Source organism: Natrinema zhouii, assembly GCF_013456555.2.
GTDB lineage: Archaea > Halobacteriota > Halobacteria > Halobacteriales > Natrialbaceae > Natrinema > Natrinema zhouii.
Genome location: NZ_CP084884.1, coordinates 57,672 through 115,342 on the forward strand (window position 1 = coordinate 57,672; position 57,671 = coordinate 115,342).

Annotated in this window: 51 protein-coding genes and 5 pseudogenes (2 of these 56 cut by a window edge); 32 read left to right on the top strand and 24 right to left on the bottom strand. The window is 59.6% G+C overall.

Translation table 11 applies throughout. The annotated features are described in order from the left end of the window. A protein-coding gene (locus HYG81_RS42675; protein ID WP_226778445.1) for a DUF7260 family protein crosses the window boundary here: on the bottom strand, positions 1-719 show its 5' portion. The gene continues 184 nt to the left of window position 1, outside the view; the window shows 719 of its 903 coding nt (coding positions 1-719); its start codon is at positions 717-719; the stop codon falls past the left edge of the window. A 137-nt stretch (positions 720-856) separates the two neighbouring features. Here HYG81_RS42675 and citZ point away from each other — a divergent pair, with 137 nt between their 5' ends. Next, a complete protein-coding gene (gene citZ / locus HYG81_RS42680) occupies positions 857-1,987 on the top strand; it encodes a citrate synthase (protein ID WP_226778446.1) in 1,131 nt (376 codons plus the stop codon). Between the two features lie 33 nt (positions 1,988-2,020). Here the strand turns inward: citZ and HYG81_RS42685 are convergent, their stop codons facing one another. The 3 genes from HYG81_RS42685 to HYG81_RS42695 form a co-directional block, all read right to left on the bottom strand. Next, entirely contained in the window at positions 2,021-2,980 is a 960-nt protein-coding gene (locus HYG81_RS42685; protein ID WP_226778688.1) for a succinylglutamate desuccinylase/aspartoacylase family protein, read from the bottom strand. 181 nt (positions 2,981-3,161) lie between these two features. Then, entirely contained in the window at positions 3,162-3,935 is a 774-nt protein-coding gene (locus HYG81_RS42690; RefSeq protein ID WP_226778447.1) for an HpcH/HpaI aldolase family protein, read from the bottom strand. 112 nt (positions 3,936-4,047) lie between these two features. After that, complete coding sequence (locus HYG81_RS42695) at positions 4,048-5,007, bottom strand: hydroxyacid dehydrogenase (RefSeq protein ID WP_226778448.1); 960 nt, start codon at positions 5,005-5,007, stop codon at positions 4,048-4,050. A gap of 71 nt (positions 5,008-5,078) precedes the next feature. Here HYG81_RS42695 and HYG81_RS42700 point away from each other — a divergent pair, with 71 nt between their 5' ends. The 6 genes from HYG81_RS42700 to HYG81_RS42725 all read left to right on the top strand — a co-directional run bounded on the left by HYG81_RS42700 (position 5,079) and on the right by HYG81_RS42725 (position 11,860). Then, a complete protein-coding gene (locus HYG81_RS42700; RefSeq protein ID WP_226778449.1) occupies positions 5,079-5,315 on the top strand; it encodes an FAD-dependent oxidoreductase in 237 nt (78 codons plus the stop codon). A gap of 588 nt (positions 5,316-5,903) precedes the next feature. Further along, the gene (locus HYG81_RS42705) at positions 5,904-6,668 is read left to right on the top strand and encodes an IclR family transcriptional regulator (RefSeq protein WP_226778450.1); all 765 of its coding nucleotides are present in this window, start codon (positions 5,904-5,906) and stop codon (positions 6,666-6,668) included. Between the two features lie 542 nt (positions 6,669-7,210). Beyond that, positions 7,211-8,338 carry an acyl-CoA dehydrogenase family protein gene (locus HYG81_RS42710; RefSeq protein ID WP_226778430.1) on the top strand — a complete coding sequence of 376 codons (1,128 nt, stop codon included), beginning with the start codon at positions 7,211-7,213 and terminating at the stop codon, positions 8,336-8,338. Between the two features lie 57 nt (positions 8,339-8,395). Further along, positions 8,396-9,580 carry a CaiB/BaiF CoA transferase family protein gene (locus HYG81_RS42715; RefSeq protein ID WP_226778451.1) on the top strand — a complete coding sequence of 395 codons (1,185 nt, stop codon included), beginning with the start codon at positions 8,396-8,398 and terminating at the stop codon, positions 9,578-9,580. 160 nt (positions 9,581-9,740) lie between these two features. Next, complete coding sequence (locus HYG81_RS42720) at positions 9,741-10,529, top strand: enoyl-CoA hydratase/isomerase family protein (protein ID WP_226778452.1); 789 nt, start codon at positions 9,741-9,743, stop codon at positions 10,527-10,529. Between the two features lie 65 nt (positions 10,530-10,594). Beyond that, on the top strand, positions 10,595-11,860 hold the full coding sequence (locus tag HYG81_RS42725) for an MFS transporter (protein WP_226778453.1): 1,266 nt from the start codon (positions 10,595-10,597) through the stop codon (positions 11,858-11,860). On the opposite strand, the gene HYG81_RS42730 is transcribed toward HYG81_RS42725, so the two are convergent. After that, entirely contained in the window at positions 11,857-12,963 is a 1,107-nt protein-coding gene (locus tag HYG81_RS42730; protein WP_226778454.1) for a zinc-dependent alcohol dehydrogenase, read from the bottom strand. The genes HYG81_RS42725 and HYG81_RS42730 overlap by 4 nt on opposite strands. Before the next feature lie 59 nt (positions 12,964-13,022). Here HYG81_RS42730 and HYG81_RS42735 point away from each other — a divergent pair, with 59 nt between their 5' ends. Together HYG81_RS42735 and HYG81_RS42740 are read left to right on the top strand one after the other, a co-directional pair. Further along, positions 13,023-13,961, top strand: a complete 939-nt coding sequence (locus HYG81_RS42735) for an isocitrate lyase/PEP mutase family protein (RefSeq protein ID WP_226778455.1) — start codon at positions 13,023-13,025, stop codon at positions 13,959-13,961. Then, on the top strand, positions 13,958-14,362 hold the full coding sequence (locus HYG81_RS42740) for a hypothetical protein (protein WP_226778456.1): 405 nt from the start codon (positions 13,958-13,960) through the stop codon (positions 14,360-14,362). Before HYG81_RS42735 ends, HYG81_RS42740 begins: the two co-directional genes overlap by 4 nt. Before the next feature lie 29 nt (positions 14,363-14,391). Here the strand turns inward: HYG81_RS42740 and HYG81_RS42745 are convergent, their stop codons facing one another. From HYG81_RS42745 to HYG81_RS42765, 5 genes are read right to left on the bottom strand one after another with little or no spacing between them, the layout of a single operon-like run. Beyond that, a complete protein-coding gene (locus HYG81_RS42745) occupies positions 14,392-14,754 on the bottom strand; it encodes a Rieske (2Fe-2S) protein (protein ID WP_226778457.1) in 363 nt (120 codons plus the stop codon). A gap of 2 nt (positions 14,755-14,756) precedes the next feature. Beyond that, positions 14,757-15,860 carry an amidohydrolase family protein gene (locus tag HYG81_RS42750; protein WP_226778458.1) on the bottom strand — a complete coding sequence of 368 codons (1,104 nt, stop codon included), beginning with the start codon at positions 15,858-15,860 and terminating at the stop codon, positions 14,757-14,759. Positions 15,861-15,916: 56 nt separating this feature from the next. Continuing rightward, positions 15,917-16,750, bottom strand: a complete 834-nt coding sequence (locus HYG81_RS42755; RefSeq protein WP_226778459.1) for a DUF6282 family protein — start codon at positions 16,748-16,750, stop codon at positions 15,917-15,919. Positions 16,751-16,753: 3 nt separating this feature from the next. After that, positions 16,754-17,806 (bottom strand): hypothetical protein, encoded by a 1,053-nt coding sequence (locus HYG81_RS42760; RefSeq protein ID WP_226778460.1) that lies wholly within the window; start codon positions 17,804-17,806, stop codon positions 16,754-16,756. After that, a complete protein-coding gene (locus HYG81_RS42765; protein WP_226778461.1) occupies positions 17,803-18,450 on the bottom strand; it encodes a UGSC family (seleno)protein in 648 nt (215 codons plus the stop codon). Before HYG81_RS42765 ends, HYG81_RS42760 begins: the two co-directional genes overlap by 4 nt. A 178-nt stretch (positions 18,451-18,628) precedes the next feature. Here HYG81_RS42765 and HYG81_RS42770 point away from each other — a divergent pair, with 178 nt between their 5' ends. From HYG81_RS42770 to HYG81_RS42785, 5 genes and pseudogenes are all read left to right on the top strand, one after another. Then, entirely contained in the window at positions 18,629-19,972 is a 1,344-nt protein-coding gene (locus HYG81_RS42770; RefSeq protein WP_226778462.1) for a class-II fumarase/aspartase family protein, read from the top strand. Positions 19,973-20,139: 167 nt separating this feature from the next. Further along, positions 20,140-20,397, top strand: a pseudogene (locus tag HYG81_RS45935) (hypothetical protein); the annotation flags it as partial. Between the two features lie 53 nt (positions 20,398-20,450). Then, the gene (locus HYG81_RS45310; protein ID WP_233289942.1) at positions 20,451-20,918 is read left to right on the top strand and encodes a phosphosulfolactate synthase; all 468 of its coding nucleotides are present in this window, start codon (positions 20,451-20,453) and stop codon (positions 20,916-20,918) included. Between the two features lie 132 nt (positions 20,919-21,050). Further along, a complete protein-coding gene (locus tag HYG81_RS42780; protein WP_226778463.1) occupies positions 21,051-22,247 on the top strand; it encodes a CaiB/BaiF CoA transferase family protein in 1,197 nt (398 codons plus the stop codon). Continuing rightward, positions 22,248-23,180 (top strand): hydroxymethylglutaryl-CoA lyase, encoded by a 933-nt coding sequence (locus HYG81_RS42785; RefSeq protein WP_226778464.1) that lies wholly within the window; start codon positions 22,248-22,250, stop codon positions 23,178-23,180. A gap of 66 nt (positions 23,181-23,246) precedes the next feature. Here the strand turns inward: HYG81_RS42785 and HYG81_RS42790 are convergent, their stop codons facing one another. Continuing rightward, on the bottom strand, positions 23,247-24,035 hold the full coding sequence (locus tag HYG81_RS42790) for an enoyl-CoA hydratase/isomerase family protein (protein WP_226778465.1): 789 nt from the start codon (positions 24,033-24,035) through the stop codon (positions 23,247-23,249). A gap of 331 nt (positions 24,036-24,366) precedes the next feature. On the opposite strand from HYG81_RS42790, the gene HYG81_RS42795 reads away from it, so the two are divergent. After that, entirely contained in the window at positions 24,367-25,314 is a 948-nt protein-coding gene (locus tag HYG81_RS42795; RefSeq protein WP_226778466.1) for a Bug family tripartite tricarboxylate transporter substrate binding protein, read from the top strand. Between the two features lie 148 nt (positions 25,315-25,462). On the opposite strand, the gene HYG81_RS42800 is transcribed toward HYG81_RS42795, so the two are convergent. Next, positions 25,463-26,437 (bottom strand): LLM class flavin-dependent oxidoreductase, encoded by a 975-nt coding sequence (locus HYG81_RS42800; protein WP_226778467.1) that lies wholly within the window; start codon positions 26,435-26,437, stop codon positions 25,463-25,465. Between the two features lie 271 nt (positions 26,438-26,708). Between HYG81_RS42800 and HYG81_RS42805 the strand changes: the two genes are divergently transcribed. From HYG81_RS42805 to HYG81_RS42835, 7 genes and pseudogenes are all read left to right on the top strand, one after another. Further along, positions 26,709-27,596, top strand: a complete 888-nt coding sequence (locus HYG81_RS42805) for an NAD(P)-binding domain-containing protein (RefSeq protein ID WP_226778468.1) — start codon at positions 26,709-26,711, stop codon at positions 27,594-27,596. Positions 27,597-27,785: 189 nt separating this feature from the next. After that, positions 27,786-28,358 carry a hypothetical protein gene (locus tag HYG81_RS42810; protein ID WP_226778469.1) on the top strand — a complete coding sequence of 191 codons (573 nt, stop codon included), beginning with the start codon at positions 27,786-27,788 and terminating at the stop codon, positions 28,356-28,358. 3 nt (positions 28,359-28,361) lie between these two features. Beyond that, entirely contained in the window at positions 28,362-29,846 is a 1,485-nt protein-coding gene (locus tag HYG81_RS42815; RefSeq protein ID WP_226778470.1) for a tripartite tricarboxylate transporter permease, read from the top strand. A 195-nt stretch (positions 29,847-30,041) separates the two neighbouring features. Next, positions 30,042-30,449, top strand: a complete 408-nt coding sequence (locus HYG81_RS42820) for an acyl-CoA thioesterase (protein WP_226778471.1) — start codon at positions 30,042-30,044, stop codon at positions 30,447-30,449. After that, entirely contained in the window at positions 30,442-30,936 is a 495-nt protein-coding gene (locus HYG81_RS42825; RefSeq protein ID WP_226778472.1) for an FAS1-like dehydratase domain-containing protein, read from the top strand. The genes HYG81_RS42820 and HYG81_RS42825 overlap by 8 nt, the downstream gene beginning before the upstream one ends. Then, positions 30,933-31,352: a MaoC family dehydratase gene (locus HYG81_RS42830; protein WP_226778473.1), complete on the top strand. Its 420-nt coding sequence runs from the start codon at positions 30,933-30,935 to the stop codon at positions 31,350-31,352. The genes HYG81_RS42825 and HYG81_RS42830 overlap by 4 nt, the downstream gene beginning before the upstream one ends. 37 nt (positions 31,353-31,389) lie before the next feature. Further along, positions 31,390-32,187 (top strand): annotated as a pseudogene (locus tag HYG81_RS42835) (SDR family oxidoreductase). A gap of 42 nt (positions 32,188-32,229) precedes the next feature. Here HYG81_RS42835 and HYG81_RS42840 read toward each other — a convergent pair. Continuing rightward, positions 32,230-32,664 carry a universal stress protein gene (locus tag HYG81_RS42840; RefSeq protein WP_226778474.1) on the bottom strand — a complete coding sequence of 145 codons (435 nt, stop codon included), beginning with the start codon at positions 32,662-32,664 and terminating at the stop codon, positions 32,230-32,232. 271 nt (positions 32,665-32,935) lie between these two features. Here HYG81_RS42840 and HYG81_RS42845 point away from each other — a divergent pair, with 271 nt between their 5' ends. Beyond that, positions 32,936-33,217, top strand: a complete 282-nt coding sequence (locus HYG81_RS42845; RefSeq protein ID WP_226778475.1) for an acyl-CoA thioesterase — start codon at positions 32,936-32,938, stop codon at positions 33,215-33,217. A 194-nt stretch (positions 33,218-33,411) separates the two neighbouring features. Next, entirely contained in the window at positions 33,412-34,635 is a 1,224-nt protein-coding gene (locus tag HYG81_RS42850; protein WP_226778476.1) for a mandelate racemase/muconate lactonizing enzyme family protein, read from the top strand. 60 nt (positions 34,636-34,695) lie between these two features. On the opposite strand, the gene HYG81_RS42855 is transcribed toward HYG81_RS42850, so the two are convergent. The 4 genes from HYG81_RS42855 to HYG81_RS42870 form a co-directional block, all read right to left on the bottom strand. Further along, a complete protein-coding gene (locus HYG81_RS42855; protein WP_226778477.1) occupies positions 34,696-35,901 on the bottom strand; it encodes an MFS transporter in 1,206 nt (401 codons plus the stop codon). 155 nt (positions 35,902-36,056) lie between these two features. Then, the gene (locus HYG81_RS42860) at positions 36,057-37,112 is read right to left on the bottom strand and encodes an FAD-dependent oxidoreductase (RefSeq protein ID WP_226778689.1); all 1,056 of its coding nucleotides are present in this window, start codon (positions 37,110-37,112) and stop codon (positions 36,057-36,059) included. A gap of 6 nt (positions 37,113-37,118) precedes the next feature. Beyond that, positions 37,119-37,664, bottom strand: coding sequence for an FAD-dependent oxidoreductase (locus HYG81_RS42865; protein ID WP_226778478.1), 546 nt, complete (start codon positions 37,662-37,664; stop codon positions 37,119-37,121). Between the two features lie 111 nt (positions 37,665-37,775). Beyond that, entirely contained in the window at positions 37,776-38,480 is a 705-nt protein-coding gene (locus tag HYG81_RS42870) for a cysteine dioxygenase family protein (protein ID WP_226778479.1), read from the bottom strand. Between the two features lie 161 nt (positions 38,481-38,641). Here HYG81_RS42870 and HYG81_RS42875 point away from each other — a divergent pair, with 161 nt between their 5' ends. Then, positions 38,642-40,090, top strand: coding sequence for an SLC13 family permease (locus tag HYG81_RS42875; RefSeq protein WP_226778480.1), 1,449 nt, complete (start codon positions 38,642-38,644; stop codon positions 40,088-40,090). A 346-nt stretch (positions 40,091-40,436) separates the two neighbouring features. On the opposite strand, the gene HYG81_RS42880 is transcribed toward HYG81_RS42875, so the two are convergent. Both HYG81_RS42880 and HYG81_RS42885 read right to left on the bottom strand, forming a co-directional pair. Continuing rightward, the gene (locus HYG81_RS42880; protein ID WP_226778481.1) at positions 40,437-40,664 is read right to left on the bottom strand and encodes a hypothetical protein; all 228 of its coding nucleotides are present in this window, start codon (positions 40,662-40,664) and stop codon (positions 40,437-40,439) included. Positions 40,665-40,855: 191 nt separating this feature from the next. Further along, positions 40,856-41,206 (bottom strand): annotated as a pseudogene (locus HYG81_RS42885) (3-hydroxyacyl-CoA dehydrogenase family protein); the annotation flags it as partial. A 63-nt stretch (positions 41,207-41,269) separates the two neighbouring features. Between HYG81_RS42885 and HYG81_RS42890 the strand changes: the two are divergent. After that, positions 41,270-45,046, top strand: a complete 3,777-nt coding sequence (locus tag HYG81_RS42890) for a TraG/TraD/VirD4 family protein (RefSeq protein WP_226778482.1) — start codon at positions 41,270-41,272, stop codon at positions 45,044-45,046. On the opposite strand, the gene HYG81_RS42895 is transcribed toward HYG81_RS42890, so the two are convergent. After that, the gene (locus HYG81_RS42895; protein WP_226778483.1) at positions 45,041-45,550 is read right to left on the bottom strand and encodes a helix-turn-helix domain-containing protein; all 510 of its coding nucleotides are present in this window, start codon (positions 45,548-45,550) and stop codon (positions 45,041-45,043) included. The genes HYG81_RS42890 and HYG81_RS42895 overlap by 6 nt on opposite strands. Before the next feature lie 1,696 nt (positions 45,551-47,246). Between HYG81_RS42895 and HYG81_RS45940 the strand changes: the two genes are divergently transcribed. Then, a complete protein-coding gene (locus HYG81_RS45940) occupies positions 47,247-47,393 on the top strand; it encodes a DUF7563 family protein (protein ID WP_425607576.1) in 147 nt (48 codons plus the stop codon). A gap of 77 nt (positions 47,394-47,470) precedes the next feature. On the opposite strand, the gene HYG81_RS42900 is transcribed toward HYG81_RS45940, so the two are convergent. From HYG81_RS42900 to HYG81_RS42915, 4 genes and pseudogenes are all read right to left on the bottom strand, one after another. Further along, a complete protein-coding gene (locus tag HYG81_RS42900; protein WP_226778484.1) occupies positions 47,471-47,779 on the bottom strand; it encodes a thiamine-binding protein in 309 nt (102 codons plus the stop codon). A 259-nt stretch (positions 47,780-48,038) separates the two neighbouring features. Continuing rightward, positions 48,039-48,149 (bottom strand): annotated as a pseudogene (locus HYG81_RS42905) (IS5/IS1182 family transposase); the annotation flags it as partial. Positions 48,150-48,325: 176 nt separating this feature from the next. After that, complete coding sequence (locus HYG81_RS42910; protein WP_226778485.1) at positions 48,326-48,712, bottom strand: O-antigen ligase family protein; 387 nt, start codon at positions 48,710-48,712, stop codon at positions 48,326-48,328. A 278-nt stretch (positions 48,713-48,990) separates the two neighbouring features. Beyond that, positions 48,991-49,589, bottom strand: a pseudogene (locus HYG81_RS42915) (DUF6610 family protein); the annotation flags it as partial. 785 nt (positions 49,590-50,374) lie between these two features. Between HYG81_RS42915 and HYG81_RS42920 the strand changes: the two are divergent. The 5 genes from HYG81_RS42920 to HYG81_RS42940 all read left to right on the top strand — a co-directional run. After that, positions 50,375-50,650, top strand: coding sequence for a PadR family transcriptional regulator (locus HYG81_RS42920; protein ID WP_226778486.1), 276 nt, complete (start codon positions 50,375-50,377; stop codon positions 50,648-50,650). A gap of 144 nt (positions 50,651-50,794) precedes the next feature. Beyond that, a complete protein-coding gene (locus tag HYG81_RS42925; protein ID WP_340674455.1) occupies positions 50,795-51,049 on the top strand; it encodes a hypothetical protein in 255 nt (84 codons plus the stop codon). A gap of 861 nt (positions 51,050-51,910) precedes the next feature. After that, positions 51,911-55,159 (top strand): ATP-binding protein, encoded by a 3,249-nt coding sequence (locus tag HYG81_RS42930; RefSeq protein ID WP_340674456.1) that lies wholly within the window; start codon positions 51,911-51,913, stop codon positions 55,157-55,159. Next, a complete protein-coding gene (locus HYG81_RS45945; RefSeq protein ID WP_226778488.1) occupies positions 55,156-55,797 on the top strand; it encodes a DUF7680 family protein in 642 nt (213 codons plus the stop codon). Before HYG81_RS42930 ends, HYG81_RS45945 begins: the two co-directional genes overlap by 4 nt. 2 nt (positions 55,798-55,799) lie before the next feature. Beyond that, positions 55,800-57,671 carry the 5' portion of a DUF1156 domain-containing protein gene (locus HYG81_RS42940; RefSeq protein WP_226778489.1) on the top strand. 1,002 nt of this gene lie beyond the right edge of the window, so the window shows 1,872 of its 2,874 coding nt (coding positions 1-1,872); its start codon is at positions 55,800-55,802; the stop codon falls past the right edge of the window.

Consider the following 57,671-nt stretch of genomic DNA (forward strand, 5'->3'; position numbering starts at 1 on the left):
TTATCAGACGAGACTAACTGCAAAAAAGAATGCCACTCTAGTGTAGAATTTTGGTCGAACGAATCCTCGATATCCTGCAGTCGCTCGGACGCATCAGCTAACGATTCTTGCTCCCGAGAGAGACTTCGAAGCAACTCCTCGCGTCGCCGAGCAGCGGTGCGTGCCTGCTGGACCAGTAATCGCTTCAACTGCGTAGAAAACGGTTGATCGTCTACTACAACTGTAGCGATGTCTCGGTTAAACTCTGCAGCCATATTTTCGCGAAGAGGTTCGCCATAGTCCTCGTCGTAATGGGGGACCGCCATCACCGTTTCTCGATAGCGATCTCGGACGGGTTTTACTCTGGTTCCGACAGTTCCTCCCTTCATCAGCAGCGTTTGGTTTGATTGCGAGAAACCATCTGATACGCTCAGCGCTCGCACTTCCTCGGCGAAATCGTAAAACGCGTCTCGTTCCGTACGCATGCGTTCGCGCTCGGTTTCTACGACTGATTGAGCTTTCCGAATGTATCCCGCAGCGCCTATCAGTGCCGCCGGATTCCCCTGCATAGATAGTAGAGTAATAAACTGATCTCCGCCGAGTCCGCCCGCTGTCTGCACGATCAATCTCGATAGTAGTTTCGGAGAGACGGTGATAAGGAACAGTACGACGACGAGATATCGAATACAGTTCCCAGGTTCAGTTTTCCGTACCGTCCCGTTAGAGACTGTGTTAGTCACCACCACATAGGAATATGCGAAGAATAATAACCGTGATTGATAGTTTGACTACGGCAATCGCATTTATTCTACTAAATTGGGCCCGAACCGAACCCTCCGATAGTAACCTTTTTCGAAGTGTGTGAAAACACCTCACTATGGCAGATGTAGTGAAACGTGGTCTTGAGGGAGTCGTAGTTTCGGAGTCGCAACTTAGCACGATCAACGGCGACGCCGGTCGGTTGAGCTATCGAGGGTACGCCATCGAGGATCTTGCTCGTGGCGCTAGCTACGAGGAAGTGCTTTACCTGCTCTGGTACGGTACCCTCCCCGATCAAACGGAGCTGGCCGAATTTACCGAGGCAATGGCGGCCGATCGCGAGGTCGACGATACTATCCTCGAGATAACGCGAGCGCTCGCGGCCGCAGACGAAGAACCGATGGCCGCCTTGCGCACGGTCGTCTCCGCACTCTCGGAATCGGACTCCGACGCTGATATGACTGATCGCGAGGCAAATCTACGGAAAGGGCGATGGATCACGGCGAAAATGCCGACGATCGTCGCGGCCTTCGAACGGGCTCGCCGCGGCGACCAGTTAGTCCCGCCGCGAGAGGACCTCGGACACGCGGAGAATTTCCTGTACATGCTCAACAACGAGGTCCCCAATGAGGTGGTGAGCGAGACTTTCGATCAGGCGCTGGTCCTCCACGCCGACCACGGTCTGAACGCGTCGACGTTCTCCGCAATGGTTACTGCGAGCACGCTCGCCGACCTCCGCGCAGCTCTCACGAGCGCCATCGGCACCTTGAGCGGAAGCCTACACGGGGGTGCCAATCAGGACGTTATGGAGATGCTCGAAGATGTCGACCGTTCCGGATCAGATCCGCTCAAATGGATCGAAACTGCGATTGACGAGGGTCGTCGTATTCCCGGCTTCGGCCACCGCGTCTACTCCGTTACGGATCCACGCGCGAAAATCCTTAGCGAACGATCTGAATCTCTCGGGAAGGCTGCCGGAGATACAAAGTGGTACGAGATGAGTACCGCCATCGAGCAATATTTGGCCGAAGAGAAGGGGTTAGCTCCCAACGTGGATTTCTACTCTGCGTCCACGTACTATCAGATGGGAATCCTGATCGACATGTATACGCCGATCTTCGCCATCTCTCGTGTCGGCGGCTGGATCGCTCACGTGCTTGAGCAGTACGACGATAATCGGCTCATTCGACCTCGAGCGCGCTATGTCGGCCCAGAAAACCGCAAGTTCGTTCCGCTCGAAAAGCGATAAGCGCCTTCGAACGGCTGCGACGTTTCCACGCGGCTAGTATGTCGTGATGCCAGTACCGACGGAACAAACGTACTCGCCGGTAGCAACCTGCGGAAGGCGTCGACTCCGCCAGAAGATCCCGTCGTTGTTGGCGGTCACTTCGGCTTTCGGCTCGCCGAACGGCGTCGTCACTTCGAATATCGTCTCGCCGCGCGTAACCTCGGAGCCGAGTTCCTTTTTGAACGATATCAGTCCACCTGCAGGCGTACCGTAGTGATCGAATCCCGTCGCCTTCGTCTGGTCTTTAATGTCGATATTCCCCTGCAGAAAGTTGTAGTACCGTAGGACGTTGAAGACCCCCGTAACGCCTTTGCGGATACTACTTTCATCCCAGCCGACGCAGCCGCCGAGTTCCGGATCGACGGTTGGTATACCTTCGTTGGGTGTGGTCCGAGCGAGCTGCCCATCCGGCCCCTTCTGATCGAGAACATAGCCACAGCCGAAAACCTTCGCGAGTTCGAGACAGGAGTCGTAAAGCCGATGTCTTCGGCCACACCGCACTCGGATCTCATCGATCATTCGGCTCGTCGATGCCTGGTGAAGATCCAGCGCGAGGTCGGCTTGCGTCGCGACATCAAACGTTTCGGCCGTGATACGCTCGCTCGACGTTCCGTCACGGTCCCCCGGATACGTCCTGTTCGTCTTCGTATCATCGATCGGATTTCGGTGTTCTGCCACCTGAAAGCCGTGGTAATTGACGATTCCGATGACGAGGACCGCTCCTGAGATCTTCGCGGGATCGAGCCGGGGAACCACCCGCTGAACGACGCCGACGCCGTTCAATTCGTCCCCGTCGCTCGCCGCCTGTATGTACAACGTATCGCCCGGGGCTTCACCGTTGATAACGGCAATGGGAAGGCCGAATGGCCGTCCATCTCGAGTCTCACCTATCTCAAGCCGTCCTGTACTGACTTCACCAGGGGCGGCACTCGCCGTTCCAATCGTTATCATGATCAATCGAGGTACTGAGGGACCGCTTTGTTGTTCGATAATTGCATGCTATCGGAGCGGACCGGACAGACAGATAAATCGCCGGAGCGGTCGGGGTTTTCGAGGTGGTTCAAGTGGGTTCTCCGTTCGCGGATCGGACTGATGTACGATCCGGTCTGAGGATCCTTGGAATGACCGTCATGACTCATTCAATTTGGGCCATTCGATCCATGAGCGTCCTTCTGGCCGATTCGAATTCACCACCGATACGGAGAATCTGATAGCCGTTGCTGATTTTCCGGTTTACATTGTCGACGGCGTGGGCAACGGCGCCAAGCGGGACGCCCGCGCTTCGACTCGCCGCTTCGACTGTTTCAATGGCCGCAGTCACCTCCAAGTGATCAGATTCGTTTGGGTGCCCGAGTTGTGTCGCGAGGTCGTTCGAACCAACAAACGCGAACCCGAGCTCCGCGACATCCAGGATATCAGAAATATTGTCGACAGCTTCCTCGGTTTCGATCATTGCGCCTAGGTTGACGGTGTCATCCTCGCGTTGCGCGTACCCCTCCGTCGTTCCGTACCCGCTCGCCCGTTGGCCGGCCATTCCCCGATTGCCAGGACGCCCCTCGTAGACAAACCGCGTCGCTTCGGCGGCGCGGCGGACCTCCGCAGCGGTTTCGATTCGCGGGATGAGTAGGTTTCGAACGCCCGTATCGAGGACCTTTCGGATCAGTGCCGGATCCTCGTCCGGGAGACGGACGAGCAGCTGGATCCCGCTCAGCTCCGCCGCTCGCTGCAGGTGAGTGATCTTATCGGCGTCCCACGGACTGAACCCGGAGTGCTCGAAGTCCAGCCACACGAAGTCGAGTCCGATATCACCGTAAATCTCGACGAGTGCCGGCGAAAACGAGGAGGCACGAGCGCCGAGGACGACACCGTCGTCTGTAATCACTTCTCGAACCGTGTTCTGACGGACCATAGCTGTGACAGACAATACCGCTCCTCTTGATTCTTGTCATTTTATACTAGTACATGACACGATGGACGGTGACAGTTGGCGATACCGCAGAAAACGTGATTCGACGCTATGGTTACAACGCGTCCTTGTTCACCGTTGACTCTGGGACTCCGCCGTCGTAGACCGTCCGGACGTTCTCCGCAGCGCCCACGCTCATTCGTCGCGTCGCCTCGACCGATAGCGTCCCCATGTGAGGGGACAGAATGACGTCATCCCGCTGGAGGAGCGGGTCGTCTGGCGCCGGCGGTTCGTCGTGGAGCACGTCCAGCCCGGCGGCGATCAACTCGTCTTCCGCTAACGCCCGCTCTAATGCCGACTCATCGATAATCTCTCCTCGAGCTGTGTTGACGATGTAATCGATCTCCCGCAACTCGTCCCGTCCGATGGCACGCCGCGTCTCATCGGTGAGCGGGGCGTGGACACTCACCGTGTCGGCCGCCTCGAACAGCGCACGTTTCTCGCTCGCCTTCTCGACGTCCGCCGGTAGCTTGTCCTCGCTGACGTACGGATCGTACACGATGCATCGCATTCCCATTCCGACCGCCAGGTCCGCCGCTTCGCGCGCGATACTGCCGAACCCGAAGAGACCGAGCGTGTCACCGGTGATTGTATGCCGACGGAACCGATCCCAGTCCGACCGAGCGTCCCAGTTGCCACCCCGGACCGCGCGGTCGGCTTGCAGGAGGTTCCGCCGCGTCGTCAATATCAGCGTGATCGCGTGCTCCGCAACTGTCCGCGAGTTCGCTTGCGGAGTATTGCAGACCACGATCCCGCGGTCGCTCGCGGCATCGATATCAATGCTGTCCAGCCCGACGCCGTGCTTCGAGATGACCTTCAGCCGTTCGGCGTCGGCGATCAGGTCGGCGTCGAGTTCCACCCCTCGGAGGATTATCGCGTCGGCATCCGGGAGCTGGTCGCCGATGGTCTCGTCGTCGTACGTTTCAACTGACAGCACGATGTCGCTGATCGACTCCGGTCCTTCGCTCGCGATCTGTTCTGGGATCAATAATTGCCACTTCTCGCTCTCAATCATACCCATACTACTCGTGGGCAGTTATATAAATGCATACGATCTGTCGGATCTGATAGTCGGTCACCGATACTATGATATCTTCGTACGACGCTGCCGTCGTCGGCGGTGGAATCGTCGGTTCGTCCATCGCCTATCATCTGGCCCGCAGCGGATCCAAGATGGTACTGCTGGATCACGACGACAAGGGAGCGGCTACCGCCGCCGGTGTGGGGATCGTCTTTCCCCGACGTCCAACTGAGGGGAATCGGACTCGTGGTTTCGGTTTGCTCTCGAGGCAACGGACTACTACCCGAAACTCGCGGACGTGATTAACGAGTACGATCACGGCTATTCCCGTTCGGGGCTATTGGCCGTCGCCGTCGACGAGGGCGAAATCGATGCATTCGAGCGAGCGAAGTCCCGAACCGAACGTCGGCCGAGGAGTACGGACGCCTGCAAGCGGATCGTACGAGGGAGATCTCCGCGGGTCAAGCGCGGTCCACTATGAAGACGCGGCGCGGGTCGACGGCCGGGCGTTCGCGAGCGCGCTTCGCGACGCCGGACGGCACGCCGGGTTGACCGTCCGGAACGCGGACGTGACTGGACTCCGCCTCGAAAACGAGGGGTTGCCACCGATCTCGTCAAGGGCGTTGAACCGGCCGTCGAATGGGGCGCGTTCCGGACAGATCGGTTTCGAGACGAGTGATGTGGGTCGGACAGCAATGAGTTCTTCCTCGATTCGGCGCTGCAGGTGATGACCGATTTGGCTTCTCTGATTGCGCTACCAACCGGTAATCGGTGGGCGGCGCTCACTTCTGTTCCAATATGGACGACGAAATCCCTCACAAGCACACGATTTGTATGGGGTAGTTTCTCCAGAGGCGAACTTTAAATAGTATGAGCTGTAGGTAACAGGTATGGAATCCGATCACTCGAACATCAGGTCGGTGGAAATCAGCCTCGGAATAATCCAACAACTCGTGGAACGGGACGGCGCTCGAGTAACCGAACTCGCGGAAGAACTAGACATTGCGCCGAGTACGGCACATAACCATCTGCGGACGCTCCTGAACAACGGGTTCGTGATCGACGAAGGAAGCGTCTACTATCCCAGTCTTGAGTTCCTCCACGTCGGGGAATACGCTCGCCAGCGGAAGGTCGGGTATCAGAAGGCCGAACAGCACGTGAAGGCCCTCGCCGAGGAGTCGGGTGGCCGGACGCACTTTACCGTCCTGGAACACGGTCACGGGCGGTACGTTTACACTAAAACTGGGGACCTCGCCGTTGAGACGTTCTCCCGGTACGGCAGTCAGTTTCCGCTTCACGTGACTGCAGCCGGCAAGGCGATGCTCGCCGAACTGCCGGACTGGCAGATTCAGGAGATCGTCGACCAGTGCGGACTAAAGGCATTGACGGACCAGAGTATTACCGATGAGGAGGAACTGTTTGCGGAGTTAGAGGCAACCCGTGAACGCGGTGTTGCGTTCAACTTTGAGGAACACAACAAGGGAATCAGCGCGGTTGCAGCGTCGGTACAGGAACCCAATGGCTCGCTCCTCGGTGCGTTAACGATCTCCGGCCCGGCCCAGCGGTTCAAGGGTGACCTCATCCGGGAGGAGTTCCCTGATCTCCTCCTCGCGAGGGTGAATGAACTGGAACTGGACATCGTCTATTCGGACTGATATATACATTCATACTGTTGTAAAGGGTCGCGCTCGATGCTCTGCCAAAAATCACAGACATACGGTTGTAAAAATAAATGGCAAATATTAAACCAGTAAGTTCGATATACGAACGCACCGGTATAAACGGTTGTAATCAACATCTCACTATAGATTACAACCATACGTCTGTAAAGAATTCTGCCGGATCTTCTAGCCTGATTATACACTCATATGGGTGTAATGGGATGACCTACGTCTGCAGATTCAATCTTACACGAGACAGATATTAGCATTGGTACGAATCGGTTCCGTGTTTCGGCAGAGCAAAAACTTGGTGATGCGGATTGTTCGCACAGCACGATAACTAGAAGTCATATTAGCGGCTAATATTCGGTATTTGCACACATTCGGACCATATCGACCCTGATCCACCGATACCTCGAACGCCATCCCTGAAAAAATACTTCCGCCCGTAGTAAGGATCCAGACTGGTGAATCTTGAGTGAACCGGAGGTCGCAGTACCCAAACACTCAAATGGAATCCATCCGACCTTCTGAACATGGACTTTCGACGATCCGATGAACAGGAGTTGATATACCAGGCAGCAATCGACATCGCGACAGACCAATTCGCGGAGAAGGCGTTCACTTGGGAGGACGAGTTCCCGTACGAGAATCAGAAGATTCTGGCGGAACAGGACCTTCTCGGGATCGGTTTACCGATGGAGTACGGCGGCGGCGGCTACTCAGTCGTCGAAGTTCTCATCGCGCAGGAGGCAGTCGGACGCGTCTGCCCCGACACCGCACACATCCTCTCGCGATCATCAATGGGACCGCCGCGGGCGATCGCGGAACTGGGAAGCGAGTATCTCAAGGAGAAGTACCTCTCGGCCGTCTGCGACGGGAACTCAATCATCTCCGTCGCAATCTCGGAAGCTGAGGCGGGATCCGACGCTAGCAACATGCAGACGAGTGTCGAGCGCGACGGTGACGAACTTATCCTAAACGGCAGCAAGATGTGGGTAACCAAGGCGGCCCAGTGCGACGCGTTCCTCGTTTACGCGCGGTTCCCGGACGACAACATCGGTGCGATCGTCGTCGACAAGGACACTGATGGCCTCACGCTTGACGACGGCTCGGTCAACATGGCCGGCCACGTCCAACACCAGCTGTACTTCGATGACTGCACCGTCCACGAAGACCAGGTGTTAGTCCACGAGAAGGACGCGTTCAAGCGGCTGCTGATCGAGTTCAACGTCGAGCGGTGCCACAACGCCATGATGTGCGTCGCCTGCGGTCTCAATGCGTTCGACAAGGCCCTCGACTACGCGAAGAACCGGGAACAGTTCGATCAGCCGGTCGCCGACTTCCAGGGGATCGAGTGGAAGTTAGCCGATATGGCGATGGAACTCGACGCCTCCCGGCTACTGATCTACCGTGCGGCCGCTAATGCCCGCGAGAGCGATCCCTCGCGACTGGAGACCTCGATGGCGAAAGTGAAGGCCAACGAGGTCGGCCAGGAAGTGGTCGACGAGTCAATGCAGATCCACGGTGCGAACGGCTACATGAAGGATTCGCCGATCGAGTACCTCTACCGGTGGGTGCGTGGGTGGAAGATCGCCGGCGGGACGGTTGAGGTCCAGCGGAACGCGATCGCCAGCGAACTGAAGAAGTACGGACTTGACTGAGTCCCGTCCGGGCATCGGGTAGATACTTTTTTGACCCCGGGCCGGCCTATACCAGGTATGCGCCAACCGCTTAGTGGAGTCAGAGTACTAGATCTCGGTCAGATTTACCAGGGGCCGTATTGCGGAACAATCCTCTCCTACCTCGGTGCTGACGTTATCAAGGTCGAGCCGCCGTGGGGCGAGAACATCCGAACGCGTACCGAAGACGGCAAACCCCCCCAGTACCAGTACCTCAATCCGAACAAGCGCGATATAACGCTCGACTTCAAGTCTGAAGAGGGAAAGGAGGCTCTCCATCGGCTGGCCGAGAAGGCCGATGTCGTCATCGAGAACTACTCGACCGGGACGATGGACTCTCTCGGGCTGGGCTACGACGATCTGAGCGAGGTGAACCCTGAACTCGTCTACGCTCATGGATCTGGATACGGCGACGACGGCCCGTACGCTGACTACCCCGCGATGGACCTGACTATTCAGGCGATGAGCGGCGCGATCCACACGACCGGCTTCCCCGATCAGAAACCGGTCAAGGCTGGGCCGGCGATCGCCGACTTCTTCGGCGGGATTCACCTCGCCGTCGGTGTTGTGGCCGCGCTCTTCGAACGGGTGTTTACCGGTGAAGGCCAGTACGTCGAAGTGGGGATGTTCGACTGCCTCTATCCGACGCTCGCCTCACCGGTTTCGTCGTGGGTCTCCCAGAACGACGCGCCACCGCGAACGGGAAATAAACACTCTGGCCTCGCAATCTCCCCATACAACGTCTACGAGGTCGAGAACGGGTACGTCGCTGTCATCTGTATCAGCAAACACCAGTGGGAGAGCCTCGCGCGGCTTATCGGCCGCGAGGACATGGTTGGGGATGATCGGTTCGGCTCGAAGTACAAACGCGCCCAGCACATGGATCTGATCGACGGTGCGATTGAGGACTGGATGGAGGGGAAAGAGAAAGACGCGGTCGTCGAGACGCTCCTCGAGCGGGACATCCCCTGCGCACCGGTCCAGACGGTCGAGGAGATCGTCGACGATCCCCACCTCAAGCACCGCGAGATGCTCAACTACGTGCCGAACCAAAGCGAAGGTCGCGACGAGATCCCTATCCCCGGGATGCCGATCAAGTTCTCCGGGAGCGAGAGTCCGGAGGTCGAACCCGCACCCGAACTCGGCGAGCACACGGAAGAGGTGCTCGCGGAGCTCGCCGGTTACTCCGCGGAGGAGATCGCACGACTGCAGGCCGACGACTGACCGACCGCAACCGTCGCGAACCGGACGTCAACGGGGGTGCGACCACCACTGACTGACGATCGCGACGTGGTTGTAACGGGCGGCCGACCGTAGGCAGTCGCGTCCGTCTCGACGAACGGAACGGCAATTTTTATAAGGACTCCCATCCCCGTGTGTGATAATGCCGTACAATAAGATCGACTACGATATCGTAGACGGCCGTGCGGAGGTCTTCATCGACCGCCCTGACATCATGAACGCTTTCGACGAGGAGACACTGCTGGAACTCAACGAGGCGTTACAGGACGCAATGACGGACGACGACGTGTACGTCGTCCTGCTCTCGGGGCACGGCCGAGGGTTCTGCAGTGGTGCCGACGTGACCTCGATGGACGGCCGTGAGGATCGAGAGAAGAAACACCTGTATGGATCGCACCTCTGGCTGGTACAGAACGTCGATCGCCTCCTCTACTTCGGACAGAAGCCAACGATCGCGGCGGTCAACGGGCCGGCGGTCGGCGCCGGTTGTGACTTCGCGCTCGCGTGCGATATGCGGGTCATGGACGACAACGCCTTCCTCCGCCAGCAGTTCGTGAACATCGGTCTGGTCCCCGGCGACGGCGGCGCGTGGCTGTTACCGCGACTCGTCGGTGAGAGCAAGGCTAAGGAACTCATTCTGACCGGTCGCGACATCGATGCCGACGAGGCTGAGGTTCTCGGTCTGAGCGTCGAGACCGCCACCGACGGCGACGTCGTCGAGCGCGCCAGGGACCTCGCGAACGAACTCCGCGACAAACCGGCGCTCGCCATGCAGAACACCAAACAGCTCATCGACACGAGCCAGAGCTTCGAGGACTACACCCAGGCCGCGCTCGAGGCTCAGTGGAAGTGCGTGAACGATCCGGAGCATACGGAGGCCGTCGACGCCGTCATCGAGGGCCGGGAACCGGCGTTCGATCGCGACTACTGAATGGAGAGTTCCGTGATACCGCATTCATCGATCGAGTCCGTGAGACGGGGGACCCGCTTCTGAGCATGTACGGTCGATCTTGGGTTCGCGGCCGTCTAGGTACCGTACAGACGATTTTTCGCGAACTGCGTCAGGGGGGACGAGGGTGGATCCTGCTCGGCGTCGCCGGGGGATGGCTCCTCTCGATGGGGGTTCGAATTATCTTTCCAGCGATGCTACCGCTGTTCCGGGAGGCGTTCGACCTCACGCTGACGACGGCGGGTCTCCTGATTTCCGTCCTCTGGTACGCCTATGCGCTCGGCCAGTTCCCAGGCGGCGTTTTGGGAGATCGGCTCGGCGCCCGAATCGTCCTGACCGCGAGTACGCTCGTCTCGACTGTAACGATTTTCCTCGTTGCGCTCGCGTGGGACTATCGGATCCTCTTCGCCGCGACGGCGCTGTTCGGCTTCGCGACCGCGCTGTACGGCACGACCCGGTTTACGGTCCTCACGGACGTCTACTCGAAGCGAGACGGCACGGCCGTCTCGCTCACGATGGCGGCCGGAGACGTCGGTAACACGCTGCTGCCGCCGCTGGCCGTTGGGATCGCATCGTGGTTCTCTTGGCGGGCCGGGATGGGATTCACCGCGCCGCTGTTTCTCTGTATGGGGTTGTTCCTCTGGTACGCGATTCCATCAGGATCGCTTCGTGCATCCGACGGAGACGGTACCAGCGCCACCGACGGAGGAGACGCAGCCACCGCCGATGGATCCAGCCCGTCGCTCCGGTACGTCCTCTCGAGCATCCTCCTCGGGCCGGTCCTGATCGCCACTGCCATCCAATTCCTTGGTTTCTTCGCGTGGCAAGGGTTCACGTCGTTCTTCGTCACCTACCTCATCGAGACGAAGGGGTTCTCCACCGGAGCCGCCTCGACGTTGTTCGGCTTCTTCTTCTTCTTGGGACTACTCGTCCGTCCGCTGTCGGGCCTCAGCCACGACACGCTCGGACCGCGTCGGACGCTGATGGGCATCCTCACGCTGATAACGATCGGACTCAGTGCGCTTTCGTTTGTCGAGGGGTTCATTCCGCTCGTCGTGCTCACGGTGCTGTTGAGCAGTCTCCTCGGATTCACGCCGACGACTCAGACGTTCATCGCGAACGCGCTCCCGACCGAGATAAAAGGATCCGGGCTCGGACTCCTGCGCACCGGCCACCTGCTGTTCGGGGCGACGAGCGCGACCATCGTCGGGTTCGTCGCCGATATCGGCTACTTCGACCGAGCGTTTCTGTTACTCGCGGGGGCGACCGGTGTCGCAGCTGTGCTCAGTCTGTTCCTCCCGAAGCTCGACTAATTGAGGACGAGCTGAGCCGGCCCGAGCGCGTCGTACTCGTCCTTGTTGAGGGTGATGTCGACCGCGGTCTCGAACTCCTCGAGGCCGTCGAGTTCGTGGGTGACGTAGTCCTCGATCGGGACCTCGCCGTCTGCAACGAGGTCGGCGGCCAGCCGCCCCGTGTCTGTGCCGGGTTGGATCGAAACGAGGCCCTTCCGCGGATTGACCCAGCGAATCGACTTCGATCGCAGGTACCGCGGCGACAGGTCGACCTCGCCCTCGATGTGACTCACCTGTACCACCGTGCCGCCGCGTCGTACCACCTCGAACGCCTGTGCGATCGGATCACCGCCCTCGGTGGCGTGGCTCTGGTCACCGCCGACTGCCTCGAAGACGACATCAGCACCGATCCCGTCGGTGGCCTTGTCGACGGCCTCGACGACATCAGTCTCCGTCGCATCGATCGCCTCAACGCCGTTTTGCTCGGCGAGTTCCAGCGGTCGGTCGCGGACGTCGACGGCATACACCGTTTCAGCACCGAACTGGTTGGCCAGAAGCGCGCACTGATACCCCATGACGCCGGCGCCGATGACGACGACGGTATCGCCTGGCTCCACGTCCGCGTCGAGTGTACAGAGGACCGAGCTGGCCATCGGCTGCAACGCGGCGCCCTCCGCGTCCGAGACGGAATCTGGGAGCGTACAGAGCGGTTCGACGGGCATCCGCACGTACTCCGCGAGCGCTCCGGGGCGGTCGAACCCGAGACTGGTGATGTCATCGCAGAGGTGCTGGTGGTTCGACCGGCAGTAGGTACACTCACCGCAGTAAGGTTTGCCGGGCGCGTAGACCCGATCGTTCTCCGCGTAGGCGTCGACGCCCTCGCCGACTGCCATGATTCGGCCGCAGAACTCGTGGCCGAACAACTGTGCACCGCCGTTGCTCTCGTGAATGCGATGAGCAACCTCGTCGTGATGAGCGATCTCGGTGCCGCGGTACAGCATGCACTCTGTGACGCTGAGCTGGACGCGCGACACCTCGATGAGCACCTCGCCCGGACCGGGCGTGGGCGTTTCGACTTCCTTCACTTCCGACGATTCGAAGTCAGTACAGACTACTGCTCGCATAACAACCGTACATCTCACACGAGCTACTAAACCCTTGTCGTACCTTCTCGTGGGAACCCGTGGCAAAGTATAAGTCGACGCTCGCGGTGTCCAACGATATGTCCGCGACCATGCAGGACCTCGTCGAGCGAGACGAACTGACAGTCGTTCCCGGCGTCTTCGACGCCCTGACCGCAAAGCTGGCCGAGGATGTCGGCTTCGAAGCGCTGTACCTCGGAGGGTACGTCGTCGGCTCGTCGATCGCGGCCTCGGAGCCGCTGACGACGATGACCGAGATGTGCGATCGAGCAGGGGAGATCACGGCGGCGACTGATCTGCCGCTCATCGTCGACGGCGACGCCGGATTCGGGAATCCCTCGCATACCCATCGGACGATCCGGCAGTACGATCACGCCGGGATCGACGCTCTCCACATCGAGGATCAGGTCTATCCCAAGCGGATGCACTACTTCGCGACGGAGGATCGGGAGGGGCGCAAGCACATCATCGACACCGAGGAGATGCAACAGAAAGTTCGAGCAGCAGCCGAGGCCAAGTCCGCGATCGACTCGGACATCACGATCATCGCGCGGTCGGACGCCGCCCGCGACCAGCGCCGGGAGTTCGAGACGATGGAAGACGCCGTCGAACGGATCAACACGTACTTCGACGCCGGTGCGGACATGGGGCTGCTCTTCCCGGCCGACCGCGAGGAGGCGCGGTACGTCGCCGAACGTGCCGACGGACCGATGCTGTATGTGATGCTCGAGAACCGCCTGTCGAGAGACGAGCGTCCGTCCGTCGCGGAACTCCAGGACATGGGCTTCGCGATGGCGGCCTACCCGATCGGGGCGACGGTACTCGCAGCCCACCACACCAAGCGGCTATACAAGTCCCTGCACGAAACGGGCGAAACGGGCATCGAGAAGGAGACATTCGCGGAGACTCGCAACGAGATCAACCGCGTGATCGGCTTGCACGACTACTACGACATCGAGGAGCGATCTGGGAAGAAATGACCGACGATCCACCGCGATCCGCGGACCTGCCCGCCGGCTACGACGACCTCGACCCGTACGCCGACATTGATCTCGAGACATTGCCGGAGTGGTGGCGACGGAATATCGAACTGTTCCGGGAGCACGGATTGCGCCCGTACCGTCCCGCCCGACTCGCCGACGGTGAACTGCTGCCGGTCGTCCTGGATCGCCTCGAAGACCGGTATGGCGTCACGATCACCGTTCGCACCGTCCCCTCCGACGGGACCGAGACGTGGAGTATCTGGATGGACGGGGACCGCGTCGCCGACGTGTCCCGGACGCGAACGAAAGACGGTCGGTCCGAGTACGATATCGATTCGGAGGTTCTCGAGGCGCTCGTCGCGAGTGCGCTCGGAGAGCGGCACGAGTCCGAGGGCTGAGACAATAAATCGATTCGATTCGAGCGCGTTCAGAAACTGATGTAGACGTTCCCGCCGTCGACAACGACGTCGTACGTGGGAACGGCGTAGTGGTCGTCGTTGATGTTCCGACCGGTCGTGACGTCGAACTTCCAGGCGTGCCAGGGGCATGTGATGTTCTTCTTAATATCGACGTACCGCCACTCCCAGCCGTCGTCGCCGGTTTCCATCTCCCCACGCAGCTCCCCTTCACAGAGCGGGCCAGCTTGGTGGGGGCAGTAGTTGGCGACGGCGTGATAGCCGCCGTCGATGTTGAACACCGCGATCTCCTGACCGCGGACGTCGGCGATGACGCGGTCACCCGGGTCACCGATCTCGCTTTCGTCACAAACGTAGTGTCGATTCTCGCCCACGGTCACCACCCCAGGACGCGTCGGGCGGTTCCGCCCATGATGTTTCGCACTGTCCCGTCGTCGAAGTGCGGTTCGATGCGGTCGTACAGTTCCTCCGGCGGATCGAAATCGGAGTGGGGCAGGTCTGACGAGAACATGACGTTGTCGGGGCCGGCCATCTCGATCGCCCAGGCGGTGTGTTCGGGGTTGCCGGTGGGGAGTCCGAGCGGCTGGGTCGTAAACGAGATCTGGTCATCGACGTACGCGCTCGGCCGCTTCGAGAGGATTGGCATCTCGTACTCCAGTTCGAGGTAGTGGTCGTCGAGGCGCCACACCGTGTAGGGAATCCAACCGACGCCCGCCTCCTGGAAGACAAACTGGAGATCGGGGTACCGCTCGGGGATGCCCTGAACGATCAGCGAGGTGAGGTTCTGCATGTGTGAGAACGGGTGGACCGTCACGTGCTCCTCTGTGTAGGTCTCATTGTACATCCGTTGGACGGGAAACGCGTGGCTCGTGTTGATGCTTGCGCTGTGGAAGAACACCGGGAGGTCGTGCCGCTGGGCGGCCTCGTAGATCGGATCGTATCGCGTGTGTCCCGGCGGTGGAACGAGCCCCGTCGCCGACATCGTGACGCCGACGACGCCGGACTCGTCGCCGTGGCGGTCGATCTCCTCCGCCGCCTTGTCGGGACGCTGATGCGGGAGTACCAACAGCGCCTTGAGGCGGTCTTCCCCCTCGTCGACGACAGTGTCCAAGACCCACGAGTTGTACCCGTTCGATAGCGCGACGGACGCTCTCGTGTTGTTGACGGTCGGAAGCGCCAGATTCGTTCCTGGCGATACGATGCCCAGATTGATCCCGAACTCGTCCATCCGCTCTAACTTCGCTTCCGCGCTGTTTTCCTCCGTGTTCCACGCGTTTCGGTCGCTGTGCAGCGACGTCGGCATCGAGTGGGTAATCGAGTAGATGTCTTGGCGCGGATTTTCGGTCTCCTCGATGATCCGTCTGATTCCACTGTGGGTGTCGTCGATGTACGGCAGAACGTCCTCGACGCTCTCAGTCAGATGAGCGTCGCAGTCGACGATCTCGATGTCCGTGTCTCCATCTCTGATTTGAGTTGACATACCACTTCAGTGTATCAGAGACAGAATAATAAGTTTCAGTCCGAGCGCACCGACGTTCAGCGCGGCTCCAGCAGGACGCGTGGCGTCTCGAGCGCCATCGTCGCGATCTCGTCTTCGCTCAGCCCGGTGTTGACGAGCCGGTCGGCAAACTCCAGCAGTCCCTCTGGCGGCGAAGGGTTCGACGGCTGACCGTAGTCCGTCGAGAGGACGCAGCGGTCGGCGCCGACCGCGTCGACGGTCGTGGCCATCGTCTCGACGTCGACATCGCCTTTCGTCACCGGAAGGTAACACTTCTCGAGGTACGCGCCGCGCTCGGCGAAGGCAACCTGATCCTCGCGGGAGAGGTCCATAAAGGCCGATTCGGGGTGCGTGATGAGATAGGGCACTTCGGCGCCCATCGCCTCGAGTTCGTCGAGGATGACGTATGTCTCGTCAGGGCCGAGGTGGCCGTTCCCGAGCACGACATCACGATCGGCGTCGGCGACCGTCTCGAGCACGGCGCGAGCGTCGGCGCGGAGTGCACCATCGTCGGTGAGCGCGGTGAGGTCCTGTCCTTCGAAGGGGAAGTGTCGTCCCGGGGTGTAGTTGGCCGCGCTGAAGGTCGGCAGCCAGACGACGGAGACGCCCATCTCGATCGCCAATTTGACCGCACTGGGATTGAAGCCGCCGACAAACGTGTTCAACGCGATCGATGAGTAGATGTCGACGTCGGGAACCTGTTCAGCGGCCATCCGCGCCATCGGCGCGGTGTTCCAGAAGTGGCTCTTCAGCACGAACCCGCCGAGGTGGGACTCAGCGACCCGCCGCGCGAGCTCGACCGTCCCGTGCTTTCGCTCCCAGAGCGACGGGGCTGCGTGAACGTGGAAATCGATCGCATCGTCCGGCAGCATCGGTCAGACCTCCTCGTCGATGTCGACGGTAACCGATCGCGTCTCGCCGAACGAGTGCAACGCCATCGAGTGCTTGCCCGCGCCGCCGGCGACAACGACGGTGACGTCTTCCGGCGTCTCGACGAGCGGGATCCTCGCGTCGTCGTTCTCCACCTCGAACCGGTGGTGCCAGGTGTAGTTGTCGGTGATGCCGGCCGTCCGGAGCGTCTCGAGCTCGTTTCGGGCGTTGTCGTAGAGGAACCACTGAACGTCCTCACGGCTCCAGTCGTTGCGGGCAATGGTATCGGCGTGCTCGGGACCCAACACGATGCAAATCTCGCCATGCGTGTGGTGGGAGTTGTTGTTTCCGACAGTCGCGAACACGTCCGCCGCGATCGTCAGTAGCTCTGCCGGCTTTTCGTTGACGTGGTCATTGATCTCGTGGGGCGCTTCGACGCCCATGACCGTCACGGCGCTCTCGTCCTCGTCAAACCCGCGCTGGACGTGGAGCGGGTCCCACGGATTCTTCTTTTCGTTCTCGGCGATACAGAAGCTGTACTTTCCGGGATGGCCGTGCGTGGCACGGTCCATATCCCCTGGCGTCCCACCGCCGAGGTTGACGAGGAGCAGACGGACGGTACGTCCGATGGTCGCGTTCGCCCGGTAGCCCTGTCCGAAGACGTTGTAGCCGTAGTTGAGGTTGATCTCTTCGACGATTGGTCCGTTGACGACGAGCATCGGCGCGACCGGGTGCGTCGTCGCGTTGACACCGTAGAGGTTGAATTCCTCCTCGGTCATCGCCTCGACCGCCGCGATCAGAACAGGCATGTACGCCGGTTCGCAGCCGGCCATTACGGCGTTGATGGCGATCTTCTCGACCGTTGCGACCCCGTACTTCGGCGGGATCGTTCCCAACTCCTCGTCCGGCTCCCGCGAGGTCCCTTCGAGCATCCGTTCGACACGCTCGGCCGTCGGCGGGACGACCGGGAGCCCGTCGGTCATCTCCCGTCGGTAGAGGTAGTCGTTTACGTCCTCGAAGTCGTCGTCGATCGAAATCGTCTCTGAGTCGAACGTCATAGGTCGATCGGGCAGTAGAGGCTCTCGTCGCTCAGTTCCTCGTCGGCGGCCAAATAGCGCTCCGCGTACTCGTCCTCGAGCTCGTCGCGGTCGGTGGTGAGGACGGCGACGATCTCCTCGAGCGCGTTCTCGGCCCGATCGAGGACCTTCGGCTCCTCGAGGTCGCCCATCGGGTGCGAGACCATGACTAGCGGCAGGCCCGGCATGCTGAGCGACTGGGCCTCCGACTGGCCGAGCTTGATGAATTCGTCGCTGTTGATCGTCGCGACCGGTGTTCCCTTCTTTTCGAGGTCGATGCTGTCGTAGACGCACCACGACGTGCACGAGCCGCAGTCGCCGTAGGCATTGACCACGGCGTCGCACTGCGAGACCAGCTGGTCGGCGATCGCGTCGGCGGGGATCGGACTCTTGTCCTTCCGTCGGTAGACGACCTCATCGACGCCGTACTCGGATTTGAGCCGCTCGCCGACGGCTTCGAGGAAGACATCCGCGTTGCTCTTCGAGTTGTCGAGCAGTCCGATGGTCGCCCCCTCGAGCGAGTTGAGCCGTTCCGCGATCGGCGTCGCGTCGTAGTTCACTTCCCCTCGGGGGTCGAGGATTTCAATACTCACTCCGTCGTCTGTACGTGTGCTATTGGCGCACATATACAGCTATTCCACAGCCATGGAGTAAATAAGTTGCCCCGAGTCGGCCGCTACGGCTGCCGTTGGTGGCCGCGAATCCCGATCGAGATCTCGACGCTTCGCTGCCGCCGCCTCGATCATGAGAACGGTAGCTCGTTTCGAGGTGAACGATTATGTCGATCGAAACGAGCTATTAGCTATGGCGTCACAGGTACAGGGTCCGCTGTTCGCGGATACGTTCAGTACACCGGCCATGCGGGAGATCTTCGGCACCGAAAGCTACGTTGACCGATTCGTCCGGGTCGAGGCGGCGCTCGCACGGGCGGAGGCGTCGGTCGGCATGATCCCCGAGGAGGTCGCGGAAACGCTCACCGACCGTGCGTCGGTTGAACACGTCGACATGGATGTCGTCGAACGCTACCTCGACGAGCGGGGCCACCTCGCGATGTCGATTATCAGCGGCTGGCAGGCAATGATCGGCGATGAGGGCGAGTACGTTCACTGGGGCGCAACCAGCCAGGACGTCATGGACACGACGACCGTCCTGCAGGTGCGAGACGGACTTGACGAACTGCTCGAGCGGCTCCGGGCGATCGAGTTCCACCTCGCCGATCACGTCGAGACCCACGCCGACACCCCGATGATTGGACGGACGCACTACGTCCACGCGGTACCGACGACGTTCGGCCTGAAGGCGGCGAGCTGGCTGGACGAGCTCCGCCGGCAGGTCGATTACCTCGAGTCGATCCAGGAATCGATCACCGTCTGTCAGTTCGGCGGCGCGGTCGGGACGTACGCAACGTTCGGTTCGGATGGCCTCGAGATCGCCGACGCGTTCGCGGACGAACTCGGACTCGAGGTTCCGACGGTCGGCTGGCACGCCGCGAGGGATCGGATCGCGCGGGTGGTCACCGCGCTTGCGGCGGTCGCGAGCACACTCTCGCGAATCGCGAGGCAGGTCCTCGTCCTGAACCGGCCGGAGATACGCGAACTCCGGGACCCGGTTCCCGAGGGTGAAGTCGGCAGCAGCACGATGCCCCACAAGCGTAACCCGAAGCGTGCAGAGAAGACCGCGATGGCCGCGCAGCTCCTCCGGAGCGAGGCCCGATCGATGCTCGAACTGATGGCCACCCTCGACGAGCGCTCGGCGTCGACCTGGTACGGCGAGTTTGCGGTCGTTCCGACGGCCTTCGGCTACGCCGATCGCTGCGCGGAGAGCGCGCGCCAGCTCGTCGAAGGGCTGACGGTCGACGCGGACCGGATGTGCGAGAACCTCTCGATCCACGGCGCCTTCGTGACCTCGGAGAACGTGATGATGGCCCTTGCAGACCACGTCGGGCGGGGGACGGCCCACGAGATCGTCTACGAGAACGCGATGGCGGCCGACTCGGACGACGAGTTCGTCGATCGGCTGCTCGAAGACGATCGGGTCACGGACGCCCTCACGCCCGAGGAGGTCGCGTCGTTAACCGACCCGACGCGGTACACCGGGCTTGCGGCGCAGCTTGCCGAGCGCGTCGTCGAGGAGCATCCGCGGGTCTGAGCGTCTGACTTGAACTCTCCGCTCGGCGCGAACTGAACATCGAGGAGAACGAATTCATACATGTTCATTGTTAGCCCGGGCATGAGCGATAGATTCCTAGGTGGTCTCGAGAGCCGTCACGTGTCTAAAAACCGCGATATGAGGGCCTGTGCTTCGTGACGCCACAGGTGAACGTTCCGGAGGCGGTCCTCGAACGGTACGGTGAGTATATCGATGTCGTGAAACTGCTCGATGCCGCCAGTTGGGCCCCGGACGACGTGATCAGAGACGACATCCGGGTTCAGATCGACAGCGCTCCCGGCGAGGTCGCACGCATGCAGGGGACAGACGACGAATTTCTCGACCGCCTTGAGGAGGCCAGTATCGATGTCGTGGAGTACGAAACGCACGTCGATCGCCCGTCCGTGGACGAGATGCGATCGGAGGTCGAGACGCTCCGAGAGCGCGGATTTGACGTCGTCGGTGAGGTCGGTGCCAAGTGGTTCACGAGGATGAGACTCGGTATTCGCTCGACCGCGTCAAGATCGAGGAGACGATCGAGCGGTTCGAACGGTTCCTCGACGCCGGATGCGAGGCGATCTACTGGGAGGGGATGGTCGTTCGGAACCTCATCGGCCGCGACCTCGCGTATCGGGAGGGACAGAAGGCATTGCTGGAGGTCGCAGAGGCCGTCGGCCCGGAGAACATCGTCTTCGAGATCTGGAGTTCAACGATGAATTCACTCGAGTACGCGAAGTTCTGGTCCTGGCTGGTCTACCAGTTCGGCCCGTCGGTCAACGTCGGGAACGTCCCGCCGCGGCGCGTCCCTCGACTCCAAAGTATTCGACGCGGAACGACGTTCGACATGAACCACGCCTACATCCGCTGGCTCCGGGAGGGGAAACCGACCGACGAGTGGTGGCGAATGGAGGTTCCACCCTACGATGTCGGCCTGGAACGGGACTGACTCCATCCGTGTTCGGAAACCGGCCGGTGTCGGAACGCTGTTCTCCGGCGACGCGATCGGTTCGCCCGTCCGTCTCCGGACCCTCGAGAAACAAACTTATATTACATCCCGTTGCCCTTGTTATTCGTACGTATGTCCCAAGGACCGTTACGTAGCCTTCGCGTCGTTGACTTCACGACGATGATAAGCGGCGGCTTCGCTGCCTCGACGCTGGCCGACTTCGGCGCCGACGTCATCACTGTTGAACACCCGACGAAGACGGACCCGATCCGCGAGTGGAAGCCGATCAAGGACGGTGAGTCGATGTGGTGGAAGTCGCTGGGTCGCAACCAGCGCTGTGTCACGCTCGATCTGTCGTCGGACGAGGGTCAGGCGATGGCGCTCGAACTGGTCGAGGATGCCGATATCGTCCTGGAGAACTTCCGCTCGGGAACCATGGAACGGTGGAACCTCGGTTACGAGGAACTGAAAGCAGTTAACGAGGGTATTGTCATGGTGCGCATCACTGGCTACGGCCAGACCGGCCCGAAATCCGATAAGCCGGGCTTTGGATCCGTCGCCGAGGGTATCTCCGGGTGGGCCCACAGTAACGGCTTCCCGGACAGCGATCCCCTGCTCCCGCCGATTCCGCTCGCCGACCTCACGGCGGGACAGTACGCCGCCCAGTCGGCGGTGTACGCGGTGTTCGACCGTGAGATGACAGAGGGGAACGAGGGACAGGTCGTCGACGTGAGCCTGTACGAACCCCTGTTTCGTCTGTTCATCGGCAAGGTCGAGGCCTACGATACGATGGACTACGTTTCCGAGCGCACGGGCAACCGATCGGAGAACTCCGCGCCCCGAAACATGTACGAGACCGCGGACGGCTACATCGCGCTCTCCGCGTCGTCACAGCGGATCTTCGAGAACGTGATGGCGGCGATCGGTCGTGAGGACCTCATCGACGATCCGCGTTTCGAGACGAACGCTGACCGCCTGGATAACGTCGAGGAACTCGACGCGATCATTGAGGACTGGACCAGCGAGCGGCCGACCGACGGGGTCATCGAGGTGATGGAGGCCTCCGATGCCATCGTCGGACCGATCTACGACATGGCCGATATCTTCGAGGACGCGCACTACCAAGCGCGGGACAATATCGTCTCCGTCGAGGACCCGGACCTCGGTGAGGTGAAGACCCACGGCATTGTGCCGAAGTACTCCGAGACGCCGGGCGAAGTGTCCCACCTCGGCCCGTCCCCGGGCGAACATAACGAGGAGGTGTACCTCGAGGAGGTGGGGATCGACGAGGAGGAGTACGAGCGGCTCTCCGAGGGGGGAGTGATCTAGATGGACGACCTTCCCGAGGATGTCCGGATCGTCGAGATGTTGCCGCGTGACGGATTTCAGAGTTTGGATGAGTTCGTTCCGACGGAGACGAAGGTCGAACTGATCGATCGGCTTTCCGAGACGGGCGTCGACGAGATCGAGTTCACGTCGTTCACCCACCCCGACGCCGTGCCGAATCTCCGTGACGCCGCGGAGGTCGCCGAGCGAATCGATCGCCGGTCGGACGTCAGTTACCGGGCGCTCGTCCCCAACTCTATCGGCATGGAGCGGGCCCTCGAGGCCGGCGTAGACAAGGTCAATGCGCTCCTCGCAGTGAGCGAAACCTACTGCGAGAAGAACCAGAACGCGACCCGCGAGGAGTGCATCGCGGAGATCGAGCGGATCGTCGACCTCGCGGACGGGACCGACGTCGCGGTCGAGGCGGGGATGGCGACCAGCTTCTACTGTCCCTACGAGGGGCGCGTCCCACTGGAACAGACTCTCTCCGTGGTCGACGCGATGGTCGAAGCGGGCGTCGACGAAGTCACGCTTGCGACCACGATGGGGCTCGCTGATCCCGCACAGGTCTCAGAGAGTCTCTCAGCCGTCCGGGAGCGTTGGCCCGACCTCGACTGCGGCCTCCACCTCCACGACACTAATGGCATGAGCCTCGCGAACACGCTCGTCGCGATGCAACATGGCGTCGACCGGTTCGACACGTCGGTCTGCGGAGTCGGCGGTGGCGTCGTCCTCCCCGACGAACTCGAAGGCGTCGGGAACACGCCGACGGAGGACCTGCTTCACATGCTCTCGCGGATGGGGATCAGCTCCGAGGAGCTGTTCCGATCCGTCTCGACGGTTGCCAACGGCGTCGCTGACGAACTCGACGTCGGACAGAACAGCCACGTTGTCCGGGGCGGTACCGCCGAATACGTCCTCGACGTAATGGGTTAGGACGACTGACGCGTCGCAGGTACGGTTACGCCATCTCGACCTCGTACCGAGAGCCAGGTCACCGCCTCACTCCCACTGCCACTCAGGCTCTCGATCCTCTCGGAACGCCCGTTGTCCCTCTTCGTGATCGCGCGTCTCTCGAAGCGCACGAGACGCCCGGTGTTCGTACTGGATCGCCGTCTCCAGATCGGTACCGAGTCCCGTATCGATAACGTCCTTCGCGGCGCGGATCGCGAGCGGCGCGCCGGTCGTGATCCGATCGACGAACTCTCGGACGAACGAATCGATTTCCGCGCGGGGGTGAACGTAATCGACGAATCCGTCGCTTTCCGCCCGTTCGGCGGAGACGCGCTCACCCGCCATCACCAGTTCCTTGGCGCGACTCGAGCCGACCTGCGAGACGAGCCGCTGGACGCCACCGTTGGCTGGAAGGATCCCGAGCCGCGACTCGGGAAAGCCCAGTTCGCTCTCCGGCGTTGCGAGGCGAAAGTCGCAGGCCATCGCGAACTCGAGGCCGGCGCCCAGACAGTAGCCGTCGATCTCGGCGACGACCGGCATCGGGAGATTCGGGGGGAGAACGAGTTCGTCTCGGAACTCCTTCACGCTGGGCTGGGGAGCATCGCCGTCGGCGTTGACGTCGGCACCGACGCTGAACGCCTGCTTGCCGGTGCCCTCGACGACAACCGCGCGGACGTTCGGTTCGGACTCGTCCCGATCGAGCGAGCGGATCTCCTCGAGACAGTCGACCAGCTCCCCTCTGAGCGTCGGCGAGAATGCGTTTAGCGACTCGGGTCTGTCGAGCGTTACCGTCGCGATGCCGTCCTCTAGCTTGCTCTCGATGGTGTCGTACTGCATGATCACGGGTCAGACCTTGTCGGGATCGCACATAAATCCGGCCCGCCCTCGCCGATCTGATCGAACTCGATGCCGTTCCCAGTGGATCACGGAACGCACACGGCGACCGCAGCGGTTCAGTCAGACTGAATCCGCCTTCGAGGGAGGCTGCCCCGATCGGTGGGCGCTGTTCCCCTTTGCCCGGTGAGAGATCGCCTGAGTATCATCCTACCGAGAACGACTCCCGATGAATAATCAGTGTCTGTTCCATCGGAGACATAAGGTTTAATATGCTACATTGGATACCGATCCGTGTATGCCAAGTTTTGACAGGCGCCACTTCGTGAAGTGTGTGGGTGCAGCAACTACAGTCGGTCTCGCCGGCTGTATCGGGGGCGACAACAGGGACGGCGAGTTTCCGAGTGACAACATTCGTCACATCATTCCATACGGTGAGGGCGGCGGTTCCGACACGTACGCGCGAGGCATCTTGCCGCAAGTGGGGGAAGAGCTCGGTGTCGACGTGCAACTCGAAAACATTCCCGGCGCCGAATCGATTCAGGGTATCACAGAAGCGTATTACGCCGAGCCAGACGGCTACACGCACGTCGGCCACACGCTGCCGACGGCCGGCATCGCATGGCTGCTCAACCAGACCAACGACGACCTCTCTCAGCTGAAGGGGATCTGCCAGTACGGACAGACGCCGTACGTCATCTTCGCGAACCCTGACGAGGAGATCGAGGGGATGGAAGACCTCGCGGACAGGTACGAGGATGGCGATCTCACGCAGTTCGGCGGGTCGCTTGGCGCCGCGAACCACGTCGCCATGATCCAACTCCGCGAAGAGGGCGATGTCCCCTGGGAGGACTGGATCGTCTACGACGGTTCCGGCCCGACCGTGCAGGCAGCCGCGTCCGGCGAGATTCCCGTGGGAACCGCGACCGACTCCTCGGCCGCCGGTGCCGTCGAGGAGGGGAACATCGACATCGTTGGGGTGTTGACCTCCGACGGATCCAGCGTCTTCCCGGACACGTCGACCACCGAGGACGCCGGCTGGACGAACGTCGACGAGTTCGGAGCAATCATGCGAACCGCCTCTTGCGCACCGGACACGCCCGATGATCGTGTTCAGACGCTCGCCGACGCCTACGAGGCGGCCATCAATTCCGACGAGGTCCAGGAGTGGTCCGAAGAGACGGGCAACGAAGTGCTGTTCAACGGTCCCGACGAGACCAACGCGGCCATCGAGTCAGCATTTAGCATCGACGAGCAGGTCGACCTCGGCCAACTACAATAGATCGCGTTCGACGGCATGGTCGTTCGATTTCATTTAGTGTCGAGACCGGATTATCTCCCAGTGGCTACGGACGACGGACCACAGCTTCGGGACTACGGGCCGCGGTGCCAACCGGATCTCTGAAACGGTACTGGGAGCGGGCGTTCCCTCAAAGATCGGGGATCACACGGCAACCGAACAGGTCGACGGCCTCCATGACGTCCTCGTGGTCCGTCGTCGGCGTCGCGAGCCGCAACACCGCGTGATCGACGCCGAAGGCCTCGCGGTACCGTTCGAGTTGGGCTGCACACTCAGACGGTGTCCCGTAAACGAACAGATCCTGCGCGAACTCGTCTATGTCGCCCTCGAGCGCGCTCACCCATGCCTCCGGAACCGTCGACCCCTTCGCCCGGTACGATTCGACCAGTTTCGTCAGCAGGGTGCGAAGCTTCTCACGAGCGACGTCGCCGTCCTCGTCGATACAGGCGATTCGGAGCAGCGGAACCGAACTGTTCGAGCCGTCGGCATCGTCTAGGAACGATTCGTACGTCGCATACTGCTCCTCAAGAGCGTCGAACGGTTCGCGCCAGGACGGCAGCCAGGCATCCCCCAGACGCGCGGCCCGCTTCAGTGCGGGCGTCGATCCGCCGCCGACCCAGATCGGCGGTCGCGGATCGCGGACGGACTCGGGTGCGAGGTCGAACTCCTCGAACGACACGAACCGGCCGTCGTAGGACGATGGTCCGGGTTCCCATAGTTCGTTGAGTGCGCACAGGTGGTCGGTCATGCGCGGGCCGCGCGATTCGAAGTTGTACCCAAGATTCTCCATCTCGTCGCGGCGCCAACCGGTTCCGACGCCAAGGATAAAGCGACCGTCCGAGACGACATCGACGAGATTCGCCGCGCCTGCGAGCGAGACCGGGTTCGTCTGTGGGAGGATCGTGACGCCGGTTCCGAACTCGATTTCGTCCGTCGCGGCTGCAAATCCGGCAAGTGCGATATAGGAATTCGGCCACTTCGCGTCCCAGCCGTGGTGTTCGGCGACCCATGCCGAGTCGAAGCCGAGCTCCTCGGCATGTTGGACCTCTGTCAGTGCCTCGTCGAACCGCTGCCCGCCTTCCGTACATCTGAATCCGATTTTCATGCGTGTACTTTCCAGTGCGTTCGCCCACTGGACCTCCGCTCAAATGTACAGCCACACTGGTGGAAAAGGTACCGGCGCTCGCGGACTGGCCGAAACCGCGTTGCTGTCCCGGTCAGACAGTAGAACTGTGACGCTGCCCGTCTGTACCCCGTTATCGCAGTAATGCGTTGTGACCGTCTCCGGAGTCGAGTATCGCTCCGAAGCGTCGCGATCTCCTCGTCACCAATCCACAGGAGGACTTATGAGCTGAAATCTCGACTACCCGTACGAAATGAGCGCCGAAAATGCGGATTGTAGCGGAGCCGAGAGCATCGAGCGCATCGGACTTATCGGGTACGGCGAGGCCGGTCAACTGCTCGCTCGAGCGTTTGTCGAAGCCAACATCGACGTCACCGTACTGACTCGATCTCCGGATCGCCTTCGCGAGCGACTTTCTGACTCGCCGATTGCTGTCGCCGACTCCTACGCGTCGCTCGCGGCGGAGACGGAGCTCGTCTGTTCCTGCGTCTGGCCGGCGACGGCCGCTGACGTCGCTGCGGAGACCGCCCCGGGGCTCGCGCCGGGACAGCCGTTCCTCGATCTCAACTCGGTGTCGCCGGCGACGACCGAACAGATCGTCGACAAGATCGAGGCGGCCGGCGGCACGCCGCTCAAGGCGACCATCATGGGATCTGCCGCGGCGGGTCGCGACAGCGTCCGACTGGTCATCGGGGGGCCGGATCGCGCCGATACCGTCGCCGCCCTTCGAGCGGTCGGATTCACGGTCCAGGATGTCGGCGCGGATCCGATGCACCCGGCGCTGCTCAAGATGTTCCGGAGCACGTTCACCAAGGGGATGCGCGAACTCGTTGCCGAAACGCTCGCTCCGGCCGTCGCGTACGGCGTCCACGAGGACGTCCTCGACGACCTGAACGGACTCTTCGACGAGCGATCAGTTGAGGAGTGGATGCGAACCGCGCTCGAGAACACCCCGGAACACGCGCAACGCCGACTGGGTGAACTACGTGAAGTGCGGCAGACGACTGCGGACGCCGGGTATCGAGCGCCGATCATCGACGAGACGATTGCCCTCCACGAGGAGTTACTGAACTCGTCCGACGACGACTACGTCGCCGTGCTGGAGGCGCTCAAGGGACATCTCTCTGACGACTCGTCGTGAGGCGAGTCGTGGCGGTCGAGCGGGGCTACATCCCACGCATACGATAGCGATCAACACAAACTATAAGGTAATTCCTCCTCATCGTTATTGCATGGTGATGTGATGTCTGAGAGCAATTCACGTAATTTAAGCCAGAGGATCACGGCAGAGCACATACTTCTGATAGGGCTCCTCGTCGTTTCCGCCTACATGTTCGTTGAGGCCGCCGAGTTCCGCGATCCGTCGGGGATGTTTCCGCGATTTATCGCTTCGATCACGTTCCTTGGAGCACTGGTGCTCCTCCTTGAGCCGTTTCTCCCCGCTCCGCTGCGAGCGGTCGTGAGCGAGTCCGGAGACATGTTCGACTCCTACGAGGAGGAAATCGAGGAGGTCGAAGCGCAGACCGAGGAGATGGACGACATGACGACCGACAGAGAACCGACAGTCGACTCCAAGGAGGAGTCCGATAACGAAACGAGCGCCGAAGCGGTGACGGGAGCGACGGACGAGCGACAATTCGAGTCGCACTCGATCCTCCCGTCGCCGCGAGCTGCGCTGGAAAACAAGCGATTCGTACTCTCCGTGATGACGGCTGGATACGTAGTGCTGTGTTATCTCATCAGCTTCCTCTTCGCCTCACCGGTGTTCGTGTTCGCTTATTCGTACTGGGTGGACCACGACTGGTACATCACAGTCGGACTGACGGCGGGCGCGTTTGGGATCGTGTACGGCTTTATGGGACTGCTCAATGTACAACTCAGTTCGGGGGTGTTGGTGGGCTGACCCATGTTAGACGCACTATCCGAAGCGATCAGCATCATCCTGACCGGTGAACCGCTACTCTGGCTGACGGTCGGAATCCTCATCGGAATCTTCGTCGGATCACTCCCTGGCATCGGCGCCTCGCTCGGGATGGCGCTCATCCTTCCGCTCACGCTTCCGCTCGACGGGGTAAACGCTATCATTCTGCTCGTGAGTATCTACAGTGGCGGGATGTACGGCGGGAGCATTGCAGCGATTCTCCTCAACGCGCCCGGGACGTCAGCAGCAGCGGCGACGACGCTCGACGGGTACCCGCTCTCGCGACAGGGACAGGCGATCACCGCGCTCGCGATGTCCGCTGTCGCGTCAACGCTCGGCGGATTTATTACGATCGTGCTGTTGATCCTCATCTCGCCCTTCCTCGTCAGAATGGTGCTGCTGTTTGGGTCACCCCAGTACTTCCTCATCGCGCTTCTCGGCATCGCAATGATCGCGATCGTGGCCCGCGGATCGCTCATCAGGGGTGTCGTCTCCGGGATGTTCGGACTGCTTCTCGCCACGATCGGGATGGCACCGATGATCCCCCAGCAGCGATTCACGTTCGGGGATCCGGCGCTGTTCGACGGTATTAGTTTTGTCGCCGCACTGATCGGCCTATTCGCTATTGCCGAGATGATCAACCTGGCAGGAGAGGAGGGCGGCGTCGCACAGACAGATATGGAGATCACCGGTTCGATCCGTAGCGGAATCAGCTCCGTTCTCACGAAACCATATCTAATCGCGAAGTCGAGTCTCATCGGCATGGGAATCGGTTCGGTTCCCGGCGCTGGGTCGACGGTGTCGACGTTCGTCTCGTACGCGGAAGCACTGCGTTCGTCGGACGATCCGGACTCATTCGGCGCCGGCAACCACGAGGGACTGATCGCAGCGGAATCCGCGAACAACGCGACGATTCCTGGATCGCTCATCCCGACATTCTCGTTCGGGATCCCCGGCAGCGGTTCGACCGCCGTGTTGCTCGGCGGTCTCATCATGCACGGTCTCCAGCCGGGTCCGAACCTCTTCTCGTCCGACCTCCAGATCACCTACGCGGTGTTCATCGCGCTGTTCCTCGGGAACTTCGTCATTCTGTTCGTCGGACTAACGTTCATTAGCCGGATGGGGGTCCTGACAAAGATCGATACGGACATCATCATCCCTATGATTGTCGTTCTCGCCGTCGTTGGTGGATTCCTGCTCCGAGTCAACTGGATCGACGTGCTGACGGTGTTCGGTCTCGGCATCATCGGCTACTACATGAAGCGGTACAACTACTCGGTCATCGCGTTCGTCCTCGGGATCGTCCTCGGACCGATCGCTGAGGAGAACTTCGCCCGATCGCTCACCCTGTCCGACGGTTCGTTGATGATCTTCGTGAACGATCCCCTCTCGCTGATCATCGTGATCGCGATCGTCGCGCTGACGATCGGTCCGGCGATTCGCGGCGTGTTCAAAAAGCAACTGGGATAACCTCTCGGCTGCCGTTTTTCCCTCCAGTGATTTGTCCGGCCGTCGTACTCGCCAGTTACTGGGCGGGTCAGCGACGGTTTCGATCGAACGGATCCCAACAGCGATGGGGCCGGGTCTCGCGGGTATCGACGCCGGTGAGTGGTATTTGATATTGATCCCCGTGATTTATGAGAACTCACGTCAGAACTGACGGTGATGGCAGCAACGCACGTGACGTCGATACCGGTACGGTTTCAGGACATCGATACGATGGGACACGTCAACAACAGCGAATATCCGAACTTCCTCGCGGAGGCGAGGGCAGGATACTACGAGGAGGTGCTGGAGTACGACCTCCGGGCAGCAGACACGGTCGTCGTGCACATGACGATCGATTACAGCGCCGAGATCACCCGCGGCGACGTCGTCGATATCGAGGTCGCGGTGACCGACCTCGGGACCTCGAGTCTCACCATGGAGTACACGCTCCGCGTCGACGGCGATATCGTCTCGACGGCCGAGACGGTTCAGGTGATATATGATAACGAGAGCGGATCGTCCCGTCCGATCCCGACCGACTGGCGGCAGCGGATCGAAGCCAACGAGGGGATCAGCAGTGCCTGAGAAATCCATGGCGGAACTCGAGTCGCTGGTCGGCGAACGTCGGCAGACGGTCACCGATCTCACCGTGGAAGCGGGGAAGGTCGCCGAGTTTGCACGGGCGATCGAGAGTCAGAACGAGATGTTCTACGACGGTGAAGCCGCGCGAGAGGCTGGGTACGACGACGTCCCCGCGCCGCTTACGTTCACACGGGTCGCGTACTTCCCTCGGTACCGCGTCGGCGACGACGGGTCCTCGTTCGGATTCAATCTCGGCTTCGACCCCGAACGCACCGTCCATGGCGAACAGGAGTACGAGTACAGCCGCCCTGTGACCGTCGGCGACACGCTCGACGGGACGACGGAACTGGTCGACGTGTATCAGAAGCCCGGCACCGACGGGACGCTTACTTTTGCCGTCCTCGAGACGACGTACACCGACGCGGACGGCGAAGTCGTGGTCATCGAACGACGGACGCGCATCGAACGGGAGGCGGCCGATTCGCAATGAATCTCGATCCGGACGCGCTCTCGGTCGGGGACGAGCTGCCGACGTTCCGCGTCGACGACCTTGATCGGACGCAGATTGTCCGCTATCTCGGGGCCAGCGGCGATTTCAATCCCCTCCACCACGACGACGAGTTTTCCAGAGCGGCCGGCCAGGACGGCGTGATCGTGCCGGGAATGCTCGTTGCCGGCTTCGCGTCGGCGGCAGTGACGGACTGGGTGCCTATCGACGTAGTCGACCGGTTTCGGACCCGGTTCGTCGGAACGGTTCGGCCTGGCGACTCGCTGCGCGTCAGCGGAACGGTCGCGGAGGTCGAGACGGATCGAACGGGCAACACGATGACGGCGGAGATATCAATAACTGTTGATACTGCCGACGGTGCGACGGTCCTAGAGGGAGATGCAACGATCAGCCCGTAACCCCATAGTACATCATCAATGGTCGTCTACACAACATATGGATCTCGATCTCGACGGATGGAGTGTCTTCATCACGGCGGCGAGCAAAGGGCTCGGCCTCGCAGTCGCGACCCGGATGGTCGACGAGGGCGCGAGCGTCGTCATCGCCTCTCGGAGTGAGGAAAACCTGAAGGCGGCCGAAGAACGCGTCCTCGACGAGACGGGCGCCGACCCGGATGCGATCGACTGGGTCGTCTGCGACCTCAAGGACGAACGGTCGATCCGGTCCGCGACGCAGACGGCCGTCGATCGGCTCGGGACGCTCGACGCACTGATTACGAACCACGTTGCGCTGCCGTCGTCAACGTTTGCCGAGGCGAGCATCGACGAGTTCGACGCCGCGTACGAGTCAGTCTTGCGCTGTACCCTCCTGCTCTGCCAGGAAGCGCTTCCCGCGTTGCGAGACGGCGGCGGCTCGATCACGCACCTCGTCGCCGTCTCCTCGCTCGAACCGACCTCGAACGGGGCGCTTGGCCACGTGTTTCGGCCGGGAATCTACGGCCTTTCGAAAGTACAGGCCAACGAGCTCGGCGAGGAGGGAATCAGAGTGAACTGCGTCGCCCCACGCGGCGTCGTCACGGATCGGATCCGAACGAAAGTCGAGCAATTGACCGACCGAGAAGGGGTCGCCGAGAGCGAGGCCTGAGACCGGCGCGAGGCAGAGCTGCCGGTTGACGAACTGGGATCGACGGAAGAGTTCGCCCGCGCCGCAGCGTTCATCGCCTCGCCGGCCGCGAGCTACGTCACCGGCTCCGTTATCCCGGTCGACGGCGGCTGGCACAGTCGCATCGCGTAGCGGCAAGCGGGGCGTCTCGCTGCGGTGGATCGCCGCGCCGGTTCACGCCTCTTCATTGTGGACCGACACGACCGGTCGGGACGTGTTAAGCAGCACCGATTGCGTGACACTGCCAAAGAGCGCTTTGCCGACCGGCGAGCGACTCCGGCCGCCGAGGACGATGTGCGATGCGTCGTTCCGGTCGGCGTAGTCGATGATCTCCTCGGCCGGCTCCCCGACGAGCCCGACGGGGGTCCCCTCAACGCCAATTCGCTCGAGCGCCTCTGACGCGATCGTCTGCCCCATCCCTCGCACCTCCTCGAGTGGCACCGTCTCCCCCTTGTCTTCGACCTGACCACGTTCCAACTCGATGAACGTAGATCGGTCTAGCGCGTGAACGACGTGCAGCGGCGCTCCGAACGCATCCGCGAGGCGGCGTCCCTCTCTAACCACGTCGTCGTTCGGTTCGGTTTGATCTACGGCAGCAATAATGACCATCGTACTCCTATATCGAAACTCCAGCCTATTAATGATATGCCGTGGACCGATCGCGAGACGGCCGGTTACTGAACGTTCGTCCCGTTTCCTGTGTTCGGAATCGCCCGTATCAGAACATACAACTGCGTCTCGGATATTGTACTCATCGTGTCATAGTTCAGTTACAGCACGGAGATACAGACACGGTACGAGATATTGACGACATGGGTCACGTCAACATCCCATCTATGCCAGCTATCTCAGGGCAGCCTGGCAAGGGTACTACCGGGACGTGATCGGACGGCGAATCGACGAGGTCGACACCGTGATCGTCGAACTCCACCTCGAATACAAGACACCGATCAAACCGGACCAGCGCGTTGAGGTGGCGGTCCGGATCGACGGGTTGGGCGAGTTGAGCATTACGAAGGCGTACGAGATACGCGCCGACGGCGACGTCGCCGCAACGGCCAGGACGACTCAGGTCGTCATCGACGGCGAGACCAGTTCGGCCGCGTCGATTCCCGACGAGTGGCGACGATGGATCAAGGAGAACCGGGACTCGGTCGATTGACGATATCGGAGCCGCGGTACCGAGACCGATACCCGCCGCCGGCGTCCCGGCGAAGGTTGCCGCCGCACTGGGATACGACGCCGGAGACCTCGGATCGTGACCGTTGGAGGTTCCCGATGAGGCCCGGGCGGCGTCTCCTCGTCACGTTGACCCCAACCGCATTACTTATTCGTCCGTCCGTCAGTAATAGGTGCATGCGAGACTTTTCCAATCATGCGACCGTCCGACCGGCCGACCACGACATCGCGATCACTGATATCGAGACCTGCGTCGTCGAAGGGAACTTCGAGTGGAATCTCGTCAAGGTCCACACCGACGCCGGCGTCACGGGGATTGGAGAGGCCTACCGGGGCGGGGGGATCGACGAACTGATCGCGTACACGAAGCGGTTCCTCGTCGGCGAGAATCCGCTTGATGTCGAGCGACTCTTCCGGCGCATCGTCCAGGAAATGTCCGGTCATGGTGGGACGACTGGGAAGGTCGTTACCGCGGCGTCGGGCATCGAGATCGCGCTCTGGGACCTCGCCGGCAAGGTTTACGGGCTGCCGGTCTACCAACTGCTCGGCAGCAAGTACCGCGACCGGATCCGAATCTACTGCGACTGCCACGCCGGCGAGGCGTACGCCGTCGACGACGGCTTCACGGAGTATGCAGGCGACGACGCCTACCAGCCCGAGGCGTACGCCGAGACGGCCGCGGAGGTCGTCAACTCGGGGTTCACGGCAATCAAGTTCGACCTCGACATGCCGTCGGACATCGAACCCGATCCGTACAACGGCCGCCTCGACAACGCCGCAATCGAACGTAAGCGCGAGATCGTCGCGGCCGTTCGCGACGCCGTCGGCGACGATGTCGATCTGGCCTTCGACTGCCACTGGGACTACTCGGTCGAGAGCGGAAAACGCCTTGCTCGAGCCCTCGAACCGTACGATATCATGTGGCTCGAGGACGTCGTTCCGCCCGAGGAGACGAGCGCCCAGCGCGAACTCGCCAGGTCGACCTCGACGCCGCTCGCGACCGGCGAAAACCGCTTCCGCGTCCACGAGCTGTCCGAACTGCTCTACGAGCACGCCGTCGACATCGTCACGCCCGACCCGACGACCTGCGGCGGCCTCGCGGAGTCAAAACGAATCGCCGACCGGGCTGAGGAGAACTACATCCCGATGTCGCCGCACAACGTCTGTAGCCCTGTCGGTACGATCGCCTGTGTCCACCTCTGTGCGGCGATCCCAAACGCGGACGTGCTCGAGTACCACGCCCTGGAGGTCGACTGGTGGGACGACCTGCTTGTCCGGGGCGGGCCGCTGATCGCGGACGGCCACATCGAGGTCCCGACGGAACCGGGGCTCGGGATCGAACTCGACGAGGACGTCGTGGAAGAACATACGCTCGGCGACGATGTCGGATTCTCCTCGTAGCCGGGACTGAAGCAGGCCGTGTCTCGGTACCCCGATCACCGAACGGAACGTCCGACGCGGCTACTGGTTCGGAATCCGCGTACAGAGCGCGATCGCGACGGCCGCCACGATGGCGAGCAACAGGAACGCCTCGTCGAAGAACCCGCGGTCCGCGAGCGTGCCCATAATGACCGGGCTCCCGGCGCCGGCCGTCATGTAGATCGTCCGCAGGGTTCCCAGACCGGTGCCCTGCACCGACTCCGGCAGTGCGGTGGTGAGATAGCTCAGCGTGATCGTCCCGTAGCCGAGGATGCTGCTCAGGAACACCGTTGCGATCACGATCGACCAGAATCCCTCGAACAGCGGGAGGAGACCGACGGTCACCGTGAACACGCCCATCACGATCGGATACGATCGCTTGAGGCCGAACCGGTCGTACACCGATCCGACGACGGGCTTGATGACGACTCCCAGCCCGAAGAACGCGCCGAACAGGAGAGTGGCGACCGCGGGTGATATCCCCTTGACGTTGATCAGGTAGGTGGGGTAGAACCCGGTGAACCCTTGCCAGGCGACGTAGCCTAGGAACTGCAGCATCGTGACGAGGACGATCGATGAGCGACTGAGCGCCGCGAAGACCTCCCGGAACGCGTCGAGCGAGAGTTCGTCGATCGCGTTCGAGCCCGCCGACGTCCGCTTCGGAACGGACATCCACAGCAAGGCGGCCACGACCGTGAACAGCGGCACGGTGAGACCGAACCCGTACTGCCAGGCCAGTGCGCCCGCGACGAGTCCCGCGGCCGGCGGGAGGAGCGCGTTACCGAGATCGCCGGCAGCCATGGTTAGTCCGATCGCTACCCCCTCGTTGTCGGGGAACACGTGTGAGAGCGTGGTGAACCGAGCGACGCCATAGAGCGCGGTGCCGGCGCCAAACGCTGCCGTCGCGGCGAACAGCACGAGGACGGAATCGGCTGCCGCGACCAGCGCAATCGTCACGGCCGAGATGGCCGTACTCAGGACAAGGATGTTCCGCTCACCGATCCGATCGGAAAGGATCCCGCCAGGGAGTTGCCCGAGCGCGTACGCGACCCAGAGGACGCTCAACAGGAGCCCCGCCGTCGTGAGATCGATACTGTAGGCGGACTGCAGCGACGGGAGCAACACCGGATAGACGAATCGAAGACCGATCGAGAGGAACCACCCCGCGGCGACGGCGAACAGGATCTTGCCTTTTCCATCGGTCCAGATCGCTTTCGCGTTGCTGCCGACTTCGGCGAACGATTGCACACTCCGTTGTACTCGGTTCGCCCCTATTGTCTCCGTGGTGGAGATCAATTTTGCCGTGAACCTCTCAAAGGGGCCGGGTTACCGCCGTCGCGCCGCGGCGATCCGCTCCGACTCGAGTTGCGACTGCCGCGGCGGGTGACGGTGCTGTCGAGTCGTCAGCGCCTCGATACCGACAGCGCCCGCTCCGCGGCGTTCTCGCCGGCGATGCGGCCGAAGGCGATACACTCCGCGAGGTTGCCGCCTTGATAGACGAACTTGAACGCCGACGAGATTTCGCCAGCGGTGTAGAGGTTCGGAATCGGTTCCCGCTCCGTGTTCAGCGCCTCGCGGTCCCCGTTGGCCAGGATCCCTCCTTTCGTGTTCGGTCCGCCCGGGTAGAGCGGCAGCGCGTAGTAGGGTGGAGATCGCAGCGGCGCCATGTTTTCGGGCTCGCTGCCGAACGGATCTGTCTTGCTCACCTCGCAGCAGCAGTTGTACTTGGAGACAGTCTCCAGCAGCGCGTCTGCGTCCATCAGTTCCCTGTTCTCCGGGTGGTCGCTGATCTCCCGCGCCAGCTCCTCAATCGTCGGTGCCCGCAGTATCCACCCGTTCTCAATGGCGTGTCCGTTCTCCTCGCCCCACTCGATTCCCTGATAGCCCGTCCCGCGGAGGCTGACCACCGACCGCCGCTTCCGGAGGGTCTCGTCGAAGACGAGCCAGGACGGCATGCGCGGGTACAGCAATTCCTCGACGTCGAACCGGACGCCCTCCTTGTAGAATAAGTACCGGCTTGGATCCTTTGTAATGGTGCGCTCCGCCGCGTACCGCTCCCCGAAGTTGTCGACGACGATCGTGTTCGGCCGGCCGACGACCAGCGTCCGCAGCCCGATCTTCAGCCCGTGTTCTCGAACCGGAATCGCGGCGATCATCCAGGACGCTGCCTTACTCACTTTCGACAGTCCGGCGCCGATCTCCATTGCCATCTCGATCCCCGTCCCTGTGTTCGCCGACGTACCGTAGAACGCCCATCCCTCGACGCCAGGTCCTTCAAGGAAGTTCAGCCGCAAGTCCTTGTTGTACTCGAAGCCGCCCGACGTGAGGACGGTCGCTCCAGCACCGCAGGCGACCCTTGTTCCCTGCCGGTCCGCGAGGATCCCATCGACGGCACCGTCGTCGACGACGAACTCCCGCGCCGCGGTCTCCCACAGGACGTCGATATCGCGGTCGTCGATACCCTCTCAAAGACATGTGTAGAACGCCTCGCCGGACTCCGTAACAGACTTCGGATCGTCCTTCTGACATCGATTCTTGTTGTTGATCTCGCCCGAATACGTGCTCCTGAGTACTCGATACGCTGATTCGTCCGCACCCGGAAACTCGGGAAAGGCCGCCCCGCGCTCCTCGACGGCGCTGTATTCCGGATCGAGATCCTGCATCCAGGCCAGGTTCTGTGGCGCGTACTCCGCCCACGCCGCGGCGAGCTCACTCGCGATCGCGGACGGGAGTTCGCCCTCCAACTTCCAGGGGAGGTTATCCCCGCTGAACATCGCCAGCGCATAGGCCTCGAGTACGTCCCTGTTGCCATCGGGGCGGGGACTGTGGAACGCCCCACCGGACATCCTGGTGTTCGAGTAGTAGCCGTCTTCGGCCTGTTTCTCGACAATCAACACGTCGGCGCCTCGGTCGGCGGCCGCGATCGCCGCGCACGCCCCTGCCCCGCCGAAACCGACGACGAGGATGTCCGTTTTGTAGTCCCAGCTCTCGGGAAACGCGTTCCGGCTCATGCCTCGATAAGGAGAAAAAAGTATCTATCCTTTTGGCCGTTTCTCGCTCTCGACTACGGCGTAACTGCCTCGAGTTTAGGGCCGTTCCCGGCCGGACGCGTGTGAGATCGACTAGTCGTGACTGTGACCATACCCGTTTCCATGTCCGTGACCGATGTCCGGCGCCTCCATGATCTCGTCACATTCGACGTTCGTGTATCCGGAGTGGAAAAGTTCGATCTCCTCGTCCTCGACATCAAACGCGTGGCGCTCGATACAGCCGACATCGGCGCCGAGGAGGTGAACGCTCACGCTCGGCTCGTCGGACGTTGTCGTCACCGAGTGGATGTCGTTGTTTGGCGGCGCGAGTTCGTAGTAGTCTCCCCGCTCCATGTGTTCAGTCCGGAGGTGCTCGAGTTCGGCCTCACCCACATCGTTCTTGCCGTCGCCGACGCGCTGGTAGAACTCCTCGCGCTGCATGCCGCCGTAAATGCCGACTAAGCCCCACGCTAGGTGGTCGTGGACCGGCGTCGAGGCACCAGGCGGCAAGACGAGCGTGAACAGTGCGAGCTTGTTTCCGTCACGGTACAGCAGCCACTGGGCGATGTCGTCGCCCATGTTCCCCATGTCGTCATCTTCGTCAGTACAGAGCTGCTGATACTTCTCGTCAAGCCAGCCGTTGTCCGCGAGGAGTTCCTCGAACGGTGCTTCCAGGGCCGCGAGCAGGTCCGTGATCTCTTCGTACTCCTCGGCAGTCGTCTGTACGACATCGATGAACGACTGCATCCGGTCGTCATCGTGGATGTACTCTTCCGTGTCCAAATCGAACGTTGCCATTGGTACGTCTCACTACTTACACCTCATTAACAGTAGCGGTGTGATAGCACCTGTCACCGGTCAGCGGCGACCGATCCGATCGGGAATCCATTCAAGCAGCGAGTTGCACCGCAGCGCCGAAAGTCGACACGAATATTATGCGGTAGCCTGTCAGTCGGTCCGTGAACGTCTTCGGCAGGTCCAACCTCGAGGCGACATCGGTACTGGGGCTCACCGGTGCAGCCGCGATCCTCGTAATCGGCGCGTTCGTCCCCGTCTCCGCAACGGTCCAGCCCGATGTCCAGCTCGCCTTTTCCGTGTTCCTCGCGACGGTGCTCCTGTGGATTACGAAACCGGTTCCGTACACGATCTCGAGCATCCTCTGCGTGATCCTGCTCTACACGCTCGGCGTGGCATCGACGTTCGAGGCGGCGACGGTCGGATTCGCGTCGAACCTCGTGTTCTTCATGGTCTTGCTCCTGCTCATCGGCAAGAGCGTCGCGAAGGTCGATCTCGACGAGTGGGTCGCCACCCTCCTCGTCTCCCCCGAGAGCACGCCGAAGAGCTCCATCCGCCGGCTCGCCGCCACGATCCTCCTCCTCGCGTTCATCATGCCCTCCGGCACCGCTCGAACGGCGACGTTTTTTCCGATTGTCGACCGGGTCAACGAACTGTACAACATCGATAACGACAGTCAGTTCCGCCGGTTGGCCTACTACGTCATCGGCCACCTCAACCCCGTCGGGTCGCTGGCACTGATGACCGGCGGCGGAATGGCGATCGCGGCGTCGGCGCTGACCAGTTCGATCGTCCGGCCAATCACCTGGGTCGAGTGGGCGCTGTATATGACGCCGCCGATTGTCCTCCTGTTCACGATCGGGATCGCCGCCGCAAGTTTCGTCTATGACGTTGACGACGATCGTGACCTCCAAACGCGCGAAGTACGCACCGACGGATCGATCGACGGTATCGACGGCATTGACGGTGCTCCCGAATCGTTGACCCGCGATCAGTTGATCGTCGTCGGGACGCTTCTCACCGCAACCTGTTTCTGGATTGTCGGCTCGTTCGTAGGGATATCCACGATCATCCCCGGCATGTTCGTCGTCCTTGTGTTTTCGCTGCCGGGCGTCCGCATCGTCACCGCCAAAGAAGTCCGGTCAATTAACTGGGGAATTATTTTCCTTATCGGGACAATGCTCTCGCTTCTCGAGGTCATGCAGGACCTGAACGCGTTCGACTTCCTAATCTCCGGACTCGCGTCCGTGCTTCCGCTCGGTGCACCGACGGCGGTCGTGCTCCTCATGCTATTTTTCGTCGCGATATTCGTTCGGACTGCGTTCTCTTCGGTCTCCGCCGCGTTCCTCGTGATGTTTCCCATCCTCCTCGAGTTCGCCACGCTGCTCGAGGTGAACCAGCTGTACCTCTCCTTCGGACTGGCGATTCTGCTGATGTCGACCACGCTACTCCCGTTCAACAACGCCACCGTCTTGATCTCGTACGAACAGGGACCGCTGACGATGAGGGAAGTCACCGCACTCGGGCTGCTCACGCTGGCGTTCGCGTTCGTCATTGTAGCACTCAGCTGGACGCTGTACTGGCCCTTCGTCGACGCCGTCTCGCCACTGTAGCGGCGACGTCGGGAGCCAACGGTGATCGAACCGTCGGGGTAACTGTGGTGTGTCGTTGTCGGGCCGCAGCTCGAACGCGTTCAGTACACACGCGAGCATTGCGTAATTCCCTATCGTCGCCGTCAGTTCGACGAGTTGCCAATCGGCCGCCGCCCGGTAGGTGTCCGCAGCGATACCGCACTCTCGAAACAGCTCACGACCGTATTCGACTACCGCTGCCTCGTCCTTAGTGAGGCCGGCAGCGGACTCGTCCGTCCTGATCGCGTCGATCGCCGCCTCTCGCTCCTCCGCGCGAATGGTCCGTGCGCGGCCCACTCGTAGGCGCAGTCGAACTCACGGGCGACCGTCAGAACCGCGAGTCCCCGATCGGTCCCGTCGAACTGGCTTTCGTACGGAGGTACGCGCCCAGTTCGCCCGTCCGCCCGGTCATCTCTGGGCTTCGAAGCAGTACTTGAAACGGGCCGCGAACGCCACCGCGGCTCTCCTCGATCGCATCGAAATGCGTCGGGTCTTCGGGCGACAGTTGATTGCGTGACGACACGCTCGCGATTCGCGCTGACTTGTCGTCGCTCATATGGTTCGGTAGACCGACCCAAACCCCACCACTCCGCCCGTTCGTGTCGCCCGTCAGACCACTGCCGTCGCGAATCGATCCGATCGTTCGCACGCCCAACGAGCCGATGGGGCTCGACCTCTGGCTCAACAACGGATCGTGCGGCCGACGGTGCGCGTCAGCCCCTTCGAGCGGCACCGTACCGTCGCAGTTCAGTCGTTGCCCCAGTCGCCGCTCGTCCCGACGCGCTCGCCATCCTCCCAGACGTAGTAGCCCTCGCCGGTCTTCTTGCCGAGCTTGCCGGCCCGGACCTTCCGCCGAAGCGACTGCGGCGGCCTGAACCGCTCGCCGAGTTCCTCCCGGAGGTACTCGGCGATGTCGAGCCGGACATCGAGCCCGATGTGATCAGTCAGTTCGATCGGTCCCATCGGATGGCCGTAGCCGAGCGCCATCCCCTCGTCGATATCCGCGGGGCTGGCGACGCCCTGCTCGACCATCCGGATTGCCTCGAGTCCCAGTGCGAGTCCCAAGCGGGACGTGGCGAACCCGGCGGTGTCGTTGACCTATTCACCACGAGAGCACGGCGCGTTCGACGACTACCTCGAGCGCAACTGGGGTGAGATCTAGTGGGACTCTTCGGAAACGATCACCGGACACTTCGGAAAGATAGCAAGCGGTCGGATAAGGCCGTCAACCTCTCTGAGTTTGGATCACTCGCACTCGATGAGGACCTCATCACGAGCCTTCGCGACGATCTCCCCGACCCGGAGAGTCGGCCGGCGATTAAGGTGCGGCCGTTTAAGGACAACGATGGGATTGACAGCGGCCGCGACTTCCTGCAATCCGTGTACGAGGTCGAAAAGGGTAGATTCAGGGGCCGAAAGAACGTCTCCGCGACGCACTCATTCGAACTTCGGTACACGGGAGAGCGGATGAACATCCAGTACGTCCCTGATCCAGACTGGACGGATACCTTTGAGAGCCAACTGCAGGACAAGTACCCGAACGCACTCATCGAACAAGCCCCGCCGGAAACACTCTCGTTTGAAGCGGGCAGGTACGTCGCCGGTGCCGAGTTAGACCTCTCGCTGTATACGCTCTATCCGATCAAACATATTGACCTTGAGGGCTTCCGCCGGGATCCGTTCGGCGGCATTACGAGCGCGATCGAGGACTCTCGAGCAGACGGTGAAGCCACGGCCGACGTCCTCATGCAAGTCGTGTTCCGTCCGGAACCTCGAGACTGGGTCCACGGCATCAACGGCGGGCCGAACGTGGATGATATCGCTCACAACCTCAACCAGCCGTCGTTTGAGAAGAAGCGACGACTCTTCACGACAACGACGGTCGAACATCCTCCCTCGGATATCGAGAAGAAGGCCGCGAAGATCGTCCGGGATCAGCACGGAGATCGGGCGTGGAACGTCAATATCCGTCTCTTTGCCGTCTCCGAGGACGAAACGGTCGCACGCCGGCGGGTGAAGAAGGCGAGTACTCAGTTCGAAAACTACTACGAGACAGCCACAGAGCAGAAGTTTGAGTCAGTCCCGTTGAAAGGCAAGGACCTCCGCCAAGAGCTAGATCGACTCGTAAAGCGCGAGTGGGTAGACCGAGGAATCGTCAAATCCGAGTCCGAAGCCGCCGGGATCATCCACGTCCCGAACGCTGAGATCAACCAGCAGAACCTAGACTGGGCACTCTCGAAGCCCGGCGAAGGGATCCCTCCAGGAACGGCCAGATTTGACTTTGAAGACGCCGGCGTGTCGATGGCGAGTACCAAAGAGAAACAGCTCTCAATGCTCGATTCGTCCGGACCCGGAGATCCGTTCTGGTTCGGGTGGGGCTCGAAGAACGGCATCGAGGCAGGAATCTACGAACACACGCTGAACGCGCATATGTTCGTGGGCGGCGGGACCCGGAAGGGGAAGTCGACGCTACTCACCAATTTCACGTCTCAGGTCATGGAGCGCGATTACGGCGGCCTCGTGATTACGCTCGGGAAGGACGACGACGATGAGGAGTTCATCGCCGAGTGGCCGGAGGACCGACCGGAGGACGATTTCGTCTTTATCGACACTGGTGATGGTTTCGAGGAGATGGTCCGGTTCAACCTGCTCGAGGTACCCGACGAGCTTGAGCCAGGATCGGTTGCTCACTCGAGTTACGTCGAGAGTCTGGCCGACGACATGTCCGCTGCGTTCGCCCAGACTGGCGGGTCCAATAACTACTGGGGAGCGCTCATGAGTCGCGTCACGCGGACGCTCATCCGGGGGATGACGCAATCGGGGAAGACATGCACTCCCGTCGATCTTGCTGCAGCATGCTCGTCTCAGGATAACCTCGAGCGATTCGCCGACTGGATGAACGAAGAACGGGTCCACTTCATCCAGGAGACGGCCGAACGGATCAAGGAGAAAGAAGACGCTGACCTCGAGCCGTTGGCCGGTCGCATGGATAACGTCGTTCATAATGCGACGCTTCGGACCATGCTCTCGACTCGAGAACCGACGATCCGGATCCAGGATATCGTCGATGACGGGAAGATAGCGGTCCTACGGTTGGATCCCTCGCTCGGGGAAACCGAGAAGAACTTCATCACGACGCCGCTCGTTCGGCGCTTCTACAACGCCAAGAAGATGAGCGAGAACGAGGATCCGTTCTTCTGCGTATGGGACGAGTTCGACAAGGCAGTGACTCGAGAGTCCAACGTCGATGAAATGCTCTCTGAGGCCGGCGGCTACGGGCTCTGGTTCGTCCTTGCCTGTCAGGCACCGAGTTACCAGCTCCCCGAGAGCCTCACGAATGCCGTCGAGAGTCAGATTGAGACGTTCGTTAGCTTCGGAACCAGTGGACAGGACGCGAAGTATATCGCCGGCCAGCATACGATCGACGACTCGGACCTCTCGAATCTCTCGCGGTACTCCATGTACATGCGGACCCACGACGATAACGACGACTTCACGCACTCCTATCGCGTGAATACGTTTACTCCCGTTCGCGAGGTACGGAGCGAAGTAGGCAACGCCGACCTCATGGGCGACGCCGACGTGATCGACCTCAAGCACCGCTCCGTAGAACGGTATGGGGAGATCCCGGAGACAGCAGAAGAGATCAAGGACGAATCCCATTTCTTCGGGACACCAAGTGGACAAGAAGCCGAGAGTACGACCCTCACGCCGTGGCAACAATCTCGAGTGTGCAAGGCGATCTACGACGAAGCGCTCCGACAGGGATCCGACGATGGCTTTGTGTTCCTAAATGACGTCACAGAGCGCCTGGGCGACTACCTGCACGATGTGGACGTCTCCACTCCATCGAAGGTTTCCTCGGCTCTGGACTACCTCTCTGCCCGTGAGATCGAACGAGAGGATCGTGGCGGGAAGCTATACGTTCGATGCACCGAACAGGGGAAACAGGCTATCTTCTCTGGCGGGAACTCCCTCGCTGACGACGAAGACACCGTCCAGGAGAACAACGGCGGTGAAGGTCACAAGCAGCTGCTTCGAGACGCCTATGATCCGCTGATAGATACCGGGCTTCTGGTGGATATTCCCCAGCAAGACGGCTCAGATATGCCTGATGCGACGGCCAACCTAGACGATGCGCTGCAGTTAGACGACTCGGCATCTGCTCGAGAGATCGCCAATAGAGTCGCTGAGTTTGAAGACGAAGAGCCTGTGCTTACCCAGTTGACCGACCTGAATAGCGTCTCGATCGAAGCCGAGAAGGCTACTGGGAGCACCAAACAGGGCCAAACGGTAAAGAATCTCGCCAGTGCCGTCAACGACGGGGAGCAATGTCTGTTCATCGCTCGCGAGTCAATCGCTCCGAACGTGTGGAAGACGCTCTCTGAAGAGCCACTGGGAGCGCACGAGAACCACAAGCCAGACGGAGAGACGCGCTTCTACAACTTGCATCCGTTGAGTATCGACGGAGAACAAATCTACCGAGACGGTGCTCGAGAGGATGTTTGGGTTCGCAACGAACGGACTGGCGAGTACATCCTCCGGGACAACACCGGAAAGGAGCACGCCCGTTTCCCCAACGCCGAGAGTATCTACGAGGACGCTGATCGGTACCCTTCGGTCGACTATGGGGCGACCGAGAACCTCCGGACAGTCAAAACCCCGGTCATTCCAGAGCACTTCTTCGACGACGGCGAACTACCGGATCACGGCGACAGCTGGCACATCCTTGTAGTGCCGTCTGATAGCGACTCGCTCCAAGTCTACATTGACGGCATGACTGTCCCGCTCTCGAGTCTCGGTCGTGACGATAGTGATGATGCCGATCGCAACGTCCAGGACGAGAGCAACGACGATCCGGAACCAGAAGACGATAACAGCGAGGCAGCCAGCGAGAATACGAACAAGCATACGGAGTCGCTTGACCGACTGTTATAGGTCGGCGTCGGTCACAATCTCTGCGACCTGCTGTTGGGTCTGTTCATCTTGGGATTCGGCGATCACTTTCAGTATCTCTACGATCGTTTTCCGACGTTTCCGCGTTTCATCTTCGAGATCTTTGATCCGATTTTCCAGTGCTGTCACGCGCTCCGCTGTAGCGGCCCCTTTTGGCGGAGTGAGTGCATCCGAGTACTCTTCGACGAATTCCTCACCCTTCTCGCTGAGCCGCCAGACACGGGCTTTCCGCCCGCCGCCTTGGCTGTACTCCCGCTCTCCCGTGTCCTCGAGAATTCCCCACTCCGTGAGAGTAACGAGATAGTGGTTCATGCTGCCGCTGGGTACGTTGGCCCGTTCTCGGATTTCTGATGTGTTTAGAGCGTCGCTCTCAGCGCTTACCAGTGCGCTCAAGATATTGCGTCGATGGTCATTTCCCCGATCAAGTTTCTCCTGAATTTCGTCGGCCTCTGCGGGGGGAAGGATAGCGGATGTATCAGATGTCATAGTCTACTATACTCAAGGCTAACGAACTACACCAACAATAATATTCTGGTTGGATTCAATTGAGCTGGAAAACACCGATTGCTGTACATGAGCCAGGTGAAAACCCAAAAAATAACGCAGAGAGGGAAAACCCAGAGTAGTATCATCATACTGATACAGATGTGCGAGAAATATCTCGAGGAGAGTTCAGCACAGAACCTACGGGAAAACCTAGGCAGGTACCAGAGCCAGACTGACGAGTGCAACAGCAGAGGTGGTACCCGAATATATCACAAGAGAGAGGATGAACGAGAGGACGCGAAGAGGGGCACCCCAGCGGGCGCATAGAGACGGCGGAAACTCGAGTAAGCACCAAGACCCAGAGTAGGGAACAGACAGCAGTGGGACAGTCCACTCGAGAGCGACAGCGAGGAAGACAGCTGGAATGAGGCTGTGGGACAGCCAGGGCGTACCGGACCCAGAGCGGAAAGACGCAGAGGCGAAAGGGGGACAGTCCAGCAATGAGAGCAGCGAGTTCAGAAAAGCTGACGACAGAAGAAAGGGCAATACGAAGCAGAGGACAGGCACCAAGAGCACCGAGAGTGCCGACAGCGCTGCCATCCAGGATAGCGAGAAACTGCGACACGTGAACTCGAGCAGCGGTCCGCAAATCAGAATGAACCGCACAGCAGGAGACCGCGCAGCGGGAGGCTGCAGCAGCAGGACCCAACGGCGACAGAGATGAAGGAACCCCAGGGATCGAATGAGGACCAGCAAAGCATGGCTGTGGGGCTGCACAGGGCAGTCACCACCGACAAGAGTGAGGACAGTCCTCTGCTGCCGAAATCGGCCGACAAAGACGCAAAGCGTCAGTGTGGGGGCGCCAGTCAGTGCTACCGGCATCTGGGGTGCCGACGTGAGCGACACAGGTCAATTCACCTCACCTTGATGCACTGCTGGGGTGCCAGCAGTACCACGCACGACTAGGCTGCCGGTGTGACAGCAGTATCTGGGTGCCACCGTGACCGCACACTAGTTGGGTGCCATCTTGTGCGAAACACCGCGGTTCCAGTAACAGCAGATCACGTGGACTCGAGTTCAAAAGTGAACTCGAGCAACAGTAGGGGACTGTCCATCTTGCTTGTTCCCGAGGGAGTCAGAGAACGATCTGCATGACGTTCTTTCACGCAATCTGGACCGAACTATCCGTTCACTACACGTGCGAACATAACGCTGAGAAATTCAGTCGAGATCGGCTCGAGCCCTATTGATGATCTCTTCAGCGAGATCGGTAGCGACGTCAGCGTGGTTATAGGCTTGATCTCCCTCCAGCTGATCAAGGAATTCGTCGGCTTCCATCGCTCCCTGCGCAACATCGAATCCGTACTCCGAGGTTGGATATGCTGAGCCGTAGAGTTCGCACAGGAAAATCAACCGAGCAGTTTACCCAGCATAGTATCAGCCCATCACATGGTTCCGGTCCAAGAGAGAGAGAGCAATTGTAGCTATGGCATGTCCGGAGCACCAGTCAGAGATTGTTCAGCGGTTCCATACAGGTCTCCAAACACAACAACAAATCACATCCGGCATCAGTACTTCCACAGGCTCACCGCTATGAGACTTGGTGTGGCCCCTGAGACCTGACGGTTAGTATAACGCTGCTCTCAAACTCATGATCTCATCACGTTATACAAGGATCGGCATGGAAGACTAACACATGCCTCACTGCAGTGACTGTGATGCGTTCATCACGCGTGACTTTATCCGAGTATTCGGTATCGATGGCGAGGTCCACGGCTGCCCGAACTGTATGACCTACCGCGAACTACAGGTGGGTAGCAGTGTGTCGTCAGAACAGACATAAACCTATCAAACTGAGACGCGAGTGGAAAAGAAGCAGCGTCGTACTGCACGAGGCCTCTCAGGCCTGTCGGATCCACGCTACATGTTCTTCTCTGGGTCGCGGCCAAGCACACTAGCCACGGATTTAACGCGATCCTCGGCGTGTTGATCACTTCCCTGGTCATCGACTTCAACGGATGTGATAATTCGATCGGCCTCAACTGCGTTGTGTGCCGCTTGGATTGCTTCGAATACCTCATCTACCTCGTTGGCTTCGATGACCGTGTCTGTCGCGGTCATTTTGTATGAGATATCGAACTCGTCCAGTGCGTCGATAGCCTGTGCGATGTCTTCGGACAGACTTCCGTCGTGGACTGGGATAACCTCGAATCTGGCAATGACAGTCATGAGTTTTCACCTCTAAATGTGCATGGTGGGTCGACTACCCCATGAGCACGGTTGTAGTACGAGAACAGTGTCAATAGAGACTCGGAGCCATCAAAACTTCTGTCTGTATATCTGATTTAAGGTCTTTTAGACACCTCGCTAAAATACCGCATAGCTGTAGAGATACCCCGTCACCGGCCGTGTCAGAGACAGATTTTCCTGCCTACCATCCTCCCAGAACCTCTAAGTTCTGCCGTGTTGAATAGCTGCTGAATTACGGTTAGAGTGGCTCACAGAGCGGTTCTATATTGACGATGGCGAACATGAGGACGATCTCACGAAACGGTCGATACCAGCCCAGCGCTCGCACGGCCTCGATCTCACTTCGCCGCCTCGGCACGTCGAGCCCAATCATCTCGCGGAACTCATCGCGATAGAGTTGCATTTGTCGGGGAGACAGGCCTGGTTCGTCGTGATGCCACTCGTCGTACAGGTCGGTATTGTTGGAACTCACGGTATTGGGTCAAAGGTCCACAGGGGATTCCGGCCCACTGCCGGTTGCCGCCCCTATCGTCCGAGGAGATCGTCAGCCAGCGGATTGACCGGATGCGGCTGGATCGAACTGATCGCGAGCAGGAGCGCGGTCCCCGCGAACAACATCCGGTTGGTCGACAAGTCGCCCGTCACCATCGCATTCGCGAACAGATAGACCCACACGGCGACCGTGACCCCGATCAGGTGTGGGTCTCGATGTCGGTTGTGGACGGCACACAGAAGGCACCACCCCGAGAAGGCCGCAAAGAGGATCACGGCGACCAGGCCGCCCTCGACGCCCAACTCGAGCACGATATTGTGCGGATACGAGCGGATGTCTTCGCCGACGTAAAGGACGCCAAAACTCCCGATCCCGTGTCCAAATATCGGCGCGTCAATCACGTACTGGACCGAACTCACCTAAAAATCGACCCGGCCGCTTGCACTCGAAGCGCCATCCCACGTGACGAGTGTAACCATCCTCGAGACCGTCGAGCCCGCGAAAAGTACAACTGCGCCCGCGCCGCTGGCTGCGAGAGCGGCCGCCCCAGCGATACGTCGACGTGTGACCGCCACATCAGTGACCGCCACGATCCACGCGAGGTAAGTCATCCCTGCCAAGCCTAACGCTAACAGAGGGCCGCGAGCCCCTGTCTGGAGCATCGTGACGAAGGCCAGAGAGGCCACTCCGACAAGACGTCCCGCCCGCTGTCATCCCAGCCCTCACCTGTCCAGAATTCGCCGAACTGCGCTCCTCGATGCAAGCCGTTCCAATCGAGCCCGATGATGTCAGCTGGTGGATCGCCCGCTAGTGTTGGCCGAGTAAGCGCCTCGATCGCGTTTATCTGCTTGCGCGGACTGCCACCGAGGATGTGCACTCGTCGTCCACGCCAGTCTGCCGGATCCGAGAACTCGTGTGCGAGCTGGTCGGAGTACCCATGCGGGTAGCCGAGTACGATGTCCTCTGGGATCGCGTCGATCGCCTCGCGGCACTTCGGCACGATCACGAGCTCCGATTCAGGATAACTCGCCTGGAGGTCGCGCGCAGCGAGAACGTATTCACGGGCCTCGTCGACAGAGTAAGCATCACCGAGGACGCCAACGTGAGGCTCGTACTCTCTGAAGCGCTCGGTGTACCGCTCGAGGTCGGGATTGCGAAGTCATTGTCGAGCATCCCGACTCCCAACTCGAGCGTCTCGTACTGTGTATGCTGGTAGGAGCAATCCTCACGAAACCAGGTCACGTAACCGAGGGAGAGTGCATCGATCGCGAACAGGACTCGATGGAGAAAGGCGACGGATCAACACCACCGGACGATGTGACGCGGATTCAGCGTCTCACCTGCTTGTGGGACAGTATAGGCACCGTTCGCACTCGAGAACCTGCTGACCCTCATCGTCGAACCGTCCGGCCAACACCGCTGCCTCGCAGCGGGGACACGGATCACCATGGGTGTAGCCGCCTTTGACTGGTAGATCAGGAGTCGCTGCGGCCAGCGCGAGTATGCGTGTTTTTGCGTCCGCAGATGTGACCTTTCGCTCGCCGTTGTGGGTGCTCTCGGAAGAATCAGTCATTGTTCTCACCGGGTGCATCGAAAAGAAACTGTGCGCTGGCGTCCTCGCCCGTCAGTATCTGCTGGTCGTCGGCCCGTATCCGCGAACAGTGATGCCTGATCAGTATCGTCAACCTCCGAGTACCGAACTTCGACGCGGTCGTCGACGCCGAACTCGGTGGCAGCGGGTCGATCAAGACGCGTTTCGACCTCGCGATGACTCACGTCGGCACCACAATCCTCGAGAGTGATCTATTGAATAAGGGTACGGCGTTGGGGTAGGTGTGTGACAGCCACGAACGAGAGGTTGAAGGGCAACATCTCAGAAATCACACTTCATTCTTGCCCCCAAGCGAGATAGGTACGCTATCCACAGTTGCTAAACGAACCGGCCTCCGCTACAGTTTCCATCGTTTGATTGAGTATAAGAATATATTCAACAGGGAACAATATTCTATTTTCACAGTGCGAAAACATACAATTCTCCGTGAAAAGAAGTCAAATACAGCATCGTTGAATACTCACGTGAGATGGATGACCTCACCGGCTTCCAACGAGACCTCCTGTACGTGATCGCAGGTGCCGACCGCCCGTCCGGCCAAGGTGTCAAGGAGGAGATAGAGGGGTACTATGAGAGCGAGATCAATCACGGCCGGCTGTACCCAAACCTCGACACGCTTGTCAACAAGGAGTTGGTCGAGAAGGGCGAACTCGATCGGCGGACGAACTATTACGCGATCAGCGACGCAGGAGAGCAAGCGATTCAGGATAGACGAGAATGGGAAGATCAGTACGTCGAGTTGTAGAGCATCCCATATTCGTTCGTTCGAGAGCGTTGGAAATTCCGACCGTTCTGTCAATAAAAAGGCTTATACTGGCAAAATTGAGTCTACCACTGTATGCCAAGTGAGAGAACAATGACAAATATCGTTACAGTAATTGGTCGTGGAGTGCCATCCAACTACGAAATTAGCGTCGATGGCGATATCGAACCAGTTGAGACTGACTCGCTCGAGAAACCCACAGTGGTCTCGGAACATGCTGTCGAGGGGACGATCGAAACTGGAGTCCAACGGTTCCGGTTTTCTGGAGAACTGGCGAACGTGCATGTTCTCGATTGGAACGGAACCGCTGCAGCCGAATCACCGAGCACACCGGAAGTCCACATCGATTACGGCATCCACAGCCGGAAGAACAACAGCTAGTAAATCCTACGGAGGTGGATGAGAAAGCGTTTGCTGCTCGAGCGGTGGGCCCATCTGCATGGCCTGGTTGTTCCCGGTAGATCCTCTTGCTGTGAGCGCAGCTGCTAGTCGCAGCCACGGACCAACTCGCTGGTGATTGAGTAATCGCTGGGGACCCGGCGGCCAGAACAGTACGCTGCCTAGTGGGTCGTCGGGATTACTGTATCGCTCTGGCGGGAGGATTGTCTCGAGCAATGTGTCGACGGCGTCGAGGAGTGTCTGGTTCTCCTCGAGGGCAGTTGGAACAACGGGATCGCGGCGTTCGGAAGTAGTCTGAAACGACAACGCCAGACGATATCCGTTCTCGTCAACCCGGTTGAGATCGAACGCCTCGAGCCGGTTGCGATAGTTCCGGATGGTCCATACAGAGATGTTTGCTTGGTCAGCGAGGTCACGCTGTGACAGGCGGCTTTCGGCTGTGAGAAGCGTTTGAACGATTCGGCCAACTGTCGGTGGGAGCTCGGCGAGCAACTGCTTATGTTCGAGTGTTCCCAACGCGTAGCGGAGTTCGTCCGGCCGGAGCTCTCGGCTCTCGTCTTCGCCGGCGAGTTGGTGCAGTGCGATTAGACTAAGTAAAGGTTATAACATTCCGATCAAGTGATGTGACCATCTAATGACTCGGAAGCGTATCGGGCAAAACACGGGGAATTCTGGCCGAATAAGCCTCTCTGGCCCTGAAATAGACAAATTCGACGCCAATGTCGGTGATTCGATTGAAGTCGACATTGCGGAGTCTAAGAGCATTGCTCATGCGATGGTCGATAATAGCAATTATGAGGAATTCGTGATAGTATCGAAATCTGGATCAAAAGGGAAGAGCAAATGAGCACTACTGAGTACACAAGCCTATTTGACGCCTGTTCACCACGGGGAGACGTTCTCGAGGGGACACTCCAAGAGGATCAGTTCGCAGCAAGTCTCGCAACCGTTGCACATTCGCCTGAGGATGCGCCGCCGGTCTACAAAGACCCAGCCCTATTCTTCGAGATGACGTATCCGACGGACGGGCTGCGTACCTTGCTCAGTAATCTCACTGGACAGTTCCTCGAGGGTACTGGATATGAGGGGCGGTATAATAGCAGTATCCTCTGTCTCGATACCCGTTTCGGCGGTGGGAAAACACACGACTTGATCGCATCATACCATCTCGCGACAGATCCTACATCGATCGGCGATCTCAAACGACACCTTCTTGAGGACGATGCGGATCTCGTCGATACCTACCGCGACGCTGTCGATGATGGATTAACGGTCGATTCCGCCGTCTTCGTCGGTGGTCACGTCGACGCTCGAAACGCCAGGAGTGATCGTTCGGATCCGAACGCTCCGAATACGCGAACGATGTGGGGTGAAATCGCGTATCAGTTGTACGGTCTCGAGGGATATGAACATCTCAAAGAATACGACCAAGAGCAGCAGGCACCCGGTGGAAATACTCTCAAGGATCTCTTCGAGTACGGCGATGGACCTGCGCTCATCCTGATCGATGAAATTGCCGCATATCTCGAAGCAGCATCTGGTGTCGAAGTCGGTGATGCAACCCTCGCGAGTCAGACGCTCAGCTTTATCCTTTCGCTGCTCGAGACTGCGTCCGAGGTAGACGATGTTACAGTCGTCTACAGTATCGCCGATACTGCATTCGAAGAAGAAGCGGAGGAAATCCGAACTCTCATCGACGAACTAAATCAGATCGGCCGTCGACAGCACAAGACGATCACTCCGACTGATGAAAGCGAAGTCGGCCAGGTTCTACAGCATCGTCTCTTTGAGGAAATCGACGAGGAAGTAGCAGAGACGATCTCCCAGAACTACTTCCAGTTCTATACAGAGAGTGACCGGCAGTTCCCACAGGAAGCGACAGAAGCGAGTTACGTTGACCGACTCACTCGAGAATACCCGTTCCACCCAACGGTTCTGGATACGTTGACAGAGAAAATCGATACGATTCCTCGGTTCCAGCGGACACGCGGTGCACTGAAACTGCTAGCGCGAGCCGTCTACTATCTCTGGAACCACCAGCCGGATCACTACGATCGACACTTCGTTCGGCTCTATGATCTCACACCGTCGGACGATGATCCGGGTGGGAGTATCGATTCAACCCTTCACGAGACGCTCTTCGAGTTCGTCGATCTGAGCGCGGCGATGTCCGCTGACATCTACAGCGAGGACGATACCGCGCATGCACAGCTCGAGGATCGAAAGTGGACGGAGAAAGGGATCCCACCACTCGGGAGCCAACTGACGACGTCGGTCCTCTGGCATAGCCTCGCGTACGGTGAGCAAGCGACCGGGCTCACGAGAGCGGAACTCAATGCGACGCTCGGCCATCCGAATATCCGGTTCGACAACTACGATTCTGCACTCGAGGCGCTGGCCGGCGGCGACATGACCGTCGCGTGTTACTACCTCTACGACGAGGAGCGAGTGCGGTTCAAGTCTGATCCGAACCTCATCCGGATCATCGACCAGCGTGTAGATAATACACCTGACGCACAGGCTCGATCGCGATTCGAGTCACGCCTCAAGTCCGAAGTCGGGACTGGTGGCTTCGAAACAGCCGTATTCCCGGAATCACCGGCCGATCTTCCGGACAAGGTCTCGAAGCCACAGCTCGCTATCATGCATATGGACACCGCTCCGGTGTCGGACGGCGGTGAGAACACACCGGAGAAGATCCAGACGCTATACCAGAAGTCCGCATCTAAGCACGGCGGACAGGTTCAGAGCCGGGTGTACAAGAACTACGTCCTCTTCCTCGCACCGGACGAGGAGCGGATCAAGAGCGGGATCGGAGAGGCCCGACAGCTCGAGGCGATCGAGGCCTTGCTTGACGACTCCCAACAGACTGCGGATCTGTCGCCTGAGCAAATCGAGGAGCTCAGAGAACGTCGCGATCAAGCCCACGGGTTGCTTGGTGAACTCGTTCGGGGAGTCTATCGGCACCTCTACTACGTCGATCGGGACGGATTGACCCACATCACGATTAACGCGACCGAGGCCAATGGTGGGACGACGCTCGTCAACGCAGTTGAAGAGACGCTTGAGGACCGTTTGATCCGAGCGGATGCAAGCGCAAAGGGGACGGCGTTCTTCAAGCAGAAGCTCTGGCAGCGGACCCAGGACAGCATGACGACCCAACAGTTGGTTACCCAGTTCGCGAAAAAACCGGGTCTCCCCTACCTCTTAAATACGAAACCGCTGCGAAAGACGGTCGCACGAATGGTCGACGACTCAGGCTATGTCTACTGGGACAGTGAGACCGAAACCGTCTACTGGGACGGCAACGAGGACGAACAGCCGGACAATTGGCAGGAAGACGCGCCACTCGTCGAGTCACCTGACGTCCAAACATCGATCCAGGACTCAGATGTGAAGATCGGCGACGAGTACGTGGTATACACGGATATCGAGGCGTTCCTCGAGGTGCATGCCGACACGCTCGAAGTTCCCAAAACACCGGAGCCGAAAGATGACGATGAAGAGATAGAGGACGGTCTCGAGACCACCTATGAAAGCGAATCGAAGGGGACGGACTCGGTCCAGGTCGAGATCGGAACTGATGACGAAAAAACACAGCCATCGGAATGGGATCACGCAACTAGTCTGATGGCAGCCTCCCGGGCGTTCAAAGAGGTCCGGGGTGAAGCGATTTCGGCAGCACCGTCGGAAAGCAATTCTGGCCTGTCACAGGTAACAGTCGAGGTCGGTGGCGAGGACCAACTCTCGAAGGGATCGTTCATCGCCCAGCAGGGAGCACTCAAAGAGCGAGCCGACCACGTCTCGGTTCGAATGCACTACGAGACGGCGTCATCCTCGAATGCAACGTACGAGGCGACATTCCAGGGTGGCCTTGAGGACTTCTCTCGGGTTACAAATCAACCGGATCCATTCGGCGACACGGTACGGATCGATCTGAAGTTCCGTGTTGGCCTAGCGGAACCAGAACCAATCACGGATAACGAAGATGATTTGCTTGCCGAACTCGAGGATGCCCTCGGGCAGACCAATATCGACGTGAAGGTGCAGGCTCAGGGGCCGACCAAGATCGCTCCAGAGGTCGACCAATGACACCACAGTCGCCGCCAGAGTCTGGAACCGAGCCTGCACCCCCTCTGTCCCAAGAGCGTAGTGATGGGCAATTCGGCAGTAGCGTTTACGGTGGACGTCCAACATTTGCGCTCGCTCGTCGCGATGGCTCCGACGGGGGCACGCTGACGCTGTACGAACTCCTTCCGACGGAGCAAGCGTCAACGCGAAGTGATCGCATCGAGCGATCAAATCCGAACCGGCAGCTCGTAGTCGATCCCTTCGGAGTGGTCTTCGGGGATTCAGACCGTCTCGAGGTCGACCACTGGAATTGGGATGACTGGACAGCGGTGAAGATCAGACGGTTATCCGGGAGCAGGTTGCGATCGCTCCTGCCGCTGGTTCGGGAGACGCTACAGGATGCTAATTTCGACGAATCGATCGTCACGGGCTCCGGCCGCGGCGATATGTTCCTCCCGGAGACACCAGGAATCCGACTCGCGCTTGGCTTTCTCGGAATCAAGCCCATCCAGCGTGTTGATCGAATGCGGGCGTTCTGTCGTGGTATCGCTCAAATGAGTGACGAAGAATGCTACTACTGGCATGCGAAGTGTCGATCTCCCTCGAGTCCGAACGGGGAGAAAGCATTGAGAGTCCTGTTGACTGATCATATTAAATAACCATGTCTGACCATCACAATCTTTCGGAAGAACTTGAGCCGCTCGCAATCGAGGGGAATATTCCATTAAAAGCAGTTGGTATTGAGAATCTCAAAGAGGCAAATCCTAGTTCTATGCCACCCCACCGTTATCTCCACCCATGGTTTGCACGGCGGCCTACTCCTGCCTCTCGACTTGCGATTTTAGCGTCGATATTACCGGATTCTATCTCTTCGGATCAACTTCTGCAGCTAATGCAGATTGGTCCTAACGAAGAAATTGACGGCAGTATTGAAGAGTATGTTACAGAGAAAAAAGCGACTGAAGATGAACGCAACGGAAACCTTAATGATCACTATGGCTACCCGCGTTTACATACCCGCAGCCCAACAGAAACAGAGATAGAGTCGTTCCATCAGACGCTTAAAGAGACTTGGGACGGAAGTCTGCCAACTATATTAGATCCAACGGCAGGTGGTGGTGTCATTCCTTTTGAGTCATTACGCTATGAACTACCCACTAAAGCAAATGAGCTCAATCCTGTTCCTACATTGATTCTTCGGGTGATGTTGGAATATGCGCCAAAGGTCGGCTCTTTGGATCAGGAAGTTCGAAAATGGGCCAAACGAATCGATAAAAGGGCTGAAGAGCAACTATCTCAGTATTTCCCGAGTGGCAATTCAAATCAGGAGATCGATTGTTACATTTGCACGCAGAAAATAAACTGTCCAACTTGTGGTACTGATATCCCACTTGTTTCTAAATGGTCACTCCGGACGAGATGGGATGCAAATGATGTTTTTATCCGACCAGAAATAAATAATGATGGATCTATTGACTACCACTACGTAAAAGAGGACGGTGAGGGCAACTATAGCGACTTTAACCATAGTGATGGACCTGTTTCACGAGGCGGTGATGCTGAATGTCTTGACTGTGGAGTCGTAACTGAGTCTGAAGAAGTAAGTGAGAAATTTAAAAATGGAGAATTTGAGTATGAAACATATGCCGTTAGATATTTGACGAACCAAGGTGACCATGGTTTTCGTGCGCCTCAGAAGGAAGATATAGAAGCTCTAGAAAAAATCAATAATCGAATAGAGTCTGATTATCAGTTAGCTACATTCCTTACAACACCCATTCCAGATGGTGCTAAAACGAAGGAACCTAGGAAACATGGACTCACAGAGTGGAGAGACGCATTCAGCCCTCGTCAATTAGTTTCTTATTTTGAATATTTACAGTCGTTTAGCCATTTCAAATCTGACATTCGAAAACAATATGACGAGGATACTGCAGAAGCGATATTAACCGTTTTATCTCTAGTAGTTGGAAAAGTCATTGATCGTAACTCTCGGTTTGCTCCTTGGGATACTACGAAAGGTGTTCCATCAAATGCCCTCGGAGGTAAGCATCTCACTCTTCAGAAATCGTTCCCAGTTGTGAATATGTCTACAGAAGGAATTGGGAGCTATCAGTCTTCAATGAACAGAATTATTGAATCTTATGAGGAAATCGTGAATTGTTTACCTGTTGAAGGTAGTCCTGCTGAAGTCGTTTGTGGGGACGCTGCAGAACTACCATTTGATGATAGTAGCCTTCAAGCCGCTATCATGGACCCACCGTATTATAGTAGTATAATGTATGCAGAATTATCTGATATATTTTATACCTTATTAAAAGAACACTTGGGTGACGTTTTCCCAGCAGAGTTCAATTCAGAACTTACTAATAAAGAAAAAGAAGCTGTTGCGAACTCAAGTCGCTTTGAAGCGGTGTCTAGCAACGAATCATCTAATAAGAAACTCGCGAGCCAGCATTATGAAGAGAAGATGAGTGATATCTTTTCAGAGGTCTATCGTGTACTTGAACCCGGGGGTGTAATGACAGTTATG

Bases quoted from the DNA above. Each gene is read 5' to 3' on its own strand.
- HYG81_RS42930 (WP_340674456.1), top strand. From the start codon at position 51,911: ATGAGCACTACTGAGTACACAAGCCTATTTGACGCCTGTTCACCACGG.
- HYG81_RS45940 (WP_425607576.1), top strand. From the start codon at position 47,247: ATGCCTCACTGCAGTGACTGTGATGCGTTCATCACGCGTGACTTTATC.
- HYG81_RS42920 (WP_226778486.1), top strand. From the start codon at position 50,375: ATGGATGACCTCACCGGCTTCCAACGAGACCTCCTGTACGTGATCGCA.
- HYG81_RS42780 (WP_226778463.1), top strand. From the start codon at position 21,051: ATGTCCCAAGGACCGTTACGTAGCCTTCGCGTCGTTGACTTCACGACG.
- HYG81_RS42850 (WP_226778476.1), top strand. From the start codon at position 33,412: ATGCGAGACTTTTCCAATCATGCGACCGTCCGACCGGCCGACCACGAC.
- citZ (WP_226778446.1), top strand. From the start codon at position 857: ATGGCAGATGTAGTGAAACGTGGTCTTGAGGGAGTCGTAGTTTCGGAG.
- HYG81_RS42790 (WP_226778465.1), bottom strand. From the start codon at position 24,035: ATGCAGTACGACACCATCGAGAGCAAGCTAGAGGACGGCATCGCGACG.
- HYG81_RS42805 (WP_226778468.1), top strand. From the start codon at position 26,709: ATGAGCGCCGAAAATGCGGATTGTAGCGGAGCCGAGAGCATCGAGCGC.
- HYG81_RS42815 (WP_226778470.1), top strand. From the start codon at position 28,362: ATGTTAGACGCACTATCCGAAGCGATCAGCATCATCCTGACCGGTGAA.
- HYG81_RS42690 (WP_226778447.1), bottom strand. From the start codon at position 3,935: ATGGTCCGTCAGAACACGGTTCGAGAAGTGATTACAGACGACGGTGTC.
- HYG81_RS42755 (WP_226778459.1), bottom strand. From the start codon at position 16,750: ATGCTGCCGGACGATGCGATCGATTTCCACGTTCACGCAGCCCCGTCG.
- HYG81_RS42730 (WP_226778454.1), bottom strand. From the start codon at position 12,963: ATGCGAGCAGTAGTCTGTACTGACTTCGAATCGTCGGAAGTGAAGGAA.
- HYG81_RS42725 (WP_226778453.1), top strand. From the start codon at position 10,595: ATGTACGGTCGATCTTGGGTTCGCGGCCGTCTAGGTACCGTACAGACG.
- HYG81_RS45945 (WP_226778488.1), top strand. From the start codon at position 55,156: ATGACACCACAGTCGCCGCCAGAGTCTGGAACCGAGCCTGCACCCCCT.
- HYG81_RS42760 (WP_226778460.1), bottom strand. From the start codon at position 17,806: ATGACGTTCGACTCAGAGACGATTTCGATCGACGACGACTTCGAGGAC.
- HYG81_RS42830 (WP_226778473.1), top strand. From the start codon at position 30,933: ATGAATCTCGATCCGGACGCGCTCTCGGTCGGGGACGAGCTGCCGACG.
- HYG81_RS42900 (WP_226778484.1), bottom strand. From the start codon at position 47,779: ATGACTGTCATTGCCAGATTCGAGGTTATCCCAGTCCACGACGGAAGT.
- HYG81_RS42705 (WP_226778450.1), top strand. From the start codon at position 5,904: ATGGAATCCGATCACTCGAACATCAGGTCGGTGGAAATCAGCCTCGGA.
- HYG81_RS42870 (WP_226778479.1), bottom strand. From the start codon at position 38,480: ATGGCAACGTTCGATTTGGACACGGAAGAGTACATCCACGATGACGAC.
- HYG81_RS42750 (WP_226778458.1), bottom strand. From the start codon at position 15,860: ATGTCAACTCAAATCAGAGATGGAGACACGGACATCGAGATCGTCGAC.
- HYG81_RS42720 (WP_226778452.1), top strand. From the start codon at position 9,741: ATGCCGTACAATAAGATCGACTACGATATCGTAGACGGCCGTGCGGAG.
- HYG81_RS42740 (WP_226778456.1), top strand. From the start codon at position 13,958: ATGACCGACGATCCACCGCGATCCGCGGACCTGCCCGCCGGCTACGAC.
- HYG81_RS42880 (WP_226778481.1), bottom strand. From the start codon at position 40,664: ATGAGCGACGACAAGTCAGCGCGAATCGCGAGCGTGTCGTCACGCAAT.
- HYG81_RS42715 (WP_226778451.1), top strand. From the start codon at position 8,396: ATGCGCCAACCGCTTAGTGGAGTCAGAGTACTAGATCTCGGTCAGATT.
- HYG81_RS42785 (WP_226778464.1), top strand. From the start codon at position 22,248: ATGGACGACCTTCCCGAGGATGTCCGGATCGTCGAGATGTTGCCGCGT.
- HYG81_RS42770 (WP_226778462.1), top strand. From the start codon at position 18,629: ATGGCGTCACAGGTACAGGGTCCGCTGTTCGCGGATACGTTCAGTACA.
- HYG81_RS42810 (WP_226778469.1), top strand. From the start codon at position 27,786: ATGTTCGTTGAGGCCGCCGAGTTCCGCGATCCGTCGGGGATGTTTCCG.
- HYG81_RS42840 (WP_226778474.1), bottom strand. From the start codon at position 32,664: ATGGTCATTATTGCTGCCGTAGATCAAACCGAACCGAACGACGACGTG.
- HYG81_RS42865 (WP_226778478.1), bottom strand. From the start codon at position 37,664: ATGAGCCGGAACGCGTTTCCCGAGAGCTGGGACTACAAAACGGACATC.
- HYG81_RS42695 (WP_226778448.1), bottom strand. From the start codon at position 5,007: ATGATTGAGAGCGAGAAGTGGCAATTATTGATCCCAGAACAGATCGCG.
- HYG81_RS42765 (WP_226778461.1), bottom strand. From the start codon at position 18,450: ATGTGCGCCAATAGCACACGTACAGACGACGGAGTGAGTATTGAAATC.
- HYG81_RS42700 (WP_226778449.1), top strand. From the start codon at position 5,079: ATGATATCTTCGTACGACGCTGCCGTCGTCGGCGGTGGAATCGTCGGT.
- HYG81_RS42800 (WP_226778467.1), bottom strand. From the start codon at position 26,437: ATGAAAATCGGATTCAGATGTACGGAAGGCGGGCAGCGGTTCGACGAG.
- HYG81_RS42820 (WP_226778471.1), top strand. From the start codon at position 30,042: ATGGCAGCAACGCACGTGACGTCGATACCGGTACGGTTTCAGGACATC.
- HYG81_RS42710 (WP_226778430.1), top strand. From the start codon at position 7,211: ATGGACTTTCGACGATCCGATGAACAGGAGTTGATATACCAGGCAGCA.
- HYG81_RS42895 (WP_226778483.1), bottom strand. From the start codon at position 45,550: ATGACATCTGATACATCCGCTATCCTTCCCCCCGCAGAGGCCGACGAA.